General features: G+C 63.1%; 48 protein-coding genes (1 of these 48 running past the window's edge). 24 read left to right on the top strand and 24 right to left on the bottom strand.

From position 1 onward, the window contains the following. Nucleotides 1–366 precede the first annotated feature (366 nt). From AC1Y2B_RS15490 to AC1Y2B_RS15510, 5 genes are all read right to left on the bottom strand, one after another. Nucleotides 367–912, bottom strand: a complete 546-nt coding sequence (locus tag AC1Y2B_RS15490) for a YaeQ family protein (protein ID WP_482254063.1) — start codon at nt 910–912, stop codon at nt 367–369. A gap of 528 nt (nt 913–1,440) precedes the next feature. Beyond that, nucleotides 1,441–2,760, bottom strand: coding sequence for a sensor histidine kinase (locus tag AC1Y2B_RS15495; protein WP_482254009.1), 1,320 nt, complete (start codon nt 2,758–2,760; stop codon nt 1,441–1,443). Between the two features lie 3 nt (nt 2,761–2,763). Beyond that, nucleotides 2,764–4,122 carry a sigma-54-dependent transcriptional regulator gene (locus AC1Y2B_RS15500; RefSeq protein WP_482254010.1) on the bottom strand — a complete coding sequence of 453 codons (1,359 nt, stop codon included), beginning with the start codon at nt 4,120–4,122 and terminating at the stop codon, nt 2,764–2,766. A gap of 188 nt (nt 4,123–4,310) precedes the next feature. Beyond that, a complete protein-coding gene (locus tag AC1Y2B_RS15505) occupies nt 4,311–4,445 on the bottom strand; it encodes a hypothetical protein (RefSeq protein WP_482254011.1) in 135 nt (44 codons plus the stop codon). Next, nucleotides 4,442–6,103, bottom strand: coding sequence for a hypothetical protein (locus AC1Y2B_RS15510; protein ID WP_482254012.1), 1,662 nt, complete (start codon nt 6,101–6,103; stop codon nt 4,442–4,444). Before AC1Y2B_RS15510 ends, AC1Y2B_RS15505 begins: the two co-directional genes overlap by 4 nt. 227 nt (nt 6,104–6,330) lie before the next feature. Between AC1Y2B_RS15510 and AC1Y2B_RS15515 the strand changes: the two genes are divergently transcribed. Both AC1Y2B_RS15515 and AC1Y2B_RS15520 read left to right on the top strand, forming a co-directional pair. Beyond that, nucleotides 6,331–8,769 (top strand): cysteine peptidase family C39 domain-containing protein, encoded by a 2,439-nt coding sequence (locus AC1Y2B_RS15515; RefSeq protein WP_482254013.1) that lies wholly within the window; start codon nt 6,331–6,333, stop codon nt 8,767–8,769. After that, nucleotides 8,750–10,759: an ATP-binding cassette domain-containing protein gene (locus AC1Y2B_RS15520; protein ID WP_482254014.1), complete on the top strand. Its 2,010-nt coding sequence runs from the start codon at nt 8,750–8,752 to the stop codon at nt 10,757–10,759. The genes AC1Y2B_RS15515 and AC1Y2B_RS15520 overlap by 20 nt, the downstream gene beginning before the upstream one ends. Nucleotides 10,760–11,016: 257 nt before the next feature. Here AC1Y2B_RS15520 and AC1Y2B_RS15525 read toward each other — a convergent pair whose 3' ends face one another. The 6 genes from AC1Y2B_RS15525 to AC1Y2B_RS15550 are packed head-to-tail and all read right to left on the bottom strand — an operon-like array spanning nt 11,017 to nt 17,231. Then, nucleotides 11,017–12,363 (bottom strand): amidase, encoded by a 1,347-nt coding sequence (locus tag AC1Y2B_RS15525; RefSeq protein ID WP_482254015.1) that lies wholly within the window; start codon nt 12,361–12,363, stop codon nt 11,017–11,019. A gap of 1 nt (nt 12,364) precedes the next feature. Beyond that, nucleotides 12,365–13,738: a dipeptidase gene (locus AC1Y2B_RS15530; protein ID WP_482254016.1), complete on the bottom strand. Its 1,374-nt coding sequence runs from the start codon at nt 13,736–13,738 to the stop codon at nt 12,365–12,367. Then, entirely contained in the window at nt 13,735–14,493 is a 759-nt protein-coding gene (locus AC1Y2B_RS15535; protein WP_482254017.1) for an SDR family NAD(P)-dependent oxidoreductase, read from the bottom strand. Before AC1Y2B_RS15535 ends, AC1Y2B_RS15530 begins: the two co-directional genes overlap by 4 nt. A 1-nt stretch (nt 14,494) precedes the next feature. Further along, nucleotides 14,495–15,520, bottom strand: a complete 1,026-nt coding sequence (locus tag AC1Y2B_RS15540; RefSeq protein WP_482254018.1) for a ketopantoate reductase family protein — start codon at nt 15,518–15,520, stop codon at nt 14,495–14,497. After that, entirely contained in the window at nt 15,517–16,218 is a 702-nt protein-coding gene (locus tag AC1Y2B_RS15545; RefSeq protein ID WP_482254019.1) for a creatininase family protein, read from the bottom strand. The genes AC1Y2B_RS15540 and AC1Y2B_RS15545 overlap by 4 nt, the downstream gene beginning before the upstream one ends. After that, nucleotides 16,215–17,231 (bottom strand): GntR family transcriptional regulator, encoded by a 1,017-nt coding sequence (locus tag AC1Y2B_RS15550; protein ID WP_482254020.1) that lies wholly within the window; start codon nt 17,229–17,231, stop codon nt 16,215–16,217. Before AC1Y2B_RS15550 ends, AC1Y2B_RS15545 begins: the two co-directional genes overlap by 4 nt. 179 nt (nt 17,232–17,410) lie before the next feature. Between AC1Y2B_RS15550 and AC1Y2B_RS15555 the strand changes: the two genes are divergently transcribed. From AC1Y2B_RS15555 to AC1Y2B_RS15580, 6 genes are all read left to right on the top strand, one after another. After that, nucleotides 17,411–18,988, top strand: a complete 1,578-nt coding sequence (locus AC1Y2B_RS15555) for an ABC transporter substrate-binding protein (protein ID WP_482254021.1) — start codon at nt 17,411–17,413, stop codon at nt 18,986–18,988. Between the two features lie 71 nt (nt 18,989–19,059). Continuing rightward, nucleotides 19,060–19,992, top strand: a complete 933-nt coding sequence (locus AC1Y2B_RS15560; protein ID WP_482254064.1) for an ABC transporter permease — start codon at nt 19,060–19,062, stop codon at nt 19,990–19,992. After that, nucleotides 19,989–20,801, top strand: coding sequence for an ABC transporter permease (locus tag AC1Y2B_RS15565; protein ID WP_482254022.1), 813 nt, complete (start codon nt 19,989–19,991; stop codon nt 20,799–20,801). The genes AC1Y2B_RS15560 and AC1Y2B_RS15565 overlap by 4 nt, the downstream gene beginning before the upstream one ends. Then, nucleotides 20,798–21,790 carry an ABC transporter ATP-binding protein gene (locus AC1Y2B_RS15570; RefSeq protein WP_482254023.1) on the top strand — a complete coding sequence of 331 codons (993 nt, stop codon included), beginning with the start codon at nt 20,798–20,800 and terminating at the stop codon, nt 21,788–21,790. Before AC1Y2B_RS15565 ends, AC1Y2B_RS15570 begins: the two co-directional genes overlap by 4 nt. Then, complete coding sequence (locus AC1Y2B_RS15575; RefSeq protein ID WP_482254024.1) at nt 21,787–22,764, top strand: ABC transporter ATP-binding protein; 978 nt, start codon at nt 21,787–21,789, stop codon at nt 22,762–22,764. The genes AC1Y2B_RS15570 and AC1Y2B_RS15575 overlap by 4 nt, the downstream gene beginning before the upstream one ends. A 4-nt stretch (nt 22,765–22,768) precedes the next feature. Further along, nucleotides 22,769–24,265, top strand: a complete 1,497-nt coding sequence (locus tag AC1Y2B_RS15580; protein ID WP_482254025.1) for a carboxypeptidase M32 — start codon at nt 22,769–22,771, stop codon at nt 24,263–24,265. Here the strand turns inward: AC1Y2B_RS15580 and AC1Y2B_RS15585 are convergent. Both AC1Y2B_RS15585 and AC1Y2B_RS15590 read right to left on the bottom strand, forming a co-directional pair. Then, a complete protein-coding gene (locus tag AC1Y2B_RS15585) occupies nt 24,255–25,139 on the bottom strand; it encodes an NAD-dependent epimerase/dehydratase family protein (protein ID WP_482254026.1) in 885 nt (294 codons plus the stop codon). The two genes, AC1Y2B_RS15580 and AC1Y2B_RS15585, sit on opposite strands and share 11 nt — an antisense overlap. Beyond that, a complete protein-coding gene (locus tag AC1Y2B_RS15590; protein WP_482254027.1) occupies nt 25,126–25,779 on the bottom strand; it encodes a cysteine hydrolase family protein in 654 nt (217 codons plus the stop codon). Before AC1Y2B_RS15590 ends, AC1Y2B_RS15585 begins: the two co-directional genes overlap by 14 nt. Before the next feature lie 100 nt (nt 25,780–25,879). Between AC1Y2B_RS15590 and AC1Y2B_RS15595 the strand changes: the two genes are divergently transcribed. The 10 genes from AC1Y2B_RS15595 to AC1Y2B_RS15640 all read left to right on the top strand — a co-directional run bounded on the left by AC1Y2B_RS15595 (nt 25,880) and on the right by AC1Y2B_RS15640 (nt 36,016). Further along, nucleotides 25,880–26,671, top strand: coding sequence for an N-formylglutamate amidohydrolase (locus AC1Y2B_RS15595; protein ID WP_482254028.1), 792 nt, complete (start codon nt 25,880–25,882; stop codon nt 26,669–26,671). A 47-nt stretch (nt 26,672–26,718) separates the two neighbouring features. Continuing rightward, complete coding sequence (locus AC1Y2B_RS15600; RefSeq protein ID WP_482254029.1) at nt 26,719–27,540, top strand: MurR/RpiR family transcriptional regulator; 822 nt, start codon at nt 26,719–26,721, stop codon at nt 27,538–27,540. A 23-nt stretch (nt 27,541–27,563) separates the two neighbouring features. Further along, nucleotides 27,564–28,880: a type I glutamate--ammonia ligase gene (locus AC1Y2B_RS15605; RefSeq protein ID WP_482254030.1), complete on the top strand. Its 1,317-nt coding sequence runs from the start codon at nt 27,564–27,566 to the stop codon at nt 28,878–28,880. Nucleotides 28,881–28,892: 12 nt separating this feature from the next. Next, nucleotides 28,893–29,633: an SDR family NAD(P)-dependent oxidoreductase gene (locus AC1Y2B_RS15610; protein ID WP_482254031.1), complete on the top strand. Its 741-nt coding sequence runs from the start codon at nt 28,893–28,895 to the stop codon at nt 29,631–29,633. Beyond that, complete coding sequence (locus AC1Y2B_RS15615; protein WP_482254032.1) at nt 29,630–30,364, top strand: RraA family protein; 735 nt, start codon at nt 29,630–29,632, stop codon at nt 30,362–30,364. The genes AC1Y2B_RS15610 and AC1Y2B_RS15615 overlap by 4 nt, the downstream gene beginning before the upstream one ends. A gap of 106 nt (nt 30,365–30,470) precedes the next feature. Beyond that, nucleotides 30,471–30,719 carry a hypothetical protein gene (locus AC1Y2B_RS15620; RefSeq protein WP_482254033.1) on the top strand — a complete coding sequence of 83 codons (249 nt, stop codon included), beginning with the start codon at nt 30,471–30,473 and terminating at the stop codon, nt 30,717–30,719. A 3-nt stretch (nt 30,720–30,722) separates the two neighbouring features. After that, the gene (locus tag AC1Y2B_RS15625) at nt 30,723–31,349 is read left to right on the top strand and encodes a cysteine hydrolase family protein (RefSeq protein WP_482254034.1); all 627 of its coding nucleotides are present in this window, start codon (nt 30,723–30,725) and stop codon (nt 31,347–31,349) included. A 26-nt stretch (nt 31,350–31,375) separates the two neighbouring features. Then, nucleotides 31,376–33,031 (top strand): amidase, encoded by a 1,656-nt coding sequence (locus AC1Y2B_RS15630; RefSeq protein WP_482254035.1) that lies wholly within the window; start codon nt 31,376–31,378, stop codon nt 33,029–33,031. A 712-nt stretch (nt 33,032–33,743) separates the two neighbouring features. Continuing rightward, nucleotides 33,744–35,012, top strand: coding sequence for a class-III pyridoxal-phosphate-dependent aminotransferase (locus tag AC1Y2B_RS15635; protein WP_482254036.1), 1,269 nt, complete (start codon nt 33,744–33,746; stop codon nt 35,010–35,012). Beyond that, a complete protein-coding gene (locus tag AC1Y2B_RS15640) occupies nt 35,009–36,016 on the top strand; it encodes a phosphotransferase enzyme family protein (protein ID WP_482254037.1) in 1,008 nt (335 codons plus the stop codon). The genes AC1Y2B_RS15635 and AC1Y2B_RS15640 overlap by 4 nt, the downstream gene beginning before the upstream one ends. Here AC1Y2B_RS15640 and fabG read toward each other — a convergent pair. The 5 genes from fabG to AC1Y2B_RS15665 all read right to left on the bottom strand — a co-directional run bounded on the left by fabG (nt 36,013) and on the right by AC1Y2B_RS15665 (nt 41,904). Next, entirely contained in the window at nt 36,013–36,777 is a 765-nt protein-coding gene (gene fabG, locus AC1Y2B_RS15645) for a 3-oxoacyl-ACP reductase FabG (RefSeq protein WP_482254038.1), read from the bottom strand. The genes AC1Y2B_RS15640 and fabG overlap by 4 nt on opposite strands. 66 nt (nt 36,778–36,843) lie before the next feature. Beyond that, complete coding sequence (locus AC1Y2B_RS15650; protein WP_482254039.1) at nt 36,844–38,376, bottom strand: APC family permease; 1,533 nt, start codon at nt 38,374–38,376, stop codon at nt 36,844–36,846. 129 nt (nt 38,377–38,505) lie between these two features. Then, a complete protein-coding gene (locus AC1Y2B_RS15655; RefSeq protein ID WP_482254040.1) occupies nt 38,506–39,177 on the bottom strand; it encodes a cysteine hydrolase family protein in 672 nt (223 codons plus the stop codon). Between the two features lie 7 nt (nt 39,178–39,184). Continuing rightward, nucleotides 39,185–39,607 carry a diol dehydratase small subunit gene (locus AC1Y2B_RS15660; protein WP_482254041.1) on the bottom strand — a complete coding sequence of 141 codons (423 nt, stop codon included), beginning with the start codon at nt 39,605–39,607 and terminating at the stop codon, nt 39,185–39,187. Continuing rightward, entirely contained in the window at nt 39,604–41,904 is a 2,301-nt protein-coding gene (locus AC1Y2B_RS15665; protein WP_482254042.1) for a propanediol/glycerol family dehydratase large subunit, read from the bottom strand. Before AC1Y2B_RS15665 ends, AC1Y2B_RS15660 begins: the two co-directional genes overlap by 4 nt. A 126-nt stretch (nt 41,905–42,030) precedes the next feature. Here AC1Y2B_RS15665 and AC1Y2B_RS15670 point away from each other — a divergent pair, with 126 nt between their 5' ends. Continuing rightward, nucleotides 42,031–42,792, top strand: coding sequence for an SDR family NAD(P)-dependent oxidoreductase (locus tag AC1Y2B_RS15670; protein WP_482254043.1), 762 nt, complete (start codon nt 42,031–42,033; stop codon nt 42,790–42,792). 846 nt (nt 42,793–43,638) lie between these two features. Further along, entirely contained in the window at nt 43,639–43,821 is a 183-nt protein-coding gene (locus AC1Y2B_RS15675; RefSeq protein ID WP_482254044.1) for a DUF3008 family protein, read from the top strand. A 389-nt stretch (nt 43,822–44,210) separates the two neighbouring features. On the opposite strand, the gene AC1Y2B_RS15680 is transcribed toward AC1Y2B_RS15675, so the two are convergent. The 5 genes from AC1Y2B_RS15680 to AC1Y2B_RS15700 all read right to left on the bottom strand — a co-directional run bounded on the left by AC1Y2B_RS15680 (nt 44,211) and on the right by AC1Y2B_RS15700 (nt 50,625). Beyond that, nucleotides 44,211–45,203, bottom strand: a complete 993-nt coding sequence (locus tag AC1Y2B_RS15680) for an ABC transporter ATP-binding protein (RefSeq protein WP_482254045.1) — start codon at nt 45,201–45,203, stop codon at nt 44,211–44,213. 3 nt (nt 45,204–45,206) lie between these two features. Next, complete coding sequence (locus AC1Y2B_RS15685; RefSeq protein ID WP_482254046.1) at nt 45,207–46,031, bottom strand: carbohydrate ABC transporter permease; 825 nt, start codon at nt 46,029–46,031, stop codon at nt 45,207–45,209. Next, nucleotides 46,028–46,885, bottom strand: a complete 858-nt coding sequence (locus AC1Y2B_RS15690; protein WP_482254047.1) for a carbohydrate ABC transporter permease — start codon at nt 46,883–46,885, stop codon at nt 46,028–46,030. Before AC1Y2B_RS15690 ends, AC1Y2B_RS15685 begins: the two co-directional genes overlap by 4 nt. A gap of 65 nt (nt 46,886–46,950) precedes the next feature. Further along, on the bottom strand, nt 46,951–48,225 hold the full coding sequence (locus AC1Y2B_RS15695; protein ID WP_482254048.1) for an ABC transporter substrate-binding protein: 1,275 nt from the start codon (nt 48,223–48,225) through the stop codon (nt 46,951–46,953). Between the two features lie 69 nt (nt 48,226–48,294). Beyond that, a complete protein-coding gene (locus AC1Y2B_RS15700) occupies nt 48,295–50,625 on the bottom strand; it encodes an alpha-L-rhamnosidase (protein ID WP_482254049.1) in 2,331 nt (776 codons plus the stop codon). Nucleotides 50,626–50,764: 139 nt separating this feature from the next. Here AC1Y2B_RS15700 and AC1Y2B_RS15705 point away from each other — a divergent pair, with 139 nt between their 5' ends. From AC1Y2B_RS15705 to mmsB, 4 genes are all read left to right on the top strand, one after another. Next, nucleotides 50,765–51,781, top strand: coding sequence for a LacI family DNA-binding transcriptional regulator (locus AC1Y2B_RS15705; RefSeq protein ID WP_482254050.1), 1,017 nt, complete (start codon nt 50,765–50,767; stop codon nt 51,779–51,781). A 752-nt stretch (nt 51,782–52,533) separates the two neighbouring features. Then, nucleotides 52,534–53,610: a multiple monosaccharide ABC transporter substrate-binding protein gene (gene chvE / locus AC1Y2B_RS15710; protein ID WP_482254051.1), complete on the top strand. Its 1,077-nt coding sequence runs from the start codon at nt 52,534–52,536 to the stop codon at nt 53,608–53,610. Nucleotides 53,611–53,824: 214 nt separating this feature from the next. Next, a complete protein-coding gene (mmsA, locus tag AC1Y2B_RS15715) occupies nt 53,825–55,354 on the top strand; it encodes a multiple monosaccharide ABC transporter ATP-binding protein (RefSeq protein WP_482254052.1) in 1,530 nt (509 codons plus the stop codon). Then, nucleotides 55,354–56,559, top strand: a complete 1,206-nt coding sequence (mmsB, locus tag AC1Y2B_RS15720) for a multiple monosaccharide ABC transporter permease (protein ID WP_482254053.1) — start codon at nt 55,354–55,356, stop codon at nt 56,557–56,559. The genes mmsA and mmsB overlap by 1 nt, the downstream gene beginning before the upstream one ends. Before the next feature lie 331 nt (nt 56,560–56,890). Here the strand turns inward: mmsB and AC1Y2B_RS15725 are convergent, their stop codons facing one another. After that, nucleotides 56,891–57,671 carry the 3' portion of an ABC transporter ATP-binding protein gene (locus tag AC1Y2B_RS15725; RefSeq protein WP_482254054.1) on the bottom strand. It continues 263 nt past the right edge of the window, so 781 of the gene's 1,044 nt are visible here — the last part of the coding sequence; its start codon lies off the right edge, out of view — the gene reads right to left on this strand; its stop codon occupies nt 56,891–56,893.

Genomic DNA, 57,671 nt, shown 5'->3' on the forward strand with positions numbered 1-57,671 from the left:
ACATTAAACCTTTCGGGTGGCTGCGCTGAGTTTTGAGTCCCAACCAGAAGTGGCTCATTCGCGGACTTCGTTTCCAGTGGGAGTAGACCGATGCGACGCGCCCCACATCGCAATGCGCCCCTCGCGTTCCGCCCCGTGCGTTGTAGTTGTGCTTTGCGGGTTTAGAGGATCGTACTGACCGGTCGAAAAAAGTGACATAACATGGATTATCGGATAATCGAGGATGCGCGGGTGACGTCTGGGCTGAAGTGTTGCTTTGTCGGAAGAACATTGACTTGCCACAAGCAGAGCCAATGTGCCTCGCGTTAGCGTCACCTCTGTCCCGAACGCCGCCGCTGGATCGCGCGTTGACGTGACGGCTTTGTACTAGGCCGGAATCTTCCATTTCAACGGTGTGACGTAGACGATGGTCTCACCAACGTTGACCATTACTTCGCCGTCCTGAATATTGATTTGCAGCTTCATCGCGCGGCTTGCCAGCCTTGCCAGTTTCGAAGTGTCTTTTTCGGAAAAACACGTGACCTGAAGATTTTCAAAACGGGTGGTACTGGCCTTGATCTTGTCCCACCACATGTCGGCCGTCCTGCCGCCATAGGGATAGACGATGACCTTTTCCGCTTTACTACAGGATTGACGCAGCACTTTCTCGCTGGGAAGTCCAAGGGCTACCCAGACATCGAGCTCGCCGCTCATGCTCTTTTGCCATATGTCCGGCTCTTCGTCCGTCGATATGCCCCTCGTCATTTCCAAACTTTCATGGGCATTCAGCGCGAAAGCGATGACGCGCAGCATCAGCCGTTCATCCGTTTCCGACGGATGCTTGGCGACCGTAAGTTTATGGGTCTCATAGTAGTGACGGTCCATGTCCGAGACCGAGAGTTCGACTTTGTAGATGGTGGCATTTTGCGCCATGACTTGTCCCAAAGCTTGAAAGAGCGACAGTGTTAATGAATGCGGTGCCCCTTTGAAAGCAGATAACAGGCGGCTGGGCGGTGAGACGTTGGTGCAACGCTTCCCAAGCGGAAGGTCTGCGATGCCTGCTTCGTGCTTTGCCAACTGCGATTTGTCAGCGCTGTTCATCCTTGGACACCGTTTGCGACCTGCATGCCAAGATCAGAAAGCTGGCGGTGGGCCATGATTTCTTTGCGAGAAACCTCAAGCCTTGGGCCGGGAAGCAAGACGGGGCACAATCGAACTTAACAACCCCGCGCTGTCGGTTAGGGCGCGGCGCGAAACGTGAACCGTTGCGGGTTTGCCTGATGCCGTTTGATGTGGGTTACGTGGCTACGGGTTCAGTTTCCAGAGCGGCGCGGACCTTTGCTTCGGCTTTGCGGGCGGGATATTCCCGAAGTACTCGAGGAGGCAGCGGTTGTGGAGCCCGTCGACCCACTCGAGCGTTGCACATTCGACCACCTCCAAGCTACAGCCGCCGCGGCCATCTCAAACTCCTGCTTGCAGAACAAGCGTGATGCGGCCGCCACCTTTTGGACCATTCGCGATCTCAAGTCTTGCACCAAACCCGGCAAGCAGTCTTTCGGCAATGGGCAGTCCAAGGCCAAGGCCGCGCAGCTTGGTCGTGACGAACGGCACCGGAGCGGCTCCGGTCATCGCGGCAGGAAACCCTTTCCCCTGATCGGTGACCGCCAGACGCACGCTTCCTTTCTGCCCAAGACCTCGGATGACAATTGCCCCGCCCTTGGGCATGGCCTCGATGGAGTTGGTCAGAACATTCTCCAGCACCTGCATGAAATGCGGAGCCACGAGATAGGCGACAAGGTCAGGTTCCAGATCAAGATCGAAGGTAACAGCCGCCCTGTCGGCACGTGGTGCGATACGGGCCACAGCCGCTGGAACAAGCGGCGCCAGAGGGATGGAGCTGGCTTGCCCCTGATCAGAGCCCGCGAACTCCAAAAGGTCTTTCACATGGCGGTCGATGCGATCAATCTCTCCGGTGATTTCAGCCACGGTGTCGTCGGCCAGTCCGGGCTGAGTGAGTTGCAAAAGCTCAGCCGAGGACCGGATCGAGGCCAATGGATTGCGCAGCGAATGTGTCACCGCTGCCGCCATCTGTCCCAGCGACGCCATCACGGACAGGCTTTGCAATTCAGCCGTCTGCGCATCGATCTTGTGCGTGGCACGTGTCGCAGCCCCATAAAGGGCCGCGATGATGACAAGGCCGGACAGGGCTGCCGCCGCCCAAACGATTAACTCCACGTCCATCAGAACCTGCTGCAAAGAACTGGCATCGCGGTAATACTCCACAACGCCGACAATGCCTGCCGGGCTGGTCAACGGCAGATACGCCTCGATCACTCTCCCATCGCTTGGAAATGGGCTGGGCAGTTTTGCATCCGGTGTGTCGCCAATGCCGCTGTTCAGAGACGTGCTGAACTGTCCGGTCAAAGCCAGGTCCAGATCATCTGTCTCCTGCGGCACTGTGCCAAGCAGGCTTTTGTCGGTAGAAAACCGGATCACCCGGTCAGGCCCATAAATATTGGCCCGCAAGAGCCCCGGCAATGATACGATATGGCGCGAAAACGATGCAAGCGCCGCTGTCCCTTCGGGTTTCATCAGCACGTCTGCACTGCCCTCGGCCTTCAGGATCGAGTTCAGGAACTCCTGCAACACGGTCCCCTCGCGCGCGATCATCTGTTGTGCCACATAGCGCGACAGCGCCAGAGCCAGACCCGCATGGACCAAAACCACCGTGGTCAGCGTGACCATCACCACCCAAAGGCGGAGGTTGAACCGACGCTCCATCGCCTATCCCGTATAATAGTCGCGCTTCAGACCGAATTTCTCCATCCGGTAGCGCAAGGTATCGCGCGTGATCCCCAAGGCCGCCGCCGCATTGGTTACATTCCCCGCTTGGTCGCGCAAGGCGGCGACGATCAGGGTGCGTTCCACATCTGTCAGGCCATTGTCAGAAGGCGCCTCGATTGGCGCGGCCAGCCCAAGGTCGCGGGGTTCGATGCCATCCCGCGGGCAAAGGAAGGCGGCCTGCTCCAGCATGTTGCGCAACTCGCGGATGTTGCCGGGCCAAGTATGGCGCAAAAGCAGTGCCTGCGCCTCGCGGGTCAGGTAGAGTTTGGGACGGCGCAGGCGAACTTGCAGATCGGCCAGCAGGGTTTCGGCGATCTGCAGCACATCATGGCCGCGCTGGGACAGCGGGGGCAGTTCGATGGTCACATGGGCCAACCGATAATACAGGTCAGCGCGGAACCGGCCGTCCTTGACCATCGCAGCCAAGGGGGCATTGGTTGCCGCAATCACGCGCAGATCCACCGAACGATCCTCAACCGCGCCCAGCATGCGGATACGGCCCTCTTCCAACACCTTCAAAAGCCGCGCCTGATGTGCCGGGGCCAGGGCCGCCACCTCGTCGAGAAACAAGGTCCCGCCATTGGCCGCCTCGATCAAGCCCAGCCGCCGCGCTTCGGCGCCCGGATAGGCGCCGCGTTCATGGCCGAACAATTGGTCGTCAATCATGGCATCGTTCAATGTGGCGCAATTCACCGCGACAAGCAGTTCAGCCGCCCGGGCACCACCAAAGTGGATGGCGCGGGCCACCAGGTCCTTGCCAGTCCCCGTCTCACCCAAGATCAGGACCGAAGGTGCAGGGCCCGGACCTTCAGCCGCGTGCAGGGCACGAATGCGGCGGTGGATCTCACCCATTGCGGGGGATGTACCCACCATGCGGTCCAGCCCCGCCGCCGCCTTGTCGAGGCTGTTGAGATACCGCGCCGCGCCCTCGCGCCGGGCCTGTTCCATCATGCGCTGCGCGATCAGGCCAATCTCCTCAAGCGCAACCGGTTTGGTCAAGTAGTCATCCGCCCCGGCTTTCATGGCGTTGACCGCCAAGCCGACCCCACCATGTGCGGTCATCATCACGATCTTGGTCCAAGGGTCCAGTTTGCGAACCTCGTCGATCAAGGACAGGCCCAGACCGTCGGGCAGGTTATGGTCCAGAAAGATCAGGTCGGGGTGCAGATCGGCCCACATCTGCCGCGCCTGCGCGAGGGTTGGCACCAGCTCGGCCCTGTATCCCCGCGTGGTCAAGAACGTGCGAATGTTGCGGCCAAGGATCGGCTCGTCTTCCACCACCAGAACCAGCGCGCTCATGGCCTTGTCTGACTTGGCATCGGGGTCCTTTGGGCGGGCGGAAAACAACATGCGCAGGATACCGTCAAAGGGATTTGGGGAAAGCGGAAAATGAAAGGGACACGCAAGGTCAGGTCAAGGGCAATCTCAAAACACAGGGGGCCTGTCCACGCGGCAGGACAGGCCCCCATGGGACTGATCAGGGCCGATCAGATGCCCGGGCAGCGGGTGACCGGCGGGTAGTAAACGACGACCGGCGGGGGGGTCACGATCACGGTGCTGTCGGCGCCCGAGTTTTGCTTCTTTTGGCCAGCCCCAGCGCGGATATTGGTCGAAACTTTCATGTGTCTTCTCCTAGGTAAATGCGCGGTTCGCGCGGTTGATCGACGGCTGTCGATGGATGTGTCCCTTGCACAGGCTCGGGCATGGTTTCGATCTGCAGTGTCAGCCCGGTCAGGCGGGCAAGCGCCTCCGGCAGGAATTGCAGGCGAGGATGTGGGTCGTTCACCAGACGTGCGTGCAACACCATGTCCGACAGTGAAAAACTCGGCGCACGGGGGCGCTTCATCTGGTGGTTTATCATGGCTTGTAACGACGACGCGCGGGCCAGGTGGGCCGCTGCTTGTCCGGCAAAGCGGTTCAGGATGGCGGCAAGGTCGGGGCGCAGCGCCGCCGCATCGGGACAGGTGATCCTCACCCCGGCAGGCTGCGGGGTCTGGCGGCAAAGATGCAGCGCCTCGCGCTCCATCTCGGCGTAGGTGGACAGTCTGTGGGCACGCCAGTCAGCCCGACCAAGATACGAGGCATGCTCCAACCGGCGCGCGGCCTCTTCCGCTTCGGCGCGCCAAGCTTCCGGTAGGTTGGGCAGCGTTGCAATATCGGCCCAGGCTTCCGCCATATGCGGCCAGACGGCGAAACTGGCGGCGTGGGCGGCAAGTGCGGCAAAACCGTAGTCCATTGCCGCATCCAGCCGCGTCAGGGCGTCGGCCATCTCTGGGCTGATCTGGCCACCGGCGCCGAAACGCGGGCGGGTGCCCTCGACCAGCACGGAAAGGAATTCCCATATGAAATGCCGTGGCCCGGCGCAGACCCCCGTCTCGGAGTGAAACGACAGAGAGCGTTCGGCATAGTCGTAAAGCTCGGCCGTCGTCACCACGGATTGGGGCGGCAACATGGGCTCGGCGGTGGGGACGAACATCATCTGATGTACCACAATCCGAAGCCCATCTGTCACCCGGAACAGCGACGACAGCACCGGATGCAACGGGCCATCGAAGGCCTCTAACGTGGGGAGTGACAGCACCGCGATGCAAAGCCGCTCCACCTGGCCCAGCGTCAGTGGCGCGCTGATCCCGGCGCGGTCCAGATAACGGGCGCGGATGTCCGCCAGCACCGCCATCATCTCGGGCCAATGGGCCCGCATCGCCTTGAGAGCGGTCAAGTTCATCGGCTTGTCGTCAGCGTGGCGGGTGCCGGAATAGGTGCAGGCTTGCCATTCGGTTGGGCGATCCAGCCGCAAGGCGCGTGGAAAAGTATTGGCCTCGCCCACCTGCCGGTCATCGGTGTCCAGCGCCGGATGGGCGATGCGGAACACAGGCACGACCAGTTCCAGGTGGCCGGGATTCAGCGGCACCTGCAAAGCCGCCGCCACCGCCCGCGGGGCGCGCCAATCAAGCGCCTTTGCTGCTGCAGGCAGGTCCGGCGCCACGGCCTGGCGCAGAACCGGCTTTGCGGCGTGGTCTGTCAACAGGCCAATGCCGCGTAACGTGTCGATGGCCGCCGCCAGATCCTCGGGCGCAGCCATCGGGCAAATACCGGCGGGCACGAAAGGCTGCCCGGCGGCCAGTGCATCGGCCAGCGGCGCCAATGGCGCCTCATCAAAGGTGATCACCTCAGAGCCGTAATAGATCGTCGGTACCCCGCCCCGGTCTTGCAACACCACGCGGCGCGGCAGGCTGACATGCAGCAGGCCTTTCGCGTCTGGGGTGGGTTGCGCATTCATTGGGGGCACCTGATTCGGTTTTGGTGACGCCGGTTTAGGCCTGCAGAACCACTGGGCGCAAAACCCTGCATGACCTCTGGGTCTTGCCCCATCCCACTGGGGGATATGCCCCACTTGGGCAGAAACCTCGTCAAACCAGACCAAAGGGCGCACTGCGCGCGCGCCAGGTGCTTGCCCCCTGCCGCCAAAGCCAAGCAGGTCAGGGCAAAGCAATTCCACGGATCAAAATGCGCCTGACAGCTGTCGAAATCCTCCAGACCTCTGCCATGGATTGCGGCCCCGCCGCATTGGCCAGCCTGTTGGCGAGCCTTGGCCGGCCCATCAACCTCGGCCAGCTGCGCGATGCATGCCAGACGGATCTGGATGGCACCTCGATCGACGTGATGGAACAGGTGGCCAACCGTCACGGCCTGAACGCCGCCCAGCAGATGCTGCCCGACGACCGGCTGCCTTGGCACCTTCCCGCCCTCGTCGTCGTGCGGCTGCCCGATGGTGCCCCGCATTTTGTCACGGTCTGGCGCAAGTTCGGCCCGTGGTTGCAGGTCATGGACCCGGCGCGCGGCAATTACTGGACCCATAGCGCCCACTTGCTGCCCACACTTCTGCGCCACAGTCTGGCCGTGCCCACGCAAGACTGGACTGATTGGGCCAAAGGCACGGCCAACCTGACGGCCCTGCGCAGGGTGGCCCGCCGCCTTGGCCTGCCCCCGGCGATGGTATCCGACACCGCCGCCGAGCCGGGCTGGTTCCCGCTGGCGGCGCTTGAGGCGGCGATGCGGCTGACCGAGGCACTGCCCAGTGGCAATGCCGCTCTCACCCGCGCCCTGATCGCCGAAACCCGGGAGGCTGAGGAGGACATTTTCCGACTGATCCCGCCGGTCTTCTGGCCCGTGATCCCCGACCCGAAGGCCACCCGCGGGGCACCAAGCCTGCTGCTGCAAGGGGTTGTTCTGCTGACCGTCCATGGACCTGCCCAAAGCGCCCGTCTGGCGCAACCGCGACGGAGCTCGTCACTGGTCCCGGCCGTCTTTCAGGGCGTCTTGCCCGTATTTCTACTGATCGGCACCGTGTTTGCCGTGCTGGGCACCCTGGCCGAGGCGCTGATCTTTCGCCGCCTCATCGACCCTGCCGGGTCCTTTCCCCTCGCCATCGCGCTGGTCGGAGGGCTTTACATCCTCCGCCTGACCCTCGGCTCTGGGACCCTGATGCTTGGCCGCCGGGTCGAGGCGCGTTGGCGTAGATCCATGCTGAGCAAACTTCTTCGATTGCCCGACCGGTGGATTGCCAGCCGCCCCTTGGGCGACCTGGCCGAGCGGGCCCAAAGCCTGCACATGATGCGGACCCTGCCCGGGCAGGTGCTGCATCTGGCGCAGTCGGTGACCGAGGTTCTGGCCTTGTCGCTGGGTCTGATCCTGTTGGCACCCTCGACCACGCCTTTCGTCGTGGGAATCTGCGCGCTGTCGCTCGGCTGGCCGTTTGTCGTCTTGCCGCTGCTGCGCGACCGCGACCTGACCCTGCGCAGTTTGGGGGCCGCGCAGGCCGGGGTGCTGATGGATGCCCTGCAGGGTCAGGCCGCCCTGCGTGCCCATCGCGGCGGCGCGGTGCTGACCGCCCGCTTCTGTCAGCTCTTGCAGGATTGGCAGGCCACGGCGCGCGCCCGCGCGACTTGCGCCGCTGTGGCTGGGGCCACGGGGCAGGCGCTGGTTCTGGTCCTGACTGCGCTTGTCATCATAACCCGGCCCAAGCTGGACCTGCTGTTTCTCTGGTGGCTTATGAAACTGCCCGACAGTGCGGCGGACCTGTCTGGCGTTTTGCGCCAAATCCCCGCGCAAGAGGCGATCGTGACCCGCGCTGCCGAAGTGCTGAACGCCCCCGACCGCCCCCATGCCGACCTGCCCTCCGCCTTGGTGGAGGCCCCGGCGCTGGGGTTCGCGCTGACAGATGCTTGTGTCACCGCCTCTGGCCATCCGGTCCTGAACGGCGTCACGCTTGCCGTTGCACCGGGCGAGGCCATTGCCGTGGTGGGCCCATCCGGTTCGGGGAAATCCAGCCTGTTGGGGCTTTTGCTGGGCTGGCATGATCTTGTGCAAGGTCAGTTGGTCGTCAATGGCCAGTCCCTGAGCGTGCCCGAACGTCATGCTCTGACACGCCGCATTGCCTGGGTGGACCCGACCTCCCGGCTTTGGGGCGATACAATCTCTGACACACCCGGGGCCCCTGCCGATGCCGACCTGCATCTTCCCCCCGAAACCCCGCTCGGGGCGGGCGGCGTGGCGCTGTCAGCAGGGGAGGGCCAGCGCCTGCGCCTTAGCCGGGCGTTTGCGCATCCTGACCCGGCTCTGGTTCTGTGCGACGAGGCGCTCCGCGGCCTTGATGCCCCGCGCCGCAGGACCCTTCTGTCCCTTGCACGGCAGCATTGGGCCGGGCGCACATTGATCTGGGTGACGCACGACGTGGCCGAAGCCATGGGTTTTGACCGGGTTGTCGTGATGCAGGACGGTCAGGTGGCAGAAGACGGCACGCCGCAAGGTCTTTTGGCGCAGAATGGCACCTTTGCAGCGCTTTGGCAGGCGCAGGTCGCGATGGAGGTGCGGATGGCACGCGATTGGCAGGCCGTTCCGGTGGAGCGTTTTCAGACGGGGGCCCATGTCCAACCTGCCACCTGAGCCCTTTGTGACCGACACTCTGCCATGGTGGCCGGACAGCGCCTTGCCACAGGCCCTGGCCCTGATCGGCGGCACGTCACTGTCCGGCCCCAATCAGGGTCCCGACTGGGTGCTTTGGGCCTGCGAGACGCTGAACCTGCAGCTTGACGCCGCGCCAATCCCGCAGGCCGACCTGCGCCACGCGCTGGGTGGTCTGGCGCCCGGTCTGATCTGGCACCCCTCAGGCCACTGCTTCCTGCTTGTGGCGCGAAAGGGTTGGCTGACAAGGGTGGACGGCGGCCGCATCCGCGCCGATCTGGATGTCATTGCCGCTACCCTATCACGCGCCCATCCCTCGCTTCTGCGGCAGGGGCGGCGGGTGGCGGCACTTGCGGGTGGGGATGAACGGCTGGCCCAAGCGCTGTGCACCGCCGCCCGGGCAGGCGACCCGGTCACCGGTCTGTGGCGCCTGCGCCCTGCCCCGTCCGGCTTTTGGCGCGCGGCCGTCCTGGCCAGCCTGCCGCATTTGGCTGTGGCCGTTCTGGCAGTGGCGTTGATCGTGCAAGGCTGCGAGGTGATCCTGTGGGCCTATCTCGGCGCGGCAACAATTGAGAGCTCAGCGCCAAATCCTCTGCCACTGATCGGCCTTCTGCTGGCTCCGGTTCTGCTGGGCCTGGGACAGAACCTTCTGGCGGAAACGCTGGCCCGGCGCTTGGCGGCCCTGCTGCGACGCAGGCTTCTTGGCGGGGCGCTGGCCCTGCCCGAAAGCGCCCTGCGAATGGATGGGCCAGAGGGGCTTTTGTCGTGCGCGCTTGAAGCGCAAGGCTTTGAGGGTGCAATGACTTCCGCCATTCTGGGTGCGCCACTGGCCATTGCCGGCACCGCGTGGGCGCTTTGGGTCCTGGCGCAGGGGGTGGTGTGGCTGGCGCCGCTCTTCCTCTTCCTCCTCGCGCTGCAACCCCTTCTGATCCGCCATTTCCTGAACTCATCCCGCCTCTGGACCAATGCGCGGCGCGTATTGAGTGCGCGGATGATCGGCTGGATGATCGGCCACCGCAGCTTGCCGCTCCTTGGCACACCCGAGGCGGTTCTGGCTTCCGAAGCACCCCACTTGGCCGCATATGCCACACACGCCGCAGCAATGGACCGGCGCAGTCTGCTGGCATTTGCGGTGCTGCCCAATGGATGGACGCTCGCAGCCCTCGTGATCCTTGCCGTCCTTGGCCTTGCAGACAATTCGGCGACAAGAGCCGTCACGCTGGGCGGCGTCCTTCTGGCTGCGCGCGGCTTTGTGGCTATGGCGGGGGTCTGGGCCAATCTGGGTGCTGCCCGCATCGCTTTCGACCAGATTGCCCCCCTGTGGCGGGCGAGGCACACGCCGCCCGCGCCAATCTATCCCCCGATGCCGCGTCCCGGCACGCCTCACCTACGTCTGCTGGCGCGACTGTTCAGGCCACTGCGCGGCTTGGACCTGGCGATCGATCTGTCCGTCCCGCCTGCCGCCCGGCTGTGGCTGACAGGTGCCTCTGGGGCTGGAAAATCCAGTCTGCTTCGCCTGCTGACCGGGGCCGAGGTGCCACAGGAAGGTGGACTCTTTACCGCCCATGGCCCTCTGTCCGCCCGCCATATGACCCGCGCCGCCGCATTGGTTCCGCAATTCCAAGACAATCACGTCTTCAACGGCTCCCTCGCGTATAACCTGCTTCTGGCGCGATCATGGCCGCCCGCACCCGCCGATCTGGCTGAAGCGCGCGCGGTGGCCGAAGCGCTTGGACTTGCCCCCCTGATCGCCCGCATGCCCGGCGGCCTGTCCACCCATCTGGGCGAGACGGGATGGCAACTCAGCCAGGGGGAACGATGCCGCCTTTTCCTCGCCCGCGCCCTGCTTCAGGGCGCGCCCGTTCTGGCCCTGGATGAAAGCCTCGCCGCACTGGACCCGATGACCGAGAGCCATTGCCTGACAGAACTGGAACAGCGCGCCGATGCCGTGGTTCTGGTACGGCATGGCTAAGCCACCGCTCTAACGCGGGAAGGGAAGTCTGACGTGTCGGCCAGGGATGCCGCGCCCTGCCCCATGCGGAGAGGTCGCAGCCCTTGCCCAACCGCAAGATCGAAGGATAGACCGCTGTGACCCTGCGCTGCCCCGCTGCTGCTGAAGTCGCATCCGGCAACTCTCTGACCCCTGCGACCCCTGCGCCCGCCGTCGACGCTCGTTCCTTTTGCTGCCACGCCGGCCAGTCGGAGCGCCCAATTGAGTGAACAGTTTTGCTAGATGCCGTTGCGCTGACCGTCGTTGGGAAAGGGTCGAACATTCAGCACTCCGGCGATTTGTGCGGCAATCGACAACAGGCGTTGGTCTTGGCCAAGCGCTCCGGTCAGTTGAAGGCCGACGGGCAGCCCGTCAATTGCCCCGCAGGGCAGGCTTAACGAGGGGTGGCCGGTGACATTGGCAAAGCCGCTCGACAGCATCTCGCTGTCCTGATCATCGACGATGACCGGGTCTTCATGCGGGGCCACGAAGGGCACGCTGGGGGCAAGAAGGACGTCAACCTGATGGAACAACCTCTCGACCCGGCAGGACAACTCGGCCTGAAAGCGACGGGCGGCGACGTAGTCGGTGGCCAGAACGCTGCCGCCTGCCTCGATCTGCACGCGGGTGCCAGGGGCATAGCCGCCGGGGTTCAGGGCCATGAGGGGGGCGTGGATCAGCGCGGCCTCGGGGCCGAGGATGGTCATCAGGGTGGCATTTGCCCGCTCCAGACCCGCGCAATCAAGGTCCACCAACGCGGCGCCGTGGTCTTGCAGACGCTGCAGGCAGGCCTGCACCACATCCGTGACCGGCTTGCCAATCGGAGTTTGCGAGAACTGCCCCGGGATCAGCCCGATCCTGATAGGCGCCTGACCCTCCGCCAGCGGCATCGGCATGCCGGCCAGACAAGCCAACGCAACGGCCGCATCTTCGACGTTGCGGGCCAGCGGACCGGCATGATCCAGGCTCCAAGACAGCGGGAAGACACCGTCCAGCGGCACAAGCCCGTAGGAGGGCTTTATTCCAACAATGCCGCAATAGGCCGACGGAATGCGGATGGAACCGCCGGTATCCGTGCCAATCGCGAGGGGGACGATTCCCGCCGCCACAGCCGCCGCCGAACCCCCGCTCGACCCGCCTGCGGTGCGGGTCGGATCATGCGGGTTGTTCGTCTGGCCGATCTCGGGGTGGGCAATGCCATAGGCGTATTCCAGAAGGTTGGTCTTGCCGAAGATCACCGCCCCCGCCGCGCGCAGTCGCGCCACGAGAGCCGCGTCCTTTGTGGCCAGGCGGGGTTCATGGACCTTGGATCCGTATCCGGTGGGCATACCCGCGACTTCGATCAGGTCCTTGATGGCGACGGGAATGCCGTGCAGCGGGCCAAGGTCGCGCCCGGCGGCGAGTTCGGCCGTCGCCTGACGGGCCTGAGCGCGCACCTGATCCGCCATCGGATTGGCGAAGGCGTTCAGCGCGGGATCCAGCCTCGCCTGCCGGGCCAGCGCCTGCTCCACCACATCGCTGGGGGTGAAGCTGCCGTTGCGGTAGCCCGTGCCGAGTTCCGTCACGTTGAGAAATGCGGTGTCCATGTCAGCCTCTGCCCAACCGGTCAAACAACCGCGCCCAGGCGATCTGGCCGGTCCGGAAGCTGGACAGGCGGAAATGCTCGTTGGGCGCGTGGTAATCCTCGTCCGAAGTAGAGAAGGAGAAGAAGATCGTCCCGACACCAAGGTTCCGGGCAAAGACCTCTCCGATCGGCACCGTGGCGCCCATGGCGACGCGCACGGGTGGGGCGCCGAGGACCTCGGTCAGAATGGTTTCTGCGGTCCTGAGGGCGGGCAAATCGGGGTCGAGTGCGAAGGCCGGCGTCCCGGGGCCTTGCTGGATCACGGTCAGCCGGAAGCCGGGGGGCAAGGCGGCCTGAAGGTGGCGCCGGATCGCCGCCACCACCTCATCAGGCACCTGACCGGGCACGAGGCGGCAGGTGATCTTGGCCGAAGCCGTGGCGGGAATGACCGTCTTGGACCCCGCCCCCGCATAGCCGCCGCTGATCCCGTTGAACTCCAACGTCGGCCGCAGCCATTGGCGGGTCAGCAGGGCGGCACCGGAGGGCATGGGGTCCGGTGGGGTCGCGCCGATCTCGGCAAAATAACCCGCCGCGTCAAAGCCCACATCGCGGATCGCGGTTTCGATCAGCGGGTCGGGCGGCAGGGCGGCATCGGCGAAACCGTCCACCCGCACTTCGCCGTCGCGGTCGTGCAAACTCGCCAGAATATGCGTCAGGGCGCGGATCGGGTTCGGGGCAGAACCGCCGTGACGGCCAGAGTGCAGGTCTTTGCCTGGCCCCTCTACCACCACCTCCAGCGCCGCAAGCCCCCGGCTTGCCACGGTGACCGAGGGCAGATCGGCCCGCCACATCGCGCCATCGGCCGAGACGACCAGATCACACGCCAGCCTTTCCTTCAGCCGCGCCACGGTGGGGTGGAAATTGGGGCTGCCGGATTCCTCCTCACCCTCGATCAGCACTTTGACGTTGAGTGGCAGGCCACCTTGCACCGCCTTGTACGCTGCTGCGACCAGGATCGGGATCAACAGCGGGCCCTTGTCGTCCGAGACGCCGCGGGCATAAAGCTTGCCGTCCCGGATCGCGGGATCAAAGGGCGGGGTCAGCCATTTCTCAATGGGATCGGTGGGCTGCACGTCATAGTGGCCGTAGACAAGGATCGTCGGCGCCCCCGGCACCGCGCACCATTCTGCCAGCACGCAAGGATGGCCAGCCGTCGCAATGACCTCCACCGTCGGGAAGCCCGCGTCGCGCAACTGGCCCGCCATAAACTCCGCAGCCTCGTCGATGCCCGCCGCATAGGCCGGATCGGTCGAGACGCTGGGGATGCGGCAGAACCGGATCAGGGTGTCCAGCGCCTGCGCCTCATGCGCGACAAGCCAGTCTTCAACAGCGCTCATTTGCCGCCATCCACGCCAAGGACCTCGCCGGTGATCCAGCCGGCAAGGTCAGAGGCGAAGAACATCACCGCATGGGCGATGTCCTCGGGGCTGCCCAGACGGCGCATCGCGATGCCCTGCACCAGGGCCGCCTGCCCCTCTGCCCCCATTGCGTCCCATTGCTTTTCCGTGCTGGGGTTGGAGCGTACAAAGCCCGGGGCGACACAGTTGACCGTGATGCCGAACGGCCCCAGTTCATGCGCCAGTTGCCGGGTCAGGCCGATCTGCCCGGCCTTGGCGCTGGCATAGGCCTGAATGCCGGTCAGGCTGATGGTCCGCCCCGCGCCAGAGGAGATGTTGACGATCCGCCCCCTGCCCTGCCGCTTCATCGCCGGAGCCACGGCCTGCGCCATGAAGAAAGCACCGGAGAGGTTGACGTCGAAGATGTCCTGCCAATCCGCCGCTGAAATTTCCTCCAGCGGGCGTCCCTTCTGCCCGCGCACTCCGCCAGCGTTGTTCACAAGGATGTCGACCCCGCCGCGCTTGGCGACAATGGCAGCGACCGCCGCCTGAACGGCATCACGGTCGCCCACGTCAAGCCTCGCAGTCTCGCAGGCGGGGCCGCAGAGGCGCTGCGTTTCGGCCAAACCCTCCGTATTCACATCCAACCCCACGACATGCGCGCCGCGCGCCACGAAAGCCTGCGCCATGGCGCGGCCAAAGCCATGCGCGGCGCCGGTGATCAGGACGGTGCGCCCCTCGAAGGTGATATGCATCTCAGATGCCCTTTCCCGCGGATGCCAGTTCGACGAGGTTGTCCATCGTCAAGGCGCGCTGGCCATTTTCGATGTCCTGTATGAGGCTGATCAGCTTGGCCGTCAGCGGAGTAGGGATGCCGTGGCGGGCCGCAACCTCGACAATCGGGCCAAGCTGGGCCAGCACCTCGGTCTTGCGCTTTCGGATGGCCAGATCGCGCCAGATGCCGGAATGGGATTTCGCCGACTTGCGGTTGTGGATGACCATGTCGTTGAACGAAGCGTCGATCAGCGATTGGGGCGCATCGGGCTGGAAGGCTGCCGGGTCAAAGCCGTTGAAGGCTTCGGTCCGGATGCCCTCGGCGGCGGCCACCTTCCCGGTTTCCTGCCCCAAAAGGGTCAGCACGGGGCGCACATCGGGATTGGCCAGAACGTCGGCGATGCTGTCATTCGTCACGGCCGTGCCGAACAGCAAGGCCCCGTAAACCAGCTTGCCCCAGAGATAGCCCCAGATGTTCGGCGTCAGCACGGCCTTGGGTTCAAAGTCCTGCATGAGCCGGTGCAGGGCCTCGATGCGCGGAGTGATCGCGCCGTCCAGTTCCCCCACCACCACCGCGCCGTGGCCGGAGTAATGCACCACCCCCGGCTCCAGATAATCCGCGCCGAAGTTCACGAAACAGCCGATGGTGCGCGCTTCCCCCACAGCCTTGGCGATGATCAGCTCGTTCAGGCCGTTCTGGGCCGAGACGACGACGCCATCCTCCGCCAGATGCGGTGCCAGTGCAGCCGCAGCGCCTTCGGTATGCTGGGCCTTCACGCACAGGAAGATCAGCTTGTGCTGGCCCGTCACCTGTTCCGGCAAGAAGGCCTTGGCCTTGACCACATCCTCGTAGATCGGGCCTGCGATGCGAAAGCCGTTTGCGTTGATCGCATCGACATGGGCGGCGACCGTGTCGACGAAAATCACCTCTTGCCCCGCCCGCAGGAAAGAAACCCCCAGCGAGCCGCCAATCGCCCCCGCGCCCCAGATGACGATGGGCGAGGTCAAGACCACGGCCCTTCCATCAGGGCCCGCGTCTCGGCAATCGCCACGTCCCAGATGCGCTGCATCTCGTCATCCGGGCGTTCATAGTAGCCGCCGAAGTTGCCGTCGCCCAGCAGGGCACGGGTGGCAGCGGGGTTCATCGCCCGCATCCGCTCGAAATCCACCATCGGCTTTTGCTGGCCGGGTTGGGTGACGCCGGGCAAGCGCGTCCACGGGAAGTTCTCCATCCACGAGGCATGGGACGCGACCGGGTCAGTCTCCTGCACCGCCTTCAGCGTCAAGGGCGCGTTCCACCAGTTGTGGAACTTGACCGAGCATTCGGGATTGTCGGCCATCCATTCAATCGCAAGGCTGCCCGCCGGAGAGTTGCCACCATGCCCGTTGACCATGAAGATCCGCCGGAAGCCCTGCGCCTTCATGCTGTCCAGGATATCGCGGATGATGCGGACATAGGTCTCGACCCGGATGCTGACCGACCCCGGATAGGCGAGGAAATAGGGCGTCACGCCATAGGCCAGCACCGGAAACACCGGTGCACCCAGCGGGGCCGCCGCCTCCAAAGCCACGCGCTCAGCCAGAATGGAATCCACCGACAACGACAGGTAGGCGTGTTGTTCGGTGCTGCCCAGTGGCAGGATCGCCAGATCGTCGGTCTTGAGGTAATCCTCGACCTGCTGCCAGTGCATCTCGGATATCTTCATGAAGCTTCCTTTCTTGGGTCGATCAGAGCGATCGCGTCCGCCAGGGGGCTTTGGCTGGCGGCGGTTGGGCTCAGCAGCGGCATGACAAGACGGTCAATGTCGCCCGGGTCGGGAATGTGGCGGTATTCGATCCGGAGGGCGCCAGGTTTCGCCATTGCGGCCGCGGCATCCGCGCCCGTGGCCAGCACGACCACGTCACAGTCAGCCAAAAGCGCCGCGATGCCCGCGTCTTCCAGATTGGCCGCCACGATATCGCGGACATGCGCCGCAAAGCGCCGCACCCCCAGCGTCAGCACCGGCAGAAAATCGGCAAAGCGCGAGACCACCCCCACCCGCGCCATCGGGTCGATGGAAGCCAACGCCATCCGCGTCGCCTCGGACGGGATGAAACGGATGGAGAGGATCGGCACACCCGGAAGTGCCTCGGTCACCGCCGCCTGCAGGTTGGCGAAGGTCAATACCAGATCGGCACCACGCAACCGCGTGCCATGATCAGGATCAGCGGCGATCTGGTCCAGCGTCGTCGCTTCGACCACGGCATGATCGCCGACCTGCGCCGCGACACGCTCGGCATAGCTGGCGGTGGCGTCGGCAAAAAGTCCGACCATGGCAATGAACTTGCGGCGTCCTTGCGCCAGACGGGCCGCAACCCTGGCGTTGATCAGACCAGGTAGATCCTCGGGCCTGACGCCCAGACCCAAAGCCAGATCGGTGACCTGATCGATTGCCGCCCGCAGCCGCGCCCTCTCAGGCCCCGAGGCCAGGCGCGCCATCGGCGAATCAGCGACCAGCGTGCCGGAACCAGAACGAGTCTCGATCAGCCCGGCTGCCTTCAGCTCGGCATAGACCTTGGCAACCGTCATTGGCGACACATCAGCCTGCAGGGCCATGTCGCGGACGGACGGAAGGCTAGCGCCAATCGCCAGCTCTCCAAAGGAAATTCCGTCTTCGATGGTGCCTTTCAACTGCTGGCGCAGCGACAAGCTTAATTTTCGATCAATCTGAACCTTCAAGACCATCTCCGATTGATACACTATTGTAGTACGCTTTCACAACGATCTGCCCTATAATTCAACAGTTAAGGGTCATTTTCAACAGAAATACGCGAAAACTGTATTGTTGACAGAATTTTATTCTCGTGGGACGCTGCATTCCAGTAGAACACTAACGAAGAAATTTGGAGGTTATTCACATGAAAATAGTGTCACTCGTGGCCCTTGCGGCGGCGCTTTTGGTCAGTGGGAGTCTTGCCGCCAATGCAACGGACCGGGGCGGCGTGATGACCTATGGTCGCTACGCCGACAGCATGTTCCTCGACCCGGTTTTGAACGATGCGAACGTCGATATCTGGGTGCTGTCCAACATCTATGACACACTTCTTTTGCCGACGGACGATGGGCAGGGCGTGCAGGCCGGCCTCGCGACCGACTGGAAAGTGTCGGATGATGGCATGACCGTCACCCTGAAACTGCGCAAGGACATCAAGTTCTCGGACGGCTCGCCCATCATGCCGTCGGACGTGGTCTGGTCGCTGAAGCGTGCGGCCAAGCCCGACAACGGCATCTGGGGCTTTCTGGTCAGCGCCATCAAGGACGTGACCGGCGCCGATGACGGCACGATCACCATCAGCCTGAATCGCCCGGACCCCTCGATCATCCCGGCGCTGACCGTATTCAACACCGCCATTATGCCCGAGAAGCTTTTTGAAGCTGCACCCGGTGCGACCGACGCCGACAAGGCCAAGGCCTTCGCCGAACACCCGGTTGGCTCCGGCCCCTTCATGTTCGACTCGTGGGAGCGTGGTTCGACGATGAAGCTGGTCAAGAATCCCTACTACTGGGCGCTGGGTGACGACGGCAAACCCCTGCCCTATCTGGATGGTGTCACCTTCGAGGTGATCCCGGACGACGCCACCCGCATCCTGAAGCTGCAATCGGGCGATTTGGATGGGGCCGAATTCATCCCCTACGCCCGCGTGGCGGAGTTGAAGACGGCCGACAACCTGAACATGGACCTCTTCCCCTCCACCAAGATTGTCTATCTGCCGCTGAACGTGCGCCCAAAGATTGATGGCGTGGACAACCCCTTGTCGAACCCCAAGGTGCGCCAAGCCCTGAACTATGCGACCAATAAGGACGCAATCATCCAGATCGTCACGCAAGGCGTTGGCACGCCGATGAAATCCTTCATGTCCTCGGCTACGCCGCTGAATTCGGGGACCGGCGCCTTGTTCCCCTATGACCTCGACAAAGCCAAGGCGCTGATGAAAGAGGCGGGCTATCCGGACGGTTTCTCGACCAGCCTCATGGTTCTGGCGGGCAATCAGGATGACCTTGGCATCGGCACCGCCGTGCAGCAGATGTGGGCGGCCATCGGCGTCAAGCTGGAGTTGAAGCAGGTCGACAACGCCACCCGCACCGACATGTACCGCAATGGTCACTTCGCGATGCAGACCTCGACCTGGACGGACGACATCGCCGACCCGAGCGAGATCACCTCGTACTTCGCCTACTCGCCGACCATCGAAGCCCAGCATTCCGGCTGGAAAAGCGACGAGGCCGACAAGCTGTTCGAAGCCTCGCAAAGCGAGCGTGATCCGGCCAAGCGGGCCGCACAATATGCGCGCATCCAGGAAATCTACAACACCGACGGGCCTTTGATCTACCTGTACGAGTCGCCCTATCCGGTCGCCTTGAACAAGAAGGTTAACGGGTTCATCCAGATCCCGCTCGGCAACAACATCTTCCGCGCCGCTTCGCTGACCAAGTAAGCCTTGCCCGGCCCGAGGTGCCGCCTCGGGCCGGGTTTTCCTTTTCGGATCGGAGAGCCCTTGCCTTGTCGATGTCCCTTTTCCTGCTTCGGCGATTGCTGCAACTGATCCCGACCTTTGCCTTCATTCTGGTGGTGGTGTTCGTGCTGGTACGACTGCTGCCAGGCGACCCCACCAGCGCCATTCTGGGCGAACATGCCAAAGATGCGGACGTGGCCCGGATCAACCACGAACTTGGACTAGACCAGCCGATCCCCGTGCAATTCCTGCTGTTCCTGAAATCGGTGGCGCTCGGCGACCTTGGCGCTTCGATCCAGTTGAAAGTCCCGGTCACAAGCCTGATCGCACAGCGGTTGCCGGTGACGGTGATGCTGACAGTGATGGCCGCCCTGATGGCTGTCGTGATGGCCGTTCCTTTGGCCTTCATCGCGGCCTTGCGCCGGGACGGTGCGACGGACAGCAGCATCCGCGGGGCGTTTCAGATCGGCCTGTCGATGCCGGTGTTCTATCTTGGGCTGATCCTGTTGACCGTCTTCGGCGCCCGTCTGGGCTGGTTTCCGGTCGGGGGGTATGGCGAGGGATTTTTCGACCACCTCTATCATCTGTTCCTGCCCGCCTTCAGCCTTGCGCTAAGCCTCGCCGCTATCCTGATGCGCAACCTGCGCGCGTCCATCATCGGGGTGGTGGATGCGGAGTATGTGGTCTTTGCCCGCTCCAAGGGCATCGCGCCCTTGATCATCCTGGTGCGGCACGTGCTGCGGTCGGCGCTGATCTCGACCGTGGCGCTGTTCGGCCTGTCGGTTGGCACCCTTCTGGGGGGCGCCGTGATCACCGAGACGGTTTTCGCCATCCCCGGTGCGGGCCGGTTGATGATCGACAGCATCTATGGCCGCGACTATCCGGTGGTTCAGGGCATGACGATGGCCTTGGCCGTGGTCGTCTCGCTGACCTTCTTCCTGACCGATGTGGTCGAGGCCTGGCTTGACCCGAGGGTCTCCCGATGAGCCGCCTCAAGCTTCCAAGGCCGCTGATCATGGGGGGCATCCTGATCGGCGCCAGCATCCTGCTGGCCACCTTCCCGCAGCTTTTTGCCCCATATGACCCGGTGGCGATGGACTACAACGCCCTGCTGCATCCGCCCTCCTGGGCGCATCCTATGGGCACCGACAACTTCGGCCGCGATGTCCTGAGCCGGGTGATCCACGCCTATACGATCGACATGCAGATCGCGTTCTTCGGCACGATCTTCTCCTTCGTCTTCGGCATCATCATCGGCGCGGTGGTCGGCTATGCCGGAGGTGCCGCCGATGCCGTTTTCGGCCGGATCGTCGATGCCGTCATCACCTTCCCCTTCCTCGTGCTGGTGATCGCCATCGTCTCGGTCCTCGGGCCGGGGCTGGTGAACATGTACATCGCCTTGGCCGTCGTGGGCTGGGTGTTCTACGCCCGGATCATCGCCGCCGAGGTCAAGGTGCAAAAGCGGCTCGACTATGCCGACGCGGGCCGGGCGATGGGATATACCCCGCTGCGGATCATCTTCCGTCACTTGCTGCCCAACGCCATCACCCCGGCCATTGTCTATGTGGTGACCGACATGGCGCTGGCGATCCTTCTGGGGTCGAGCCTTGGCTACCTTGGCCTTGGCGCGCAGCCTCCGGCGGCGGAATGGGGGGTGCAGATTGCCGATGGCAAGAACTTCATGACGACCGGCTGGTGGATTTCCGTCTTCCCCGGCATCGCCATCGTCATCACCGGCCTCGGTTTCAGCCTGATCGGCGATGGCCTTGCCGAAGTGTTGAGGACGCGCAAATGACCGCCCCCGCGCTGCAGGTCAGCAACCTGACCACCACCTTCGGCCACCATGGCACCGCCGTGACGGCGGTTGACGACATCTCGTTCACCGTCATGCCCGGCGAGGTTCTGGGTCTGGTGGGCGAATCCGGATCCGGCAAAAGCGTGACCCTGCGGTCGGTCATGCGGCTCATGCCGCAGCATTCCTCCGTCACCGGGCAAGTGCTGTGGCACGGCAGCGATCTGATGACGATGACCGAACCCGAATTGCGCAAGGTCCGTGGCGGCGAGATTTCCATGATCTTTCAGGAACCCACCACAGCCCTGAACCCCGTCCTGCCCGTCGCCGTGCAGATCGAAGAGAACCTGCGCGCCCACACCGCCCTGTCCAAGGCCGAGCGGGCCAGGCGCAGTCTGGAGCTGATGGACCTTGTCGGCATTTCCGATGCCAAACGGCGCTTGACCCAGTACCCGCACCAATTCTCCGGCGGGATGCGGCAGCGGGTGATGATCGCCATCGCCTTGGCCAGCACGCCGAAACTGCTCTTGGCGGATGAGCCGACAACCGCGTTGGATGTGACCATTCAGGACCAGATCCTGAAGCTGATCCTTGACCTGCGGGACGAGCTGAAAATGAGCGTGGTTCTGGTGACCCACGACCTTGGCGTGGTGGCTGCCACCTGTGACCGCATGGCCGTGATGTACGCAGGCCGCATCGTCGAAAGCGGCCCGGTGGCAGAGGTCTTCGGCCAACCCAACCACGCCTACACCCGCGGCCTTCTCGGATCGGTCCCGCGCAGCGGCACCGAGCGCAGCCCGCTTCTGTCGATCGAGGGGACGCCGCCCGGCCTGATGAGCCGCCCGACCGGTTGCGCCTTCCACCCGCGCTGCGTCTTTGCAACCGACCGCTGCCGCAGCGAAAGCCCCGCATTGCAGGCCATGGCCCCCGGCCACGACGCCGCCTGCTTCCACAGTGACCGCGTCAAGGCGGCAGGATTGGCCGGATCATGACCGAGGCTTTGCTTTCCGTCCAAAACGTGGCCAAGGAATTCCCCCTGCCCCGCAATCTGGTCCAGCGCCTGCGCGGTGCGCCGCGCCAAGCGGTGCATGCCCTGAACGGGGTCAGCCTTGAGGTAATGCGCGGCGAGACTTTGGGCATCGTCGGCGAAAGCGGTTGCGGGAAATCGACCCTCGCCCGCTGTCTGGTGCGATTGCACGACTGCGACGAGGGCCGCGTTCTGTTCGGTGAAACCGATATCGCCACCCTCTCCGGCCCCGCCCGCCGCGCCTTCAACGCGCGGGTGCAGATGATCTTTCAGGACCCGTACAGTTCCCTCAACCCCCGCATGAAGGTGCGCCAGATCCTGACCGAGGCGCTGTCCGTCCACAAGATGCGCCCCGCCGACCAGATCCCGGCCCGGATTGCCGAGCTTCTGGAGCTTGTCCGCCTGCCGCAGGATGCCGCCGACAAATACCCGCATGAATTCTCGGGCGGACAGCGCCAAAGGATCGGCATCGCCCGCGCCCTGTCGGTGGAGCCCGAGGTGCTGGTGGCCGATGAACTGGTGTCGGCGCTGGACGTATCGGTGCAGGCGCAGGTGGTGAACCTGCTCTTGCAGTTGCAGGAGCAGTTGCACCTGACCGTGGTTTTCGTGGCCCATGACTTGCGGCTGGTGCGCCATATCTCGCACCGTGTCGCGGTGATGTACCTTGGCAAGGTGGTCGAAGTCGGCCCGACGGAGGCGCTGTTCTCAGCCCCGCGTCACCCCTACACGCAAGCCCTGCTGGCGGCCGCCCCGGAACTCGACCCCACCCGGCGCACCCGGCGCGTGGCCGCGAAAGGCGAGTTACCCAGCCCCGTCAACCTGCCGCAGGGCTGCCTGTTCAACACCCGCTGCCCGAAGGCGTTCGATCGCTGTTTCAAGGAACGCCCAGTCCTGACGGCCAAGGGCAATCACCTCTCTGCCTGTCATTTGCCCGGATAGGCCCATGTCCTACGCCGTCTTTCAGGCCCAGATCGCCCGCATCAACGACATCCTTTGCAGCGTGAACCTGCTGTCGTGGGACGCCCGCACGGTGATGCCTGCAGGCGGTGTGGAGTCCCGTGGCCACCAGATCGCCACACTGACCAGCCTCGCCCGTGACCTTGCCACCGGCGACACCCTGCGCGGCGCCATGGACGCTGCCCGCCGCGACCCGGACCCCTTGGCCCAACGCGCCCTTGACCTCGCCGAGGCAGAGATTGCCACCCTTACCCGCATTCCCGCCGCCCTCATCACCGAACTGGCAAGCCTGAAGACCGCCGCCCATGCCGCTTGGGCGGAGGCGCGGGCGGCCAATGACTTTGCCACCTACGCTCCGCTCTTGTCCCGCATGATCGCCCTGCAACGCGAGATCGGGCAGGCCTTGGGCGCCAACCCCTATGACGCGCTGATCGGGCTTTATGAACCCGGAATGACGCAAGACCGGCTCTTTGTTCTCTTTGGACAGTTGAAGACGGCGCTTGTTCCGCTGATCGAAAAGGCCACCTCAGCCCCGCAACCCAGGACGGATTTTCTGACGCGCAGCTATCCCATCGCCGCGCAGAAGGCCTTTGCCCTGACCATCGCCGCCAAGATGGGCTATGACCTGAACAGGGGCCGTCTGGACGACTCCATCCATCCGTTCGAGATTTCCTTCACCCGGGGCGACGTGCGCATCACCAGCCGGTTCCGCGAAAACTGGCTGCCCGGAGGGATGTTTGCCCTGTGGCACGAGGCGGGGCATGGCATGTACGAACAGGGCATCTCGCCCGCGTATACCCGTTCGATATTTGCCACTGATCTGGCCAACCTTTACGCCGTGGGCGGCGCCAGCTTCGGCATGCACGAATCCCAATCCCGCCTGTGGGAAAACCGGGTGGGCCGCTCCCGCTCTTTCTGGGACCTGCATTTCCCTGACCTGCAGGCGCATTTCCCCGACCAGCTCCACGATGTGACAGCTGCCGAATTCTGGGCCGCGGTCAATCAGGTCCGCCCTGATTTCATCCGGGTCGAGGCGGATGAGCTGACCTATGACCTGCACATCATCCTGCGCTGCGAGATCGAGGCGGCGCTGATGGCGGGCGATCTGGCGGTGGCAGACCTGCCCATGGTCTGGGCCGCGAAGATGCAAAGCTATCTGGGCCGCACGGTTCCGAATGACACTTTGGGCGTCCTGCAGGACGTGCACTGGTCGCAGGGCTATGTCGGCTCCTTCCCGACCTATACGCTGGGCAACATCATGTCCTCGCAGATCTTCGCCTCCGCCCGGCAGAGGCCAGCGATTGCGTCAGGCCTTGCGGACGGCGACTACGCCCCTCTCCACGGCTGGCTGGCCGAAGGCATCTATGCCCACGGTCGCGTCTTTACCCCGGCGGAGACATTGGCGCGGATGACCGGCAGCGCCCTCGACACAGCGCCCTATATCGCCGATCTGACCGCCAAGGTGGCAGACCTCACGCGCTGACCAAGGCATCCCGATATAGCCGCAAACCCTCTGCCAGTGAGGTCATCGGGCTGAACCCCAAATCGCGCGTTGCACGGCGGTTGTCGAGCATTGCGGGCAGCGCAGGGACCGTCGTGCCGGTCAGCTTGATTGCCGCCTTCGGAAACAGGTCCTGAAAGGCCTCGACCACCCCCCGCATCGGAAGGCCGCGACCAGAGGAGATGTTGTAAACCCGTTCGGTCAGCGTCGCCTGTCCGGCGCAGAGAAGCCCGCTAACCGCATCCTCGATATAAAGATAATGCGTGATGTCGTCTGGCGTGGCTTCAACACTCACGGCGGCGCCCGACAGCCCGCCCCGGATCATCGCCTCCAGCGAGGTCGGCGTCTGGCGTCCCGGTCCGTAAATCCATGCCAGCCGAAGGGCCACGGCATCCAGATGGTGTTCGCGGACATAGCCGTGCATGGCCGCCTCGGCCGCGACCTTGCTGGCACCATACACCGTCACCGGATGCGGCAGTGTGCTTTCATCCACCACCCCAGTCAGATCACCGTAGACATCGCAGGTCGAACAGACGACGATCCGCGCAACCCCATGCCGTCTAGCCGCCTCCAGCACATGCGCCGTGCCAAGCGCGTTGATCTGCCAGATCGCCAACGGCTTATCGGCCAGAACCATCGGGCCTGAGACGGCTCCGCAATGGAAGATCGTCTGAAATCCGAGAGCCACCAGCCCGTCGACCTGCGCGAAGTCCGTCAGATCGCAGGGCTGATCCTGCCCGCCAAGATCGGAGCCCGTGACGCGGTGCCCAAGTCCGCGCAACCGCTTCACCAACGCTGCGCCAAGGAACCCTGCGGCCCCTGTCACCAGAACCCGGCCCAAGTCACGCGGCATCATGTGCCGCCAGTTCCGCCACTAGCGCCGCGGTGCTGACCTGCCGGCAATAGCCCTTGATCGCCCGGACCGAGGCCTCTTGCCGCTCGGCCGTATAGGTGGCGCAGGCGTCGGGGACCAGCGTGACCAGGTAGCCCAGGTCGCAGGCATCCCGCACCGCCGATTCGACGCATTGATCGGTCAGAAGGCCGCACAGGATCACCTGACGCTTGCCCAGACTGCGCAATAAATAGTCGATGTTGGTCGAAACAAAGACGCTGGAGGAGTTCTTCTTCACGATGATCTCATCCTCGCCGGGGGCAATGGCCGCACTCACCTGCGCCTCCCAAGACCCTTTGGCGACGTTGATTCCCGATATCTTGTAATCAAGGCTGCGGTCGCGGCCATCCTTGGTCAGGTTCTCGATCACGGCATAGATGATCTCGACGCGGGCCTCGCGCGCGGCCTGCTGCAGGGCCTGCATGTTGGGCAGGGCGCCCTCGTCAAGCCGCTGGAAATAATAGTCATATTTCGCCTTCTCTGCCCGGGTCAGCGCCTTGAAATCGGCGGCCTCGCGTTCGGTGGCGTAGTTCTGGACGTCGATGAAGATCAGGGCCGTCTGGCCCGGATCAATCGCCACGTCGCGTGTCAAAGTCTCGGCCATGCGCCCTCCTGATCCGGTGCAGATCGACTGTAAGCGCACTTGTAACAAAAGCAATACGCGTGCTAGCCTTCTACCAAACGTTACAAAGAAAGCCCCCGCCGTGATCGTTCCTCCAGCCCTGCTGCACCCAGACGATCCGCAGCCCTTTGGCGTGGAAAACGTCGGGGGCACCTCCCCCATCCTGTTTGTGTCGGACCATGCGGGCCGGGCCATCCCCAAGCGCCTTGGAAACCTTGGACTGCCGGAGGAGGAACTGTCCCGCCACATCGGCTATGACATCGGCATCCATGGCGTGACGCGCGAACTGGCCCGAAATCTGAACGCCACCTACATCTTTCAGCCCTATTCCCGGCTGGTGATCGACTGCAACCGCCAGCCCGGCAAGCCGCAGTCCATCGTGCTGCAAAGCGATGGTACGGTGGTGCCGGCCAACGCCGCGCTTACGATCGAGGCCATTCGCCAGCGCGAGGATGAGATTATGCGCCCCTATCAGGACCAGATCGACTTGACCCTGAAGGCCCGCGCCGCCTCGGGTCAGCCGACCGTTCTTTTCGCCATGCACAGTTGCACCGACCGCCTGCGCACTGACCCACGCGATCGCCCGTGGCAGATCAGCGTGATCGCCGACCGCGACTGGCGGCTTGGTACGGCCCTGGTTGAGGTTCTGCGCGCGGAAACCCGCCTCTGCGTTGGCGTGAACGAGCCCTACACTGTCAACATGGCGATGGATTACACGGTCCCCCTCCATGCCGAGGCCAAGGGCATCCCCTATGTGGAGATCGAAATCCGGCAGGATCTGATCGGCGATGCCGCGGGGCAGGCCGAATGGGCGCGGCTGCTGACAGATCTGTTTCCGATGGCCGTCGCCCGCTCCGGGCTGGTGACCGAATGACTGGCGGGCAAACAGGGGCAAGGGCTGCGCTATCCTTGCAGGACCGGGTGCGCCGCGACCTGCCGAGCTTCACCGAGGCGGAGCGGCGCGTGGCCCATGCGCTGCTGGGCGAATACCCGATGGCGGGGCTGGAGACCGTGGCCCGTTTCGCCCGCCGGGCCCAGACGAGTGGCCCCACGATCCTGCGGTTCATCAATCGGTTGGGCTTTGAAAGCTATGCCGACTTTCAGAACGCGCTGCGCACCGAAACCCAGGCCCGGCTTCAAGGCCCGTTGTCGCGCTATGACCTGCGAGGGCAATCAGATGCCACTGCCAGCGAAGGCCTGGCCTTGGCGATGCGCCAGAATATCGAGGCGGCGGCCCGCGATCTGACCCCGATCCTGCCCGCGATTGTCGAACGGCTGGCCGATCTTGACCGCAAGGTCCTGTGCATTGGCGGCAGGTTCAGCTGGATGATCGCCGGGTATCTGCACGCCTACCTGCGAGAATTGCGGCCCAATGTCCGGCTGGTCCGCGACGGCAGCGCCTCATGGGCCGACGACTTGTTGGACGTGGCGCCCGGCGATATCGTCGTGGTCTTCGACTTCCGCCGCTATCAGCGCGACGTGCTGGAATTCGCCAAGGGTGCCGTGGCGCAGCAGGCCGAGATCATTCTGGTGACCGACATCTGGTATTCGCCCATTGCCGCGTTGTCGCGACTGGTCGTGCCTTGCCCGGTTGGCATCCCCAGCGCCTTTGACAGTGGCGTGACCGGGCTTGCCGTGGTGGAGATCATCACGGCCGCCGTGATCGACGCGCTTGGGCCGGGGTCCAAGGGCCGGATCGCCCGGCTGGAAGCCCTTCGCAAACCCTTCAACCTCGGGTCCTGATCCCGCCCCTTCAAAGGTCTGCCATGCAACACGACCCGCTGACGATGTTCACCTATATGGATCTGTCCGGTCAGGTCCGCGGCAAGGGCTTTCCCTCCAGTCAGATTGCGAAGCGTCTCAAGACCGGCATCGGTTGGACGCCCACGAACCTGATGTTCACCGCACTTGGCACCATCGGCCCCAGCGTCTGGGGCGCGCATGGCGACGTGATGTTCATGGCTGACCCTGACACCGGGGTCGAGGTCGACTATGGCGATGGCACCCCGGCAGAGCGGTTCTATCTGTGCGACGTGCAGAACACCGACGGCACAGCATGGGATTGCTGCCCCCGCAGCCTGTTGCGCGCGGCGGCTGACGCCTTGCTGGCCGAAACCGGGCTGACACTGAAAGCCACTTTCGAACACGAGTTCATCTATTCCGGAGCAAACTCCCGCACCGGCGACAACTACGCGCTGGATGCGATCCGCCGCCATGGTGCCTTTGGCGAGACCTACCTCGGCGCCCTGAAAACCGCCGGGGTCGAGGTTGACAGCTACCTCGCCGAATTCGCCGCCGGTCAGTTCGAGGTTACGGTGCCCCCCTTGGACGCGCTGAAGGCCTGCGACACCGCCGTGGTGGTGCGCGAACTGGCGCGCGCGACGGCTTACCGGCTGGGGCACGGCGTCAGCTTCTCGCCTCGCGTCACGCCGGATGGCTTGGGCAGTGGCGTCCACATCCACTTCAGCCTGTGGGATCAGCAGGGCAAGCCCGTCAGCCATGACCCTGCCCAGCCCTTTGGCATCAGCACCGTTGCAGGCCAGTTCCTGTCCGGCATCGTCCGCCACATGCCGGCGCTTTGCGCCTTCACCGCGCCCACGCCGGTCTCTTACCTGCGGCTGGTGTCGCATTCCTGGACCGGGGTCTGGTCCAACGTCGGCCTGCGTGACCGCGAGGCGGGCCTGCGCATCTGCCCGACCTTCGGCACCGATCCCGAGGTCGTCGCACGTCAGTTCAACTTCGAATACCGGGCGGCGGATGCCACCGCCAACCCCTATCTGCAACTCGCCGTGATCCTGCGGGCGGGGCTGGCCGGCATCCGCGAGGGCCTTGCCGCCCCGGAGCCCACCATGGAAGAAGACCCCGAAACTATGACGCCCGAGGCCCGCGCTGCCCGCCACATCGTGCGCCTGCCCACGTCCGCCGATGCGGCGCTGGCGGCACTTGCCGCCGACCCGGTGGTGCAAGGCTTCCTGCCGCCGCGCCTGTTGCAAGCCTATATCGCCAACAAACAGGCGGAATTTGCGCTGAGCCGGGACTGGACCCCGGCGGAAATCTGCAGGCGCTATGCCGAAGTCTATTGAGGGGGTGATCTGATGGGCAAGCTGGACGGCCGAGTGGCCATCGTCACGGGGGCTGCCACCGGTCTGGGGCGCGCCATCGCCCTGCTTTATGCCGCCGAGGGTGCCGATGTCGCCATCCTTGACCGCAACGGTCCGGGGGCCGCGACCGTGGCCGAGGCGGTCCGCGCCCTGGGCCGCCGCAGCACCTCGGTTCAGGTCGATGTCAGCGACGAGGCCAGCGTCACGGCCGCCATCGCTCTGGCCATCGAAGCTTTGGGGCCGCCGGATATTCTGGTGAACAATGCCGGGATCGCGACCGTCTCGCTGCTGGAGGACATGCAGACCGCGATGTGGGACGAAATGATCCGCGTCAACCTCTCCTCGGTGTTCTTCTGCACCCGGGCCGTGTTGCCGCACATGCGGGCGCGGCAGTATGGGCGGATCATCAACATCTCTTCGCAACTGGCGCACAAGGGCGGCGAGGGGATGGCACATTATGCGGCGGCCAAGGCGGGTGTGCTGGGCCTGACCCGCTCGCTGGCTTACGAGGTGACGCGCGACAACATCGCCGTCAACGCCATTTGCCCCGGCCCGCTTTTGACGGACATGCGTCTGCCGCCCGAATGGGCCGCCAAGAAGCAGAATGAATTGGTGATCGGCCGTCAGGGCCGGGTCGAGGAGGTGGCGCCCACGGCCCTCCTCCTCGCCACGGAAGAAGCCGCCTTCTACGTCGGTGCCACCTTCAACCCCAACGGCGGGGACATCATGGTATGAACGACCTTGACCTTGCCGGGCGACTGAAACGGATTCCGACAACAATCGCCTGCGATATCCTGAAGGATGCGGCGCTTGCCGAACGTTCTGCCCGGGGTCTGATGCCGATGACGCCAGAGGCGCGGATCGCCGGACCCGTCAGGATCATCGAATTCCTTCCCGGTCGCCCGGAGATACGCCACGCTGGTTCTCCTGCGAACTTCGCAATCATCGACGGGCTGCAGCCCGCCGAGGTGCTGGTCCTTTGTGCGGGCGGTTCGATGGCCGGGGCGGTGCTGGGCGACATGCTGGCGACGCGGGCATATTGTCTGGGTGGAGGTGGCGCGGTGGTCGACGGCGCGGTGCGCGACCTCGACGGGCTGGCGCTGGCTGGTCTGCCGGTCCATGCGCGCGGAGTGGCGCCGATGGCCGCCCATGCCACGCTGGTACCCTTTGCCAGCGACAGGCCCACACGCTTTACCGATGTCACGGTGATGCCCGACGACTGGGTGCTGGCCGACCGAGACGGCGTTCTGTTCCTGACCCGGGCCTTGGTCGATCTGCTGCTGGCCCGGGCCCAGACAGCGATGGCCAAGGACGAATTCTCGCGCCAGCTTCTGCTGCTGGGTTTCCCCCTGACAGAGGTGTTCCCGCTGCCCGCCGCCCTTGTGGGCCTGCTGGATACCTTTGTGGCCGAGGGCGCGATGCCACCTGCCGAGGCCATCCGAACCGCTCTTGCACGCAAAGGTTAACTGATGCCCCTTCTGGTCCTGTCCCAAAGTCTGCGCCACGTGGCCCGTCAGATGGCCTATGGCACCCTTCCCGTCCGCGATCTGGTCGAGGCGGCCTTTGCGCAGCATGATCCGTCGCTGGACGCCTACCTGTTCCCGGCTGAACCTTGCCATTCTCCGCAACGCCTGCGTCGTAAGTTTTCTGAGCCTTTGCGCGAAGAGCATTCCTGCCGCTCTGGATGCGCAGAGCCTGCCGGTTGGCCTGCAACGGATCGGCGTCCCCAAGACCGCAGCCGCGCTGCGGGCCCTATTACGTCATATCGAACCGATCCTTGCCAAGGCTGATGTCTGGCATCCCCATCCCCAGAACAGGTGACTCATGCAACGCCCCCAAGACGCCGCCCTGACCCGCTTTGGCCGATTTGACCCCAAGCGCACCTGCCTCCTGCTGATCGACACGCAAAACTACGTCTGGAACCCTCAGGTGGCCGAACGCCACCCCTATTTCGACGAACGTCTGCGCACGGTCGTCATGCCCAACCTGCGCCGCCTGCTGGACGCCTTCCGCGCCGCCGGGGGCGAGGTCATGTACACCGTGATGGAAAACCTGACCGCCGATGGCCGTGACCGCAGCCTTGACTACAAGCTGTCGAAATTCTTCATCGCCAAGGGTTCGTGGGAGGCGAAGGTGCTGGACGCCGTGGCCCCCGGGCCGGATGAGATCGTGCTGCCCAAGACCTCCTCCGGTGTCTTCAACTCGACCAACATCGAATACCTTCTGCGCAACATCGGGATCGACACGCTGGTGGTGACGGGCTTTCTGACCGACCAATGCGTCGACCACACCCTGCGCGACGCGGCGGACCGCGGCTTCTACCCGATCTGCGTCTCGGACGGCGTCGCCACCCATACCGAGGCCCGGCACGTGACCGCCCTTTCGGCCTTCGCCGGATACTGCCGCACCATGACGACCGCCGAACTCGTGGCGGAATTGACCGTGGCTTGACCACTGGCGCCGAAGCGGAGGACGACATGAGCGAACCCAAGATCACCGAAGCGACGATAGCGGCAGCCGAACGGCTGATGGGGCTGGCCTACACGCCAAGAGAGCGGGCGCAGATGCTGGACAATCTTGAGGGGCAGATTGCACAGGCCCGCGCGCGCCGCGCTGTGCCCTTGGCCAATTCGGTCCCGATGGCGCTGCGCTTTGACCCTCGGCTGCCGGGCTTCACCATGCCGCAGGGGGCCAGCCGGCTGAAGCTGTCCTCCATTGCGACAGCGTTGCCCGTCAGCGATGAAGACATCGCGTTCGCCCCGATTACCCAGCTTTCTATTTGGATCGCCCAAGGTACGCTCTCCAGCCGCAGACTGACGCAGATCTACCTTGACCGGATTGCTGCCCTGAACCCCAGGCTGGAATGCTTTGCCACGGTGACCGCCGACCTTGCCCTGGCCGAGGCGGATGCGGCGGACGCCCTGCTGCGCGCCGGGGTTAATCTGGGGCCGCTGCATGGGATTCCCTATGGCCTGAAGGACTTGTTCGACACCAAGGGCATTGTCACCGGTTGGGGGGCGGAGCCCTTCCGAAACCGGGTGCCCGATGCCGATGCCACCATCGTCAAGCGCCTGCGGGCTGCAGGGGCGGTGTTGCTTGGCAAGACCACCGTCGGGGCGCTGGCCTACAACGACATCTGGTATGGCGGCATCACGCGCAACCCATGGAACCTGAACGAGGGGTCAAGCGGGTCGAGCGCCGGGTCCGCCTCGGCCACAGCAAGCGGGCTTTGCGCCTTTGCCATCGGGACGGAAACGTTGGGGTCGATCACCTCGCCCAGCCAGCGCTGCGGCACCACGGGGCTGCGGCCCACATTCGGTCGGGTCTCACGCGCGGGGGCCATGGCTCTCTGCAACAGCCTCGACAAGGTGGGGCCGATCTGCCGATCGGTCGAGGATACTGCCATCGTCCTGTCCGCGCTGAACGGGGCCGATGCCAACGACCGCTCCTCCATCGAGGCCCCCTTTGCCTTTGATGCCGGCAACGGGATCGCGGGCCTGCGGCTTGGCTACCTGCCCGAGGCCTTTGGCGAAGGCGCTACCGAAACTGACGACGCCGCTCTCGCCGCCGCCCGCAGTCTGGGGGTCGAGGTTGTGCAGGTTCACCTGCCCGATTTGCCCTACGGCGCACTCTTGAACATCGTCTACGCCGAAGCCGCCGCCATGTTCGAGGATCTGACCCTGTCCGATCTGGACGATACCCTGACATGGCAGGGCGACGAGGCCTGGCCCAACACCCTGCGCAAGGCGCGCTTCCTGTCGGCGGTGGATCATGTGCAACTGGACCGGCTGCGCTATCTGGTGATGCAGGCGCTGGACGGGGTGTTCGCAGAGGTTGACGCCCTGATCGGACCCTTTGCGACAGGGCCCATGCTGATCGCCTCCAACTTCACCGGCCACCCCTGCCTGCACCTGCGGGCTGGATTTGAACATCTGGGCTCCCGCAGCCCCGCATCCCTTGGCTCCGGAAAGCTGAATGCGGGCACCGCAGAGGTCGATGGCCGCCGCTTCCGCGTGCCGCAGGGCATCTCGCTCTGGGGACGGCTGTTTGACGAGGGGACGATTCTGAACCTTGGGATGGCTTTGGAGCGCGCATTCGACGTCGTCGGCCAGCGTCCGGACTTTCCGTCATAGGGTGGAATGGCAGTGTCCCGCCCGATCCCGCATGGCGCAGAAGTGACGCGGCATTGGCAGAGGCGCCTTCCATCGTCATGGACCGTCTGCAAGCGCATCTTCTGGTGGTATCAAAACCATCCGCAAACCGAACCGTCGCAAACCTCACTGTGCAGCAGCACGTCCGGGCCTCGTTTACCCGGCTCACTCGCTTGACCTGAAGGAACCCCAAACCAGCGCCTGCGACGAGAACGGGCTTTCCCTCTCCCGTCAGCACTTCCAAGCTGTCGATCCGAGAAACCCCGAACGGGCAACGCCTGAACCTCTCGCGCTGTGATTTGCTCGGTTTGAAATTGCGCAAAAACGACAGGCCCGGTCGGAGAAGCTGCTCAGTGTGTGTCGCGTCACATGAGGGAGCGCTGCGCTTTATGGGCAACGGTCAATGCTAAGGACCGAGGTTCGGCCCACACACGCTTCCATCCCTTGACCCTTGTCCGCTTCCGCGGTGGCTTTTTGCCGTGATGCATCCAGCCAGCAAGCCTTGGGATAAAACACCGGATCCGGATGACAGGTCTGCTTGGCAAATACCGAACAGGCGGTGCGATGCCCTGCCTTTGAGCTTGGTCAGATGAGGCACGGCCGCCCCCATTGCCGATGCGTTGACAGGCCAGATTTGCCGTGCTTGCATAACGACTTGACGGAGATCAGGCGTACCGCGCCCGAGGAGATGACGATGGCCGGATTTGGTCCCTTCGATTTCGACAGCAAGCAAGAGGTGCTCGACAATTCGATCCGCTACTGGAACCCGGACAAGACGCGGTTCTGGCAGAACGCCGGGATTGATCTGGTGATGGGCAAGCGCGAGGGGTATTGCATCTATGATCTGGATGGGCGCCGGCTGATTGACCTGCATCTGAACGGCGGGACCTACAACCTTGGCCACCGCAACCCGGAACTCGTGGCCTGCCTGAAGGACGCGCTCGACTATTTCGACATGGGCAACCACTGGTTCCCCTCGGTCGCACGGGCCGCCCTGTCTGAAGCGCTGATCAAGGTCAGTCCCGGCATGACCTATGCCGTCTTTGGCGCTGGCGGGGCGGAGGCGGTTGATATCGCCATTAAATCCGCCCGCTACGCCACCAAGCGGCGCAAGATCGTGTCGATCATCAAGGGCTATCACGGCCATGGTGGTCTGTCGGTGGCGACGGGGGATGAGCGGTTCTCCAAGATATTCCTGTCCGATCAGCCGGAGACATTCGTTCAGGTGCCCTTCAACGACATCGGCGCTATGGAACAAGCTCTCGCCTCCGGCGACGTGGCTGCGCTGATCATGGAAACCGTCCCCGCGACCTATGGCTTTCCGCTGCCGAACGACGGTTATCTTCCCGCCTGCAAGGCGCTTTGCGAGAAATATGGCGCCCTCTACATCGCGGATGAGGTGCAGACCGGCATGATGCGCTGCGGCCAGCTTTGGGGCTGGCAGACCTATGACATCCAGCCCGATATCATGGTCACTGCAAAGGGTCTGACCGGCGGGATCTATCCGATTTCCGCCTGCCTTTTGGGCGAACGTGCCGGTGGCTGGCTGAACGAGGATGGGGCCGCCCATATCTCCACCTCGGGCGGGGCGGAACTGGGCTGTGTGGTGGCGCACAAGGTGCTGGAAATACTGCACCGGCCTGAAACTCTTGCCTCGGTTCAGCGCGTTACCGACTTCTTCCGGGGTGCCATGGCCGACATGATGCACCGCCATGGCGATATCTTTACCGGCGTGCGCCAGCGTGGGGTTGTCTTGGGGCTGGAGTTCAACCATCCGCAGGGCGCGATGCATGTCTCGCGCGCCCTTTATGAAAACGGGATCTGGGCGATCTTTTCCTCGCTGGACAAGCGGGTGCTGCAGTGGAAACCCGGCGTGCTGCTGACGCCCGAAATGTGCGCCGAGATCATGGAGCGTTTTGAGGCCGCCATGCCCCGCGCGCGGGAGTTGATGGCGGCAGCATGACCGACTTCGACCGGCTTTCCCACGATGACCAGCTGCCGATCCTGCTGGACCTGGCCGTCAAGGCCACGGCAAACTTCGCCCTGCCGCCCGGCCTTTCGGTGCGGCTGATCAACCTGTCCGAAAACGCCACCTACAAGGTCGAGGCGCCGGATGGCCAGCGTTGGGCCCTGCGCATTCATCGCGGCGGCTATCATTCCCGTGCCGCCATCGCGTCGGAACTGGCGTGGCTGCAGGACCTGCGGACGCGGCAGGTGGTCATCACCCCCGCCCCGGTGCCGGGCCGCGATGGTGAGATCATTCAGGTCATCGGCCATCCCCGCATGTCCGAGCCGCGCCACATCGTCCTGTCGCACTGGGAAGGTGGGGCGGAGCCGGGTATCGGCGAGGACCTGTCGCGCCCGTTTGAAGTGCTGGGAGAGGCGACAGCGCGGATGCATCGCCACACCCGCGACTGGCAGCGGCCAAGCTGGTTCACCCGCCCAGTCTGGAACTTTGCCACCTCCTTGGGCGACACTCCGCATTGGGGCCGTTGGCGGGATGGCATCGGCGTCGATGCGGAAAAGGCTATCCTGTTTGAACGCACGGCAGCCCTGATCGAACGTCGCCTTGCGGCCTATGGTCAGGGTGCGGACCGGTTCGGCCTGATCCACTGTGACCTGCGGCTGGCCAATCTGCTGGTCGATGGCGGCAACGTGAAGGTGATTGATTTCGACGACTGCGGTTTCGGCTGGTATATGTATGACGCGGCAACCCCGGTTTCGTTTTACGAACACGAACCACAGGTGCCCGACCTGATCGAGTCCTGGAAGACCGGCTACCGCAGGGTCATGCCCTTGCCCGCCGTTGACGAGGCGGAAATCCCCACGTTCATCATGCTGCGCAGACTGCTTCTGGTGGCTTGGATCGGCTCGCATTCCGAAACCGAATTGGCCAAGTCGATGGGGCTGCCCTACACGCTTGGCAGCATGGCACTGTGCGACCGTTACCTGTCGGCGTTTGGCTAAGCCAAAGCTTCCAGGCTTTCCGGCAGGATTTGGCCGCCATCGACGATGAGCGTCTGGCCGGTCACGTAGGCGGCCTGTTTCGACGCGAAATACAGCGCGGCCTGGCCGATGTCAGCGACCGTTCCCAGCCGTTTCAGCGGGACGGACGCGGCCATGGAGGCCTGATAGGCCGCTCCCATCGCGATCAAGCCCTCGGTCAGGATATTGCCGGGAAGGACGGCGTTGACGGTGATGCCGTAGCGGGCAAGCTCGATGGCAGCGGTGCGCATAAAGCCCAATTGCCCGGCTTTGCTGGCTCCATAATGGGTCCAGCCAGGATAACCCGTGACTGGCCCCGTGATTGACGAGGTGAGGATGACGCGCCCCTGATCCGAGACTTTCAGATAGGGGATCGCCGCTTGCACGGCGAGAAAGGTGCCTTTGAGGTTGGTATCGGCCACCGTGTCCCATTCAGCCTCGGTCATCTCCTCCAGCCGCGCTTGCGGGAAAATCCCGGCATTGGCACAGAGAACATCAATGGCACCAAGGCGCCCGGCCACCTCAGCAAAGGCAGCGCGCAGGCTGTCGCCAGAGGTGACATCTGCCGCAACCCCGATGGCCCCGCCTCCGATCGAAACTGCTGTTGCCTGCGCCTCGGCCTCGTGGCGTGACAGGACGGCAACCTTGGCCCCGGCATCAGCAAACACCTGCGCTATGCCCCGACCGATGCCTTTGGACCCGCCGGTCACAACCACGGCCCGACCTTGCAGCGATTGCGTCATTGTCGCCTCCGTGAATGCAAAGGGGGCAGAGGTTGTCCGCTGCCCCCGGATGTCACATGCGCCTGATCAGGCCTCGTCATTGACCATATGCCCGATGTTGGCATAGCCCGTCGGATTGACGCCTTTCAGGACAAATCCCCAGACCAGACCGACGACGATGATCGCAAGGCCGATGTAGGGAATGCTGGTGGCAAAGCTGTTGGTGCCGCCCAGTGTCGCCAGATTGGCGATCAGGGTGTAGACCAGCCAAAGCTGCACGACAAACGAGATGGCCGGGGCGATCAAAGTGGAGAAGGCGCTGCCGCCCCCGTTCTTGCGGAACCATAGGATGATGGCGACCGAAACCACCGCTTGCAGCACCAAGAGAAGCCCGGTGCCCAGAACGGCAAACAGCGTATAGACGCCAAGCCAGGCCTGCGCCGAAGGGTCGTCAAAGCCGTAGCCCAGGCCGTACAGAATGACCCAAGCCGCCGCCAGAACGCTTTGCACGGTCGAGGCTTTGTGCGGGCTTTTGTGGTGGTCATGGGTTTCCGCCACCACCTTGGGCAGCACACCCTCCCGCCCCAGCGAGTAGATGTAGCGGGCGGTCGTGTTGTGGAACGCCATGCCGCAGGCAAACGAACTGGTCAGGATCAAGAGCGACATCAACTCAAACGCCCAAGTGCCGACGAAGCCTTTGATCGGCGTCAGGAAGAAATCGACGCCGTCCGAGAAGGCGGTTGCGGCCATGTCGGCTTGGGTCGGATAGGCCGAAACGGCAGCCCAACTGACGATGACGTAGAAAAGACCAAGCCCGATCACGGAAAGCAGCAGCGACCGCGGGATGGTCTTCTTCGGATCGCGGCTTTCCTCGGCATAGTTCGGTGCCATCTCGAATCCAACCCAGGACCAGAAGGCCATGAAAACGCCGACAGCCGCCGCCCCGACCGGGATGACGACAGTGCCGACAGTCTGCGCCGCCAGCGGCGTGTAGACTTTGAAGACATTCAGCGAGTCGAGCGAAAAGCTTGTGCCGCTCTTGGCGGTCGCCACGCCGATCACAAAGACGATGAGCATGATCACCTCGGCCACCAGCGCGGTGCCCAGAACCTTGACCGACAATTTCACGTCACGGTAAGCCAGAAGGCCGATCAGAACGATCATGATCAGCGCCAGCACCAGCCACGGCACGTTGATGCCGAAGTGGTCGCTCAGCCACTTGTTGCCGAAGAAGGCGAAAAGCCCGGCCAGAGATGATTCAAACACCGAATAGCAGGCGAGCGAGGTAAAGCCTGCCGACATGCCGACCTCACGCCCCAGCCCCTGGCTGATGAACGCGTAGAATCCGCCAACCGACGACACGCGCGACGCCATCGCAGCATAGCCCACCGAGAAGATCGTCAGCACGATCGTCGCCAGCAGGAAGGCCGCGGGGGTGTAGGTTCCGATGCCGTAGCCCGCCGCGAAGGGCACGTTGCCCAGCATCGCAGACATGGGGGCGGCCCCGGTGACGGCCAGGAACAGCACGCCCACCAAGCCCACCGCCTTGCCTTTAAGTTTGTTCACATCGGCGCGCGACGATATGTCGATGCCGCCAGTTCCATTGGTTGTGTCAGCCATTTTCCCCTCTTCCCGTTGCCAAAGCCCATGTCCGACCCTTGTTCCCAGGGTTTGAACCGGATGCTGCTTCATGAAAGTTAAGGGCAATGCGGCCAAGTCACCAAGGCTTTCCTGCGCGCGCGCCTGAGATTAGTGCAGGCCAAGGATAGTGAGTGCCTCATTACTGGTCATCACATGGCAATAGATCATGTTGATGATCTCCAACTCATGGTCATGCAGCGCGTGTGAGCCTGCGGCGCAGCAATCCTCCAGCACGATCACGGCAAAACTTTCATCGGCCAGACTGCGCACAGTCGAGGAGACGCATTGGTCGGTAAAGATGCCCAGATTGTGCAGGATCAGCCGCAGGTTGGTGCCGGTCAGGGCAGAGTCGGTGGTCTTGGTGATCTCGATCTCGTCGCTTACCGGCTGCAATTCCGGCACGATCTGCGACGGATCGCCTGCTTTGGGCAGCAACAGGTTGTTCCAGCCCGGCAGTTTTTGTGACAAGGACCTATCGCGGCCATCACGCGTATGGCAGGCAATGCGCACGAACAGGCATTCGATCCCCGCCGCCCGCGCCTTGGCCAGCAAGGCCGCCGTACGCGGTATCACTTGACCATGCATCCTGTCATGGAACGGCGTCCAGGCATCGTAGGCGGCCTGTTCCGGCGGTGACAGACTGGCGCGGTCGGGGCGCTCCAGATAGGTGTTCTGCACGTCGATCACCAGAATGGCGGTTTCGGCATGCTTCAGGACCGGCGTTTCCGGTTCGGGCGCATTGGCGTAGTAGATCGAGCGATAGGCGGTTTTCCAAGTCATCGAGACCTCAATAGCGGGCGGCAAAGAGGCCGCGTTTGACATAGATATCTGCGGCTTCCTCGATGAAAGCGGCGATTTGCGGGGCGGCATACTGCGCCCGCAGCTGGGCTGCTCGGTCGTAAAGCTCCTGAGCAGAGCGTGCCCGCCCCGGCCGCAGCAATTCATAGGTCGACATGATCAGATCCTGCGGCACCCCCACCAATTCCGCCGCCCGCCCGAAGTTCAGCGCCAGCGTGGCGCGGCCCGCGTCGGCGGCGATCTCGGCCTGATCCTGCAGGGCCTTGGGTGTGATCTGCAAATCCTCCATCGTCACCTCACCCGCCAGCACCGCCGCAAGGGTGATGTCCTGCAGGGCCAAGCCCCGCTTGCCCCGAATCTCTTCGGGCCGGGTTTCAGCCAAGGGGTAATCCTGCACGCCAAGTTTGCTCATCGGGGCGCCTCCAGAAAGGTCAGGTCGATTTCTTCGGGTGCAGCCCCTTCCTCGATCAACCCGGTCTCGATCGCATAGATCATTGCCACCCGTGCGTGATACCGCGAGCCCATCGCCTCGCCGCGCGTTGGCACCACCACGGGCTCGGGCGCCTCGCCCAAGGCATAGGCGGCGGCGTTCCGGCCAAATCCGGCGTAGTGTTCCAGCCGGGTGATCGGCGCGTTGGAGAAGAGTTCAAGGTTGTTGTGCGGCAAACGGCTGGCGGAATGGATCACCGCCGTGCCCTTGGCCTGAATGCCGATACCGATGCCAGACCCCGACAGCCGCGCCGCCGTCAGGCCCAGAAACGAGGTATCCGCTGTATGCCGCAGCCGCACCACCCGAGCGCGAAGGCCGCGAGAGGTGATGCCATCGACCATCACCCGCAGCACATCGGACAGCTTGTGGCCCGCCGTGGTCTGGAACAGTTTGAGCCCGAAGGCCGGGCTGATCCCGATCACCACCTCGTCCCGCGCAGCCCCGACCGCAGCCGCTCCCGCCACCGCATAGGCAATCCGCCGTGCCTCGGCCTTCTCAAACTGCGCTTCGCTGCGCAAGACTTCGCCCTGATCCAGAAGATCGCGGATGTCGTTGACCTCCAACCGCCGCGCCTCGGTCATGGCGTAACCGCTGCCGGGGCCAAGGTATTCGTTCGGATCGTTGATCGCCGAGATCACCCTGCCGCCACGCACCATGGCTGAAGTTTGCAGATAATCGCCCGAAACCCGCAGCTTGACGACGTTCAGCAGGTTCTCGGCCTCCTCAGTAAAGCCGCGCTTGGCCAGCGCCTTGATCACCTCGATCACCGTGATGTCCCGCGCCTTGATCGCGTCAGAGATCGGCGCCACTTCCCCGGGGGTAAAGCTGCGCGTCTCTGCCGACCCCGACGCCACGATCACCGAAGCCTTCATGTCCGCCGACGGCACAGCCAGCCCCAGCTCCTCCAGCACCGCCGAGATGGCGGCCACCGCCCGCGACCGCAAGTCCAGCGCCCGATGTTCGGCCAAGGGGGTCAGCCCGCCATCCGCCTCGAAATCGCGCTGCAGGACCAGATAATCCTCCATCTCCTCAGCGTTGAAAAGCGAGGGGTTGAAGGAATTGTCATAAGCCGGGATCGATCCGAAGCCGGAACAGATCAGGTCCGACCCCGCAATCAGATAGGGCAGAATTTTCGCCCCGACCCGGATCTCGGATTCCGAGGATCGCGCATCGTTGCCGCTGGCACATTCCAGATCAAGCCAGACCGCGATCAGGTTTTCTGCCATCAGTTCGCGCACACCGCCCGGAACGGTGGCGGTCAGGGGTGCCCCATCAATGCCGCCGTTCTGGGTGCCCTGCACCCCCATGCCGCGTTGCAGGCAAAGACACCGCGCCTCAAGGTACAAAAGCGTCTTGGATTCATGAAACCCCATCAGCAGTTCCGACCCCGCGCCCGAAGTGCAGCGCATCTTGATCCCGCGTGAGGCATAGGCGGCGGCGAGAAACCCCTTGGACCACGGTGTATCATCGCCATCGGTAAAGCTTTTCTCGGTGCCATAGACCGAAACCGTCTCGGCATAGGACGTGAACCCCGCCATACCGATCCGCAGTTCCTCCGCTTCCTCGCTGGAGCATTGGAACAGCACACCCCAGCGCCCGACGGCAGCCCCCACGGCGCAAGCCATCGCGTTGGACCAAGCATTGCGCGAGACGCGCATCGTGGTTTCCACCTCGTCAAAGCCATAAGCCACGGCCACGGCGGCATCGGCGGCCAGTTGCAGCGGGTCGTCCTTGGCATTGGTCACATGCGCTTGATTGCCCGGTGTCTTGCGCGCCCGCATCTTGGAATAGGCGAAGGCAATCTCCAGCGCATTGAGCCGCGAGACCACATCCGCCAGCTTGGCTGGCGTGCAGCCTCGCGCCAGACGCACCAGTTCCGCACGCGGCACGTTCATGTCCACCAGCATCCGCGCCAACAAAGCGGAGTCCATGGCCATCGCTTCCTCGGCCACCACTGGGTCAAGGTGGTGGCGGGCAATGAAGGCGTCGATCATGTCGAAATCATGCGCCAGCACGCCATCCATGCCCGCGATCTTGCCCTGGGCCACGGTGACCCCCGGTTTGGGGTCGGCCGGGCTGCGGAAGGCCGAAAACCCGTTGGCCGGGTCCTCACGCGCGAACTTGTCCAGCCGCAGGGGCCTTTCGTCCCACTCGGCAAAGCGCCGCCAGCGATTGGGAAGGGCCGTCTCGGTCGCAGCAGTTGTCGCAGAGTCCGTCATGGCGTCACCTCGGCCTGCAGCCTAGGTCCGGGCCTTGACCCGCGTCAATCCGGACCTGCGACGGCATTGCCAGTTCGCAGGAGTTCAGGTCTATTCGAGGCAGTTCTCACCCAGAAGGGCCTCGCCATGATCCTGCAAGACCGTGTTGCCATCGTCACCGGGGCCGGCTCTGGCATCGGCCAGGCGGCGGCCCGCATCATCGCTGCCGAAGGCGCTGTGGTGGGCGTCGCCGACCGCAACCCGACATCCGCCCAAGAGACGGTGGCGTTGATCCAGGCTGCCGGTGGCCGCGCCGAGGCGCTGGTGGTGGACCTGACCGACGACGCGGCGCTGACCGCAGCTTTCGACGGCTTCATTGCGGCGCAGGGTCGCATCGATATCCTGCACAATCATGCGGGCGCGCAGGTCGAGGGCAATCTGGAGCAGGTCAGTCTGAAGGGCTTTGACACCTCTTGGGCCCTGAACGTGCGCGCCCATTTCCTTGGCGCGCGGCTGGTGATGCCGCACATGCGCGCCGCCGGAAAGGGCGTGATCGTGAACACCTCCTCCAGTTCCGGTGTGCTGTATGACCGTGAGATGATTGCCTATACCACCACCAAACATGCTGTCATCGCGATGACCAAGCAGATGGCTGGCGATTATGCGCGCTTTGGCATCAGGGTGAATGCCCTGTGCCCCGGCTGGGTCGACACCCCCTTCAACGCCCCGTTCATCGCCCAGATGGGTGGCCGTAGCGCGGTTGAATCTTATGTGCGGGAAAAGGTCCCCATGGGCCGCTGGGCCAAAGTTGAGGAAATTGCCGAGGCCGTGCTGTTTCTGGTTTCCGACCGCTCCAGCTATATGACCGGCCAGATCCTGGTTGTGGACGGCGGCGAGACCGTTGCTTGAGACCGGCCAAGGTCGCGGACCGGATCGGATGTGCCTCGGCCGATGGGTTGCAACGTGACCCTATTCTGCCTCGGGGCGATGTGTGCGTCAGAACATTATTTTGGCTGGAATTCGGCGGTGGGCACTGCCTTGTTCCGTCGGGTGCTGCATGCGCCTTGCCAAGCCAGCGTCGGACCGCCTTACGCCCCATGTGCCGGTTGCGGAGCCGCTTTGACCCAAAAGGGCAGCCCCGGCCAGCGCCACTTTGACGGACTTCGGGGCCTTGGCGAAGGTCAGCACCCCAGCCTCGGCACCCAGACATGTTGATCCTTTGGAACAGTCCTTTCACAACCTGTCTCGCTTTGCCCACCGGCCCGTCGCCGAGCCGCTGACGCAACGGCTTTTGGAGATGAAGCAGGTTACGGCACGACGACCCGTCCGAAGGGCGCGCCAGAGCTCTGCAAGCCACCGGCGGAGGCGCGCAAGGCACTGGGGGCGCAGGTTGACAAAATGGCCGCCAATGGGTTGCGGATGCTGGCTCTGATCTGGGCTGAGGCTCTGCCCGAGACGCAAGCGGGCTTTGTGTTCTGCCATCACGGGCTCACGTGGGGGGCAACCAGATCGTGATGATAACAGGGGATTAAAGGCGGTTTTGCGACCCAAGATCGCCATGGCAGTAGTCCTGCCAGTGCGGCCGCGACCCTGCTACGGCGGTCTTCTCGCCTCCGATTGAGGCAATCTTCGGCCCTGCCGCCCCGTTGGCTGACTTTGGCGCATGCCGCAGCGTTCGTTTGCACCGTGGCACTCCGCCAAGGGAACCAAACCCGGCGCCAGACGTTCCTCGACATATATTCAGAGAGGACTGCCATGCCAGCGAAATCCATCGCCCAGCAAAGGGCCGCCGGTGCCGCCTTGTCGGCCAAACGCGGCGAGACGAAGGTCAATGCCTTGAAGGGGGCCGCGCAAGAGATGGAATCTACAATGACCGAAGAGGAGCTTGAGGCCTTGGCTGCGACACCCCACAAAGGGTTGCCCGACCACAAGGCCTAAGTCCGGTTTAAGGAAGGCGATGCGAAGATCAGGCCGCCAATTCCGTCTGTCTTGGTCGCGCGTCCGATCGGTTTGGCGGGCCGGCTTTGGGCGGGCTGATCGGGGCTTGCCATAGCCACCGCGCTTGATCTGGCAAATCTGGGTTTGAGGGTCCTTGCGACAGCATCGGCGCCCAAGAATTTGGCACCGGCACCCGGTTCTACGCCTGCAGAGGACTAGGATATTGCTCCGTGGGATGACCCGACTATCCGGCAGCACAGCATGACGTAAGGTTGGTCGCGGCATTGATAGTCGGAAAAGGTCGGCCCAGTCCCATCACTCTTAGGCCCTAGTTCGCTGCGGCTGGGTTTCGTCACAGGTGCCGCAAACGCTCGGATCGTCGGACACGTCTACATGACGACAGAGCTTGGGTAGCGAAATTCCTTACCCTGCTGTGGGTCCGCCCGCACGCTGTCGCCCGGTTTCAGTCTGGTATCGCCCAAAGCGCGCGCCAGCATGGCGCCCAGTCCCTCCACCTCCAGATGGACGATGGCATCGGCGCCAAGATGCTCGACGTATTTTACCCGGCCCAGCCAACGACCATCGACGCCCAGCAGCACATGTTCCGGCCGGATACCGTAGGTCTGGCAGCCCATCTCCTCGGCCACCTTGCCTTCATACAGATTCATTCTCGGGCTGCCGATAAACCCCGCCACAAAGGGCGTCGCGGGGGAGTTGTACAACTCCATCGGCGAGCCCACCTGTTCGATCTTGCCGCCATTCAGGACGACGATCTTGTCGGCCATCGTCATCGCCTCGACCTGATCATGCGTCACATAGATCATCGTGGTCGCAAGCTTGGCATGCAGTTCGGTAATCTCGATCCGCATCTGGCTGCGCAAGCTGGCATCAAGGTTCGACAGAGGCTCATCGAACAGAAACACCTTGGGGTTCCGCACAATCGCCCGCCCAATCGCCACCCGTTGCCGTTGCCCGCCTGACAACTCCTTCGGCTTGCGGTCCAACAGCTTGTCCAGCTGCAAGGTCGCCGCCGTCGCCTCGACGATCCGCGCAATCTCATCCTTCGGCATTTTCGCCAGACTAAGCCCGAAGCCGATATTCTGCCGCACCGTCAGATGCGGGTACAAGGCATAGCTTTGAAAAACCATCGCAATGCCGCGCTCGGACGGTTCCGCCTTGCTAACCTCCACCCCGCCGATGTGCAGACTGCCCGAAGTCGCCGTCTCCAGCCCCGCGATGATCCGCAGCAGCGTCGATTTCCCGCAGCCCGATGGCCCGACGAACACGCAGAACTCGCCATCCTTGATTGTCAGATCAATCCCCTTGATCACATCCACCGCGCCGAAGCTTTTGCGGATGCCCGTCAAGACCACATCGGCCATGTTTTACCCTTTCACGCCGCCAGCGGTCATGCCGGCCACGATTTGTCGGTTGAAGAAGATGAACACGATCAGCGGCGGAATCGTCACCAGCAGGATGTTCATGAACAAGAGGTTGAACTGGGTGGAGAACTGGCTTTGGAAGTTGAAAAGCGTTAACTGCACCGTCACATTCTCCTTCCCCGGCAGGTAGTAGAGCGGGTTGGTGAAGTCATTGAAGATGGCAATCGACTGCACCACGATCAGCGTCACCGTCACCGGTTTCAGCAAGGGCAGGATCACCTTCAGGAAGATCTGCAAGGGCCGCGCCCCGTCAATCCGCGCCGCCTCGTCCAGATCGCGGGGAATGGTGGCGATGAAGCTGCGGTACAGAAGGATCGAAAACGCCAGCCCATAGGCCACCTGGATCAGCACCATGCCCCAGATCGTCTTGAACAACCCCAGCCCCTGCAAGACCCAGATCGTCGGCACCACGGCAGGCGGGATGATCAAGCCAGCCAGAACGCAGCCATAAATCACCCGGTTCCACGCTGATTTGCGCCGCTGCAACACATAGCCCACCATCGCGCCGAACAGGATCAGCATCGAAACCGCGCCGATGGTGATGATGCTGGAGTTGAAATAGGCCAGCAAAAGCATGTAGTTGCGCGTCGACACCACATCGACCAGATTCTGCCAGAACAAGAACTGCAAGGGCCAGGTGAAATCCAGATGTGACGCTTGCGCCTTGTCCTTGACCGCTGTGAAGGCGATGAACACGAACGGCGTCACGAAGATCACCAGCGCCACCACCGTGGCGATGATCCCGGTCCAGAACTGGCGGCGGGTCACAGATCCACCTCTTTGCGGTTCAACTGCCAGGTCAACGGCAGCATGATGAGGGCGATCAGCAGGAACAGAATGACGTTGCCTGCCGTGGAAAGCCCGTAGAACCCGGCCTGATATTGCTTGTAGATGACGCTCGCCAGCACGTCGGACGAAAAGCCCGGCCCACCTTTGGTCATCGCCCAGATCAGATCGAAACTGCGCAGGCCGCCGATCAACGACAGCGTGATCACCGTCACGGTCGCGGGCCGCACCAAGGGCACCGTCACCCGCCAGAACTGCTGCGTCCGCGTCGCCCCGTCTATCCGCGCCGCCTCGTAATAATCCGGCGAGATCGCCGCCAACCCCGCGATATAGATCAGCGTCGCCAGTCCGACACCCTTCCACAGATCGACCAAAGCCACCGAATACAGCGCCAAAGACGCATCTGTCAGCCACCCCGGCCCATGAATGCCAATTGCCGCCAACCCCACGTTGAACAGCCCCTTGGTCGGATGCATCAGCACCGAAAACGTAATCCCCACACCAATCGTCGACACCAGCACCGGGAAGAACACCACCGTCCGCAGAAAGCTTTGCCCCCAGATTCCGCTCGTCAGCAGCACCGCCAACAACAGCCCGCAGACCGTCTTGGTGGCAGAGGTCAACACGGCGTAGATTACCGTGTTGCGCAGCCCAAGCGTCAGGTTCTGTTCGGAAAAGAACTGCCGGAAATTGTCCAGCCCGATGAAACTCGCCGTATACAGGTCCCACCGCGTCAGGCTGAACCACAGGCTCGCCACTGTCGGCACCAGAAACAGCGTCACGAACACCACCGCTGCCGGCAGCACGAACCAATAGGGATAGGGCGATCTTTGCACGGGTCACCTCATAAGAGCCCCCGCCCGGTGCCTCGGGCGGGGGAAAGCCAGCCTACTGGGGGAGCTTACCAGTTCGGCAGGCCCAGTTGTTTCGCTTGTTTCTCGACGTCCTGGTCATACTGCTTGGCGCCATCGGCAGCCGAGGTGATGCCAGAACCCACAGCCACCGTGATCTGCTCAAGGTTCGGCCCCTTGATCGGCGACAGGAATTCCAGTGCCGGCACCGTGCCGCCATCCTTCTGGAAGTAGGGCAGCATATCCGCGACCGAGGCCGGAACGTCCTTGGGCAGCGCGCAATCCTTGATCAGGTAAGGACCGGTCGCGCCATTGGTGGCCTCCATCAACTCGCACCCTTCCTTGGAGGCGACGAAGTTGAAGAAGTCTTTCACCACATCCAGGTTCTTGGTCGAGACCGGGGCGTACAGCGAGGTCGGCATCCACACGGTCAGCCCGTTATGCGTCGCATCGTCGCCGGGTTGTGCAAAGAAGCCCACGTCGTTGATATTGTCCGGCTCGTTCTGCTTGACCGAGCCTAGACCGAAAGTCAGCATCGGATAATGCGCCGCTTCGCCCGTCGCCACCATCTTCATGCCGTCGTCAAACTTGGCGGCACCGAAGTCGGGGTTCAGGTAACCCGCCTTGAACACATCCTGCAGATGCTGGAAGCCCGCCATCGCCGCCGGGGTCGAGGCGTACTTGGCCTTGTTGGCGGTGTAGTCGGCGGCAAAGGTCGGGTCTGCCTGCGCCACGTTGTAAAAATCGGCCAGCACGAACAACTGGCTGGACCAAGTGTCGCCATAGGTCTGCGCCACTGGCACCTTTCCCGCCGCCTTGATCTTCTCGTTGTTGGCCATGAACTCGGCCCAAGTGACCGGAACCTTCAGGCCCAGGTCGGCATAGATCTTCTTGTTATAGTAAATCCCGCCGCCCATCGCCGGCCCGAACGGAATCCCCCGAACCTTGCCGTCGGTCGAGGTGACCACCGGCTTGAAGCTGTCGATCACATTGGCCTGCCCCGGAAGGTCGGTCAGGTCAGCCAGCGAGACCTCAGGCTTCAGCGCCTGAAACAAGGACCCGGAGTTATAGTCGAAAATATCTGCCATCTCGCCGGTCGACAGCCGGGTTTTCACCAGATTGTCGCCATCGGCACCACCCGGACGCTGTTCGACATCAAAGGTCACATCCGGATGCTTGGCCGTGTAGGCCTTGGACAGGGCGTCAAAGCCGGCCAAAACCTCGGCGTTGTTGTCCAAAAGCACAGAAATCGTCGTAGCGGCCTGCCCGAGGCCGGCGGTCAGGGTAAAAGCCGCCAGAAGCGCGGCGCTGGGAATAAGTCTCATGGTCGTGTCTCCTCCACTGAACCAGTTTTCGATCCACGGGGGTTGATCCCCTGCGGCAATTGCTTTGCGTCAGACGCGGAAGGTGATCTCGTGCAAGCCGGACCCAAGGGTCAGACCGCCGACTGGAATTTTCACCGGTTGGCCCGCCACGGTGACTGCCGTGTGCGCCGGGTTCTGCGCCAGCCGCCCCACGCAGCCCTGCGGCAGGTTGATCTTGTAGATCACCTTGTCGCCCTCCAGGCTCCACCCGGCCTCGATGCGGCCGTGACGGCAGTCATGCCAGATTGCCACCGGTGACAGCGCGGGCAGGATCAGCGGGTCGAGTGTCACCACATCAAACCCCGGCGCCTCTGCTGTTGGCGCAACTCCGGCCACCCCTTCAAACAACCACTGACACACTGCGCCATAAGCGTAGTGGTTGTAGCTGTTCATGTCCGGATCATAGATGGTGCCATCTTCACCCAAGGCATCCCACCGCTCCCAGATCGACGTGGCCCCGCGCTCAACCTGATAAAGCCAGCCGGGAACCTTGCGGTTCAGGAAGATCTTCTCGGCCAAGTCCGCCATGCCATGCAGCGTCAAGGCGGGCAGCAAAGCAGGAGTGCCGATAAACCCGGTCCCGATCAGCCCATCCGCATCCTCGACCACCTGCCGGAAATAGCGCTTGCCCGCCTCGTAGTACTCCGGCGGTACCAGTCCGTAGAGGAACGCCAGCGACCACGAGGTCATGTCATTATGCGCGATCCGCCCCGAGGGTGAGAAATACTCGTGCTTGAATGCCGCCTTGATCTCGTCCGCCCGGGTCGCCAGCCTTGCCGCTTCCTCCGTCTCGCCAATCACCAGCGCGATCTTCCGCGCAAGGTCGGTCGAGATGAAATGATACAACGTCGCAGCACAATCATCCGCCACCGTGGGCCGGGGCTTCCTGTTGTCCCCAACCGGCTGCAGCCAATCGCCAAAGGTAAACCCATGCGCGCCCCACAGGGATGGAGGCCGGATGATCGGCCCGTTCGAAATCCCCCACAGATACCCCAGCCATTTCAGCATCGCCGGGAAGCATTCCTTCAACACCCCGACATCGCCATACTGCAGGTACAGCTGCCACGGCATCACGGTGATCACATCGCCCCAGCCCGTCGAGCCAGCCCACTCCCCACGCCCCGGAACCGGATGCAACCGCGTCGGGTCCGGCGAGAAATGCGGCACTGCGCCATCCGGCCGCTGATCGGCCATCACGTCGCGCAGGTACTTCTTCAGGAAGGCTTCCGAATCCGCCAGCCAGCAGGCCGTGCCCGCAAAAACCTGCGCATCCCCAGTCCACCCCAACCGCTCATCGCGCTGCGGGCAATCCGTCGGCACCTCGATGAAGTTCGACCGCTGCGACCAGATCGTGTTCAGCACCAGCCGGTTGACCGCCGGCACGCCGCAGGTGAACCCGCCCGCCTGCACCGGAACCGAGGAAATCGGCACCAATTCAATCTTGCTGACCACGGCAGAGCCCGACACCGTCACCCGCGCATAGCGGAACCCCATGAAGGTGAACAACGGCGCGTAAGTCTCCACACCGCCCTTGGTCGTGTAAATCACCTCCGCCCGGGCCGAGCGATAGTTCCGGTTGTCCCACGTCCGCCCCGGCCCCATCACTTCCGAGTGCTGCACATGCACCACCGCACCCGCCTCACCCTCGACCGTGAAGCGCACATAGGCGCCGCAGTTCTGGCCGAAGTCGTAGACAGTCGCCGTGCCATCCGCCCAGCTTTCCAGCGCCGGAAGCGGGGTCAGTTCTTTCACCGCGCCGGTTTCATGCGGCACCAACAGGCCCGGATCGAACGCCAAAGCCTCGACCCCGGCGCTGTCGGAAAGACCGATCCGGGCATCATAATCCTCGCCATAATAGATGCCGGATTTGGTGATCGGCAGCAGACCCGAGACCCATGTCACGTCTGTAGCCAACAGCATGGCACCGTCGGCCTCCACCTCGGCCAGCGCGCCAATCCGGTCGCCGTAGCAGTTGTAGATCGGCGCCGCCGCCCACATCAACTGGCTGCGCCACCAGCCATCACCCAACCAGATCTCGATCCGGTTCGAGCCTTTCCGCAAAAGCCCTGCAATCTCATAGCTTTGATAGGCCATCCGGTCGTCATAGCAGGTCCAGCCCGGCGTCAGCAGATCGTCGCCCACCCGCACGCCGTTGACAAACGCCCGGTACAGCCCCTGCGCCGTCACATGCAGCATCGCCGTCGCGGGCACGGTTTCCAGCACAAATTCCTTGGCAACAAAGCTGGCCTGCGTGCCCACGCCCTTGTCGGCCAAGGGGGCAATCATCTGTCCGGTCCAGCCGCGCGCAGGGTGCAAGTCTCCGGCCGCAGAAGTGCTGCGGTTCAGCCCATCAAGGCTCATCTGACGTCTCCTCCCACGGGTGCGCAAATCTCGACTCACATCGTCCGCGATTCTGTGCACCGTTCTACGTAGAACATTCTACAGCTTCGCTTGCGGTGCAAGTATTTTGTGAGTACCCTTTGCAGAATGGGGTCAGCACATGAATGAAGCCAAACCAATCGGTCGCGTGACGATCCGCACCGTTGCAGAAGATGCCGGGGTTTCCGTTGCCGCCGTCTCCAAAGTCATGCGCAACGCTTACGGCGTCTCCGAAGCGCTGCGGCAAAACGTTCTGGAGTCGATCGAGCGCCTCAATTACCGCCCGTCCAACGCCGCGCGGGGCATGCGCGGCCAGACCTACACGCTCGGCGTGGTGCTGGTTGGCATCGACAACCCCTTCCTGCCGCAAGTTTTTTCCGGCATCGCCTCGGTGGCAGAGGCCGCTGGCTACAAGATCCTGATGGGCGTAGGGGCTGCCCACATGCCGATGGAAGCCAGCTTGATCGAACAGATGATCGACAACCACATGGATGGCATCGTCATGGTTGCCGCCCAACTGGCCGGCAAGTTGATGGAGAAATACGCCCGTCAGATTCCGATTGCCGTCATCGGCCATCATGAGCCGAACGCCCAAACCTTCGACACCGTCAACGCCAACGATGCCGAGGGTGCCCGGCTGGCTGTCCGCGCATTCGTCGCGAAGGGCTACCGCGACATCGCCATGCTCTCGCTTGGCCCCCACCGTCCCGGCGATCAGTACGACGTCGCTCCCCAGCGCGAAATCGGCTTCCGCGCCGCTATCGCCGAGGCCGGTCTGGGAGAAGCGAAGATCCACCGTTTTGACAATCTCGACGCCGCCCGGCTTGGGAAGATCACCTCTTTCATCGCAAGTCCCGATCGTCCACGTGCGCTGTTCGTCTGGTCTGACCTTGATGGCATCCCGGTTCTGAACGTTGCCCGCCAGATTGGCCTGCGCGTGCCGGAAGACCTTGCCGTCATCGCCTACGACAATTCTCCGGTCGCGGCCCTCCCGCTGATTGACCTCGCCAGCATTGATCAGGCCGGTTACCGCCTTGGCCAGTTGGCCGCAGAGGCCCTGTTGTCGCGCATCGGCGGGCGCACCTCGGCCCAGCATGTCCTGATCGAGCCCAGCCTGACAATTCGCTCCAGTTTCTGACCTGCGTTCACGGGGTGCCGCAAATCCGTCGTCACATGGCAGAGCTTCGGCGCAAGCCCTCAGCCCGATCGGCCGCGGCAGGACCACACGGGCAAAATTCACCCTGTGTGTCATTTGTCGATGTTTCGCCAGTGCGGTGGGCATTTACCGAAGTGACGGGCGCGAACGCGCGCCCCAATCTGCCCAGCAATTCGTCGGACTGTTCCGCTGAAATCGGTCCCGTGACGATTGCCGGGCCGTCAAGAAAAGGTCGTCCTGTTAAGTGCCTGTCTTCGAGCGACTGTTCTGGGGCGCTGAAGATTCGCCATTTCATTCCAAGGTCATATATCGCCTGACTTGACTGCCGGCTTATGCCGGCACGGCTCAATCTGGCAGGCCTGCTCCCATGTGAACTGCCCGGGTCGGGTTGCGTTCGTTCACAGCGGCGAACAGTCATATCAAGGCCTGGATGCCAAGGCTTGCCTCAAGGTCTGCTGTCCGCGCCAAATTAGGTCCGCCGCGCCTTGTTTCGGTGCGATTGCATGCAGGCGGGTGGGTGGTTGCTTGTCAAAGCCACGCGTCATTGATGCTCTTCGCGGATGGCAACTTGGCAGGAAGGTTAACACATATCCTCTTTGCTATGCTTTCATGCATAAACATCATTTGACGGATATGCTGAGCCATTGCATTGGTCACACAGCGTAATGGCTGGAGAAGAAACCGGCTGTCGCTTGGGTATCGCCGCGCCAAGATGCGGCATGGGAGGACTACACATGAATATTTCCAGACGCGCGCTTCTGGCGCTGACCGGTGCTGCATCCGCATCCTCGTTGTTCGGTTTGCCGGCCTTTGCTGCCAGCAAAGGCACTGTCGGCATCGCGATGCCGACCAAATCCTCGACCCGCTGGATCCACGACGGCGAGTCGATGGTCGAGCAGTTCAAGGCAGCTGGCTATGATGCCGACCTGCAATATGCCGAAGACGATATCCCGACCCAGCTGAGCCAGATCGAGAACATGATCACTTCGGGCGTCAAAGCCCTGATCATCGCCGCAATCGATGGCACCACGCTGTCGAACGCGCTGAAGAACGCCCACGCCGCCGGGATCAAAGTCATCGCCTATGACCGTCTGATCCGTCAATCGGGCGACGTTGACTTCTATACGACCTTCGACAACTTCCAGGTTGGCGTTCTGCAAGCGAACTCGCTGGTGGCCGGCCTGAAAGAGCGTTTCCCGGGCGTGAAGCCGTGGAACATCGAATTGTTCGGCGGGTCGCCGGACGACAACAACGCCTTCTTCTTCTTCGACGGCGCCATGTCCGTCCTGAAGCCGATGATCGACGCGGGCGATATCGCCGTGCCGTCGGGTCAGATGGACATGAAGGTGTGCGGCACCCTGCGTTGGGATGGTTCGGTCGCTCAAGCCCGGATGGACAACCTGCTGTCTTCCAACTACGGCGACAAGAAGCTGAACGGCGCGCTGTCGCCCTACGATGGTCTGTCGATCGGCATCCTGTCGTCGGTCAAGGGCGTGGGCTACGGTTCGGGCGACATGAAGATGCCGGTCGTCACTGGGCAAGACTGCGAAATCCCGTCGATCAAGTCGATCATCGCGGGCGAGCAGTATTCCTCGGTCTTCAAGGACACCCGCGAGCTGGCCAAGGTCACCGTCAAGATGGTTGACACCGTGCTGTCTGGTGGCACCCCGGAAGTCAACGACACCAAGACCTATGACAACGGCGTCAAGGTCGTTCCGTCCTACCTGCTGAAGCCGGTTCCGGTCGATGCAAAGAACTACACGGACGTTCTGGTTGGTTCGGGCTACTATACCGCTGACCAACTGAAGTAAGCGCGCGCCGAAGTAGATCGGGGCGGGTGGTGCGCCACCCGCCCCTTTTGGTGATTTGGTCCGCCCTGCGCCGCCGTACAGATCATGGCTTCTACAGCAGCGCTTTTTCGGATCAGATTGCGTTCAGGGACCGGTGGTCGCAGCCCAATTTCGGCTGGCGACCGCAGTTTCCTTAAATCCGGGGGCAACCCGGAAGCCGTTGAGGGGGAACCGAATGCCGACACTTCTGGAAATGCGCGGGATCACCAAGACCTTTCCCGGCGTCAAAGCCTTGGACAATGTGACGTTCAGCGTGGAACAGGGCGAAATCCATGCCATCTGCGGCGAAAACGGCGCGGGCAAGTCCACGTTGATGAAGGTGCTTTCGGGCGTTTATCCGCACGGATCCTATGAAGGCGAGATCGTCTACGACGGCACGCCGTTGGCTCTGAAAGGCATTCGCGACAGCGAAGACAAGGGCATCATCATCATCCATCAGGAACTGGCGCTGGTTCCCAAACTGTCGATTGCCGAAAACATGTTCTTGGGCAACGAAATCGCCTCACGCGGGATCATCAACTGGCCCAAGGCGTTCCAGGTCACGGAAGGCTGGCTGAAGAAGGTGGGGCTGACGGAACCGCCGGGCACAGTTGTGGGCAAGCTGGGTGTTGGCAAACAGCAGTTGATCGAGATTGCCAAGGCGCTGGCCAAGGACGTCCGCCTGCTGATCCTTGATGAGCCGACGGCTGCACTGCAGGAAAATGACTCGGAAAAGCTGCTGGACCTGATGCTGGAGCTGAAGGCGCAGGGCGTCACGCAGATCATCATCAGCCACAAGCTGAACGAGATCGCCAAAGTCGCCGACCGGATCACCGTGATCCGCGATGGCACCGCGGTGTCCACCATGGACAAGCACGAAATCACTGAAGACCGCATCATCCGCGACATGGTGGGCCGCGACATGGCGCACCGCTATCCTGAACGGGTGCCCAATCCGGGTGCGACGTTGATGGAAGTGTCAAACTGGTCGGTCTGGCATCCCGAACAAACCGGCCGTCAGGTCATCAAGAACGTCAGTCTGACCGTCCGCAAGGGCGAGATTGTCGGCATTGCCGGCCTGATGGGCACCGGGCGGACCGAACTTGCCATGTCGATCTTCGGCAAGTCCTACGGCAAAGGCCATGAAGGCACCGTCAAGATGAATGGCAAGGTGGTCGATGTCTCCACCGTGACAAAGGCGATCAACGCCGGGATTTCCTATGTGACCGAGGACCGCAAGGCGCTTGGTCTGATCCTGGAAGAGCCCATCGTGCGCAACACGACGCTGGCCAACCTGCAGGGCGTGTCCTTGCGCGGCATTCTGGACAAGCGGCGCGAAACCAAGGTGGCCGAGGATTACCGCAAGCAACTGGCGATCCGCACGCCGGGCGTGCAGCAGAAGGTGGTCAACCTCTCGGGCGGCAACCAGCAGAAGGTGGTCCTGTCGAAGTGGCTGTTCACCGATCCGCAGGTGCTGATCCTGGATGAACCCACCCGCGGTATCGACGTGGGCGCAAAGTTTGAAATCTATACTATCATGAAGGAACTGGCCGAACAGGGCCGCTCCATCGTGATGATCAGTTCGGAAATGCCGGAACTGCTGGGGATGTGTGACCGCATCTATGTCATGAACGAAGGCCGCATCGTGGGCGAATTGTCCCGCGAAGAAGCGAGCCAAGAGAAGATCATGGGAATGATCCTGAAGGGTGAGGGGAAGGCTGCATAATGGCGGACATTTCAGTGGACAAGAAAGCCGTGGCTGAGAAGAAAGACATCGGAAGTCTTTTGGGCGGCCGCCTGCGCGAGAATGGCATGCTGATGGCGCTGGTCGCCATCGTGGCCTTCTTCACGATCATGCTGAACCTAGACGGCAAGTCGTTTCTGGTGCCGGCCAACATCACCAATATCTTCCTGCAGAATGGCCACATCATAATTCTGGCCTTGGGGATGCTCTTGGTCATCGTGTCGGGCCACATCGACCTGTCGGTCGGTTCGGTTGCCGCGTTCACCGGGGCGGTTTCGGCCTATCTGTCGGTCAACGTAGGGCTGCCGTTCTATCTGGTTATTCCGCTGGGCCTGATCGTCGGCGGCCTGATTGGTGCTGCACAAGGCTACTGGGTCGCCTACTGGCGCATCCCGTCCTTCATCGTGACGCTCGCTGGCATGATGGTGTTCCGGGGGGCTACCCTGTGGCTGCTGGGCGGCCAGAACATCGGCCCCTTCTCGCCCGAGTTTCAGGCGCTGGCCAACGGCTTCGTGCCAGACGTGTTCGGCTTCGAAAAACCAAATGTCCTGGCACTTGTCGTGATCGCCATCGCCATCGGAGTCCAGTTCTGGATCGGCTTCCGCGCCCGCGCCCGGGATGCCGAATTCGGCCTTGCTGCCGAACCTATGGCGCTTTTTCTTGGCCGTACGATCATTATCGCAGCCGGCACGGGTTTTGTGGGGTACCAACTGGCTTACTTCCGCGGACTGCCTGACGTGCTGGTCGTGCTCACCGTCCTGACCGTCCTCTACGGCTTCTTCACCGAGAACACGACAACCGGTCGCCGCATCTATGCCGTTGGCGGCAACGAGAAGGCCGCCAAACTGTCAGGCATCCGCACCGACCGACTGGTGTTTCTGTGCTTTGTCAACATGGGCGTTCTGGCAGCTTTGGCCGGCATGGAAGTGACGGCCCGCCTCAACTCCGCAACGCCCAAGGCTGGCACGGGGTTTGAGCTTGATGCCATCGCCTCGGTCTTCATCGGCGGTGCCTCGATGACGGGCGGGTCGGGCAAGATCGTCGGCGTTGTGATCGGTGCCTTGATCATGGGTGTCATGAACATGGGCATGTCGATCATGGGCATCGGCATCGAATACCAACAGATGATCAAAGGTCTGGTCTTGCTGATCGCCGTGATCTTTGACGTCTACAACAAATCGAAGTGACTTTGCGCCAAGGCCAAAGAACAGATCGATGGCCTTGGGTCTATCTGTTGGTGCTTTGGCCTAAGCGCGGTTGATCGAGATTTCTTGGGGAGATCCAGCCAGTCTGGTATCGGGCCGCTGTTCTTGTGTTGGCGTCCCGATCCCAGCACTTGAGGAAACGTCTGACCGTCTTGCGGAAGACCCAGTCGTAGACGGCGGTAACCTACCATTTCATGGAATTGCCCAGACCGGGACCCGTTCAGCTGTTCCATACAGCATAGCCGGACAAATTCTTGGCATCGCGGCACACCAACGAGGCGTGTGGGCGATGCACGCGGTCCCGATCCGGGATTCAGTCGGCCAGACGGGTGCCGTCAGCGGTGAAGCGGTGGAGGTGCGACAGGTCAAGTTCCAACCCGACTGTTTGACCCGGGGAGGGCGTGGCGTTGGGTGCGACCTCGACCACGAAAGTGCCGGACGGCAGGTCGAGGTACACAAAAGAGGTGTTACCCAATTGCTCGACCACCCGCGTGGTGCCCTGCAGCACACCTTGCCCGGCCGCCACGACCCGGACATGTTCGGGCCGGATTCCAATCTCAACCGGGTCCCCTGCGCCGCGCACACGGCCACCGCCGGGCAAGATCAGATCGCCAGCTTCAGCCGTGACGGGCAGGAAATTCATCGCCGGGCTGCCAATGAAGCCAGCAACGAAGCGGTTGGCGGGGGCATTGTAGAGGTCTAGTGGGCTGCCAACCTGTTGCACCACGCCCTTGTCCAGCACCACGATTTGGTCAGCAAGTGTCATCGCCTCGACCTGATCATGGGTGACGTAGATCATCGTGGTCTTCAGGTCCTGATGCAGCTTGGCCAGTTCCAGCCGCATCTGGACTCGCAGCAGCGCATCAAGGTTCGACAAGGGCTCGTCAAACAGGAAAACTTTGGGGTCGCGCACCAGCGCCCGGCCAATGGCAACGCGCTGGCGCTGGCCGCCGGAAAGCTCGGCCGGGCGACGCTCCATCAGGGGCTCCAACTGCAGCAACTTGGCCACGCGGTCAGTCTTGGCGTTCTGTTCGGCCTTGGGGGCACCTGCGAGGGACAGCGAGAAGCCGATGTTCTGGCGCACGGTCAGGTGC

The organism is Stagnihabitans sp., from assembly GCF_964946895.1.

What these genes read in the sequence shown, in the direction of transcription:
- AC1Y2B_RS15490 (WP_482254063.1), bottom strand. Translation starts at nt 912, where the DNA reads ATGGCGCAAAATGCCACCATCTACAAAGTCGAACTCTCGGTCTCGGAC.
- AC1Y2B_RS15495 (WP_482254009.1), bottom strand. Translation starts at nt 2,760, where the DNA reads ATGGAGCGTCGGTTCAACCTCCGCCTTTGGGTGGTGATGGTCACGCTG.
- AC1Y2B_RS15500 (WP_482254010.1), bottom strand. Translation starts at nt 4,122, where the DNA reads ATGAGCGCGCTGGTTCTGGTGGTGGAAGACGAGCCGATCCTTGGCCGC.
- AC1Y2B_RS15505 (WP_482254011.1), bottom strand. Translation starts at nt 4,445, where the DNA reads ATGAAAGTTTCGACCAATATCCGCGCTGGGGCTGGCCAAAAGAAGCAA.
- AC1Y2B_RS15510 (WP_482254012.1), bottom strand. Translation starts at nt 6,103, where the DNA reads ATGAATGCGCAACCCACCCCAGACGCGAAAGGCCTGCTGCATGTCAGC.
- AC1Y2B_RS15515 (WP_482254013.1), top strand. Translation starts at nt 6,331, where the DNA reads ATGCGCCTGACAGCTGTCGAAATCCTCCAGACCTCTGCCATGGATTGC.
- AC1Y2B_RS15520 (WP_482254014.1), top strand. Translation starts at nt 8,750, where the DNA reads ATGTCCAACCTGCCACCTGAGCCCTTTGTGACCGACACTCTGCCATGG.
- AC1Y2B_RS15525 (WP_482254015.1), bottom strand. Translation starts at nt 12,363, where the DNA reads ATGGACACCGCATTTCTCAACGTGACGGAACTCGGCACGGGCTACCGC.
- AC1Y2B_RS15530 (WP_482254016.1), bottom strand. Translation starts at nt 13,738, where the DNA reads ATGAGCGCTGTTGAAGACTGGCTTGTCGCGCATGAGGCGCAGGCGCTG.
- AC1Y2B_RS15535 (WP_482254017.1), bottom strand. Translation starts at nt 14,493, where the DNA reads ATGCATATCACCTTCGAGGGGCGCACCGTCCTGATCACCGGCGCCGCG.
- AC1Y2B_RS15545 (WP_482254019.1), bottom strand. Translation starts at nt 16,218, where the DNA reads ATGAAGATATCCGAGATGCACTGGCAGCAGGTCGAGGATTACCTCAAG.
- AC1Y2B_RS15555 (WP_482254021.1), top strand. Translation starts at nt 17,411, where the DNA reads ATGAAAATAGTGTCACTCGTGGCCCTTGCGGCGGCGCTTTTGGTCAGT.
- AC1Y2B_RS15560 (WP_482254064.1), top strand. Translation starts at nt 19,060, where the DNA reads ATGTCCCTTTTCCTGCTTCGGCGATTGCTGCAACTGATCCCGACCTTT.
- AC1Y2B_RS15565 (WP_482254022.1), top strand. Translation starts at nt 19,989, where the DNA reads ATGAGCCGCCTCAAGCTTCCAAGGCCGCTGATCATGGGGGGCATCCTG.
- AC1Y2B_RS15570 (WP_482254023.1), top strand. Translation starts at nt 20,798, where the DNA reads ATGACCGCCCCCGCGCTGCAGGTCAGCAACCTGACCACCACCTTCGGC.
- AC1Y2B_RS15575 (WP_482254024.1), top strand. Translation starts at nt 21,787, where the DNA reads ATGACCGAGGCTTTGCTTTCCGTCCAAAACGTGGCCAAGGAATTCCCC.
- AC1Y2B_RS15580 (WP_482254025.1), top strand. Translation starts at nt 22,769, where the DNA reads ATGTCCTACGCCGTCTTTCAGGCCCAGATCGCCCGCATCAACGACATC.
- AC1Y2B_RS15585 (WP_482254026.1), bottom strand. Translation starts at nt 25,139, where the DNA reads ATGATGCCGCGTGACTTGGGCCGGGTTCTGGTGACAGGGGCCGCAGGG.
- AC1Y2B_RS15590 (WP_482254027.1), bottom strand. Translation starts at nt 25,779, where the DNA reads ATGGCCGAGACTTTGACACGCGACGTGGCGATTGATCCGGGCCAGACG.
- AC1Y2B_RS15605 (WP_482254030.1), top strand. Translation starts at nt 27,564, where the DNA reads ATGCAACACGACCCGCTGACGATGTTCACCTATATGGATCTGTCCGGT.
- AC1Y2B_RS15610 (WP_482254031.1), top strand. Translation starts at nt 28,893, where the DNA reads ATGGGCAAGCTGGACGGCCGAGTGGCCATCGTCACGGGGGCTGCCACC.
- AC1Y2B_RS15615 (WP_482254032.1), top strand. Translation starts at nt 29,630, where the DNA reads ATGAACGACCTTGACCTTGCCGGGCGACTGAAACGGATTCCGACAACA.
- AC1Y2B_RS15620 (WP_482254033.1), top strand. Translation starts at nt 30,471, where the DNA reads ATGATCCGTCGCTGGACGCCTACCTGTTCCCGGCTGAACCTTGCCATT.
- AC1Y2B_RS15625 (WP_482254034.1), top strand. Translation starts at nt 30,723, where the DNA reads ATGCAACGCCCCCAAGACGCCGCCCTGACCCGCTTTGGCCGATTTGAC.
- AC1Y2B_RS15630 (WP_482254035.1), top strand. Translation starts at nt 31,376, where the DNA reads ATGAGCGAACCCAAGATCACCGAAGCGACGATAGCGGCAGCCGAACGG.
- AC1Y2B_RS15635 (WP_482254036.1), top strand. Translation starts at nt 33,744, where the DNA reads ATGGCCGGATTTGGTCCCTTCGATTTCGACAGCAAGCAAGAGGTGCTC.
- AC1Y2B_RS15640 (WP_482254037.1), top strand. Translation starts at nt 35,009, where the DNA reads ATGACCGACTTCGACCGGCTTTCCCACGATGACCAGCTGCCGATCCTG.
- fabG (WP_482254038.1), bottom strand. Translation starts at nt 36,777, where the DNA reads ATGACGCAATCGCTGCAAGGTCGGGCCGTGGTTGTGACCGGCGGGTCC.
- AC1Y2B_RS15650 (WP_482254039.1), bottom strand. Translation starts at nt 38,376, where the DNA reads ATGGCTGACACAACCAATGGAACTGGCGGCATCGACATATCGTCGCGC.
- AC1Y2B_RS15655 (WP_482254040.1), bottom strand. Translation starts at nt 39,177, where the DNA reads ATGACTTGGAAAACCGCCTATCGCTCGATCTACTACGCCAATGCGCCC.
- AC1Y2B_RS15660 (WP_482254041.1), bottom strand. Translation starts at nt 39,607, where the DNA reads ATGAGCAAACTTGGCGTGCAGGATTACCCCTTGGCTGAAACCCGGCCC.
- AC1Y2B_RS15665 (WP_482254042.1), bottom strand. Translation starts at nt 41,904, where the DNA reads ATGACGGACTCTGCGACAACTGCTGCGACCGAGACGGCCCTTCCCAAT.
- AC1Y2B_RS15670 (WP_482254043.1), top strand. Translation starts at nt 42,031, where the DNA reads ATGATCCTGCAAGACCGTGTTGCCATCGTCACCGGGGCCGGCTCTGGC.
- AC1Y2B_RS15675 (WP_482254044.1), top strand. Translation starts at nt 43,639, where the DNA reads ATGCCAGCGAAATCCATCGCCCAGCAAAGGGCCGCCGGTGCCGCCTTG.
- AC1Y2B_RS15680 (WP_482254045.1), bottom strand. Translation starts at nt 45,203, where the DNA reads ATGGCCGATGTGGTCTTGACGGGCATCCGCAAAAGCTTCGGCGCGGTG.
- AC1Y2B_RS15695 (WP_482254048.1), bottom strand. Translation starts at nt 48,225, where the DNA reads ATGAGACTTATTCCCAGCGCCGCGCTTCTGGCGGCTTTTACCCTGACC.
- AC1Y2B_RS15700 (WP_482254049.1), bottom strand. Translation starts at nt 50,625, where the DNA reads ATGAGCCTTGATGGGCTGAACCGCAGCACTTCTGCGGCCGGAGACTTG.
- AC1Y2B_RS15705 (WP_482254050.1), top strand. Translation starts at nt 50,765, where the DNA reads ATGAATGAAGCCAAACCAATCGGTCGCGTGACGATCCGCACCGTTGCA.
- chvE (WP_482254051.1), top strand. Translation starts at nt 52,534, where the DNA reads ATGAATATTTCCAGACGCGCGCTTCTGGCGCTGACCGGTGCTGCATCC.
- mmsA (WP_482254052.1), top strand. Translation starts at nt 53,825, where the DNA reads ATGCCGACACTTCTGGAAATGCGCGGGATCACCAAGACCTTTCCCGGC.
- mmsB (WP_482254053.1), top strand. Translation starts at nt 55,354, where the DNA reads ATGGCGGACATTTCAGTGGACAAGAAAGCCGTGGCTGAGAAGAAAGAC.